Raw genomic sequence first — 57671 nt, 5'->3', positions numbered from 1 at the left:
AATGGGTTTTAGATCCTTGTTGAAAAGACCTACAGCTTGTACAAAAGGAACCATGACAACCGCATCAGGACGATCCCCGTAAACCAGACTTGGTTTTACAATGCCGATATTTTTGCCGCTTGTAAGGGCGATATTCTCTCCTCTATGCTTGGATTCAAGAAACGGTTTATTTTTAAAGGGCATTCCCATCCGTCCTGAAATATAACATCCCTTGGGTATGTTCAATCTACTCATAAGCTCAACCATAATTTTTACCGGCTCAGCATTTAGCTTTTCAAAATCCTCCTTGCTGTTTGCTGTAGCAGTGCCGACCATATCAACGATGGCATCCGCTTGTTGAGGTAACTTACTAATGTAAGAATCGATATCAAAAATATCGACAGACATCCATTTTATCCGATTGTGATTAACGAGGCTCGATAATAACTTTCCAGGCTTTCCGTTTCGGGATACGCTGATGATCTGCACCTTAGGATCTTTTCTTAGCCATTCTTCCGACAAATGTGTTCCGATATAACCACTTCCACCTAACAAAATCACATTTTTCATCTCATGTCACCCTTCATCATCATTTATAGTTTTAGGATCTGATTCTGCTGAATCCTTGATGAACTCATCGATATGGTCAAACAGCCTTTTGAGTCTGAAAATATCACTTTTAAGTACATCCAAATAATAATAATTTTTGGTGCCTTCCTGATCAAAACCAATCAAATTAGCCTCTTTTAATACCTTTAAATGATGAGATACGGCTGGTCGGGATAAATTGGTTCTTTGTGTCAGCTCACCAACTCTAATTCCTTTTTCGCAATCACTTTCACCTTCAATCAAAGCAATAATGATGGATTGACGTGTCTCATCTCCAATGGCTGCAAGAGCTTTACTGCATTCCCCAAATTCCTCAGCCAGATTTTTTAAGCGTTCTTGTCTGTCCATAGGCTGCCTCCTTAGGTTTAATAGTTTAATCATATGAACTATTGTATATTAATTTTCGAGCCATAATTCATCGGTAAAGAAAATCAAGACCATTAATATTCATCTCTACCGATCCTCAAATAAATAAAAAAGACCGGCCTATTAGAGCGTCGAAAATTATAGAGCAAATTTGTAATAGATAAATTTGCTCAAAAGAATTGCCCCCTATTAATTCATGGTGTAAAATATACTTTCGTTTAATTTGATAAAGGGGGCTTTTAATTTTAATGACTTTATTTCTTACATACGTTTTGCTCGGCTTTTCCATCGCTCTGCCCGTAGGTACCATTACCATTGAAATGACCAAACAAGGCTTAAAAAATGGCTTTATGCATGGTTGGATTGTTGGCCTCGGGGGAATGACTATTGACCTCTTCCTAATTCTAGGCTTATACCTGGGTCTAGCCTCTATTCTTTCCATGCCTATCATACAAGTAATTATGTGGTTAGTTGGAGCTCTGTTCCTATGCTACGTTGGTTATGACAGCATCAAGAATGCAGATCATGATATTTCCGTTGGAGGAGAGAAGACGTCCAAATCACTGTTCTCTTCTTACAAAAATGGGTTGCTAGTGGCGATCTCACCAGGAAACCTGGTATTTTGGGTTAGTGTCTTTGGTACCGTATTGTCCGACTCCTTTGACCGTACTAATACGGGCAGCTTTTTGCTCGTAGGATTAGGTATCCTGATTGGTATCCTGCTCCATGATATTGGCCTGATGACGATTGTATCCACCACACGAAAAGCAATGAACCGGACGGCTATTAAATGGGTGACTATCAGCGCAGGTGTTGTATTAATCGGTTTTGGAGGGTATTTCTTCTATCAATTCCTGCGGAGCCTCCATATTTTCTAACATAAAAAGCCGTTCTCTTATAAAAGAGAACGGCTTTTTATGTCTTTTCAAAACTGTATCAAAATTCCGAATCCTAATCTCTCCTCCTAACATCGTTCGCACCCTTTTGGAAGAGCATATTAATAAATCTCCATATCATTCAAAAGTGTTGGTTGCCTGCGCATCCGTCAGGATGATCAACCCGATCTTTCCGTCCTCATTATAGGTTGTTGAAAGCAGATATTTGGCTCTGAGTTCTTTTTTGGAGAGCGATTTAAAATCTGACGTATTTTCTTTTACTAGTTTCTTTGTTTCTGTATCGTAATAATACTCCAAATATTTCAAAGATTTCATACTTTCCGAAGCATTCTCTATCGCATATTTCTCTCCATATAACTCTTTAATTCTCTCTTTGTTCGTACCAACTTCAGCTCCTCGGGCAGTTTTATATGCCCCCTGAGATTCTCTTTCCAATGTTATGGCTACAGCCTTATCATGTCTGTAGATTACACTCACTCCTGAATCATATGTATACCAATTGGAAATTCCTTCATTTCCAGTCCCCAGAACCTTCTCCGCATTCTTACGACTCATGCCATAGCTGACTCTTTCCCTGCTGTTATCTACCTTGTAAATGGCCATATCCTGGTTGGAGAAAGTATCCGGCTCCATCTTAGAGACCTTAGCATTACCACTGCTGCAAACTGCCAGTACAAGAAGTACAGGTATTAATACTAATAAGGTATAAATTCTTTTACTTTTCAATAATTTTCCTCCTCTAGTTATATTCGCTAATATTAACACAGTAAATTTTAACCAACCAAGTAACTATCTAATAGAAAAATAAAAAAGCCGCCAAAATGGCGACTTCTTCTTTGAGTCAGAACACCCGCTTCTGATTCCGGTCATCAATAATAATCTGCACGGCTTCTTTAAACCGAATCGCATGGATAATCTCCCGCTCCCGCAGGAACTTAAGGCTATCCTGCAGGTCCACGTCATCCGTCATGTCAATCAGCCACTGATATGTAGCCCGAGCCTTTTCTTCAGCCGCAATGTCCTCATAAAGATCAGCCAGCGGGTCACCCTTAGCTTGAATATAAGCCGTTGTAAACGGTACGCCTGAGGCATTATTATAGAACAAGGCATGATCATGCGCTGCAAAATGTGGACCTAATCCAGCTTCCTCTAATTCGCATACCGAAGCATCCTTCGTCAGCTTGTAGATCATCGTGGCAATCATCTCAAGGTGAGCGAATTCCTCGGTTGAAATATCGTTCAACACGCCAATAACTTTATCTGGAATCGTGTACCTTTGATTCATATAGCGTAGTGCAGCGGCGAGCTCTCCATCTGCGCCTCCGTATTGCTCACTCAAATAACGCGCCATCCGGACATCACATTTACCCACCCGTACCGGATATTGCAGTTTTTTTTCGTATATCCACATTCGGGAACTTCCCTCCTCTAGAAAAATAGTTCCTTACGGTTATACTCCTCTTACACCTGCCAAGGCCAAGGGGGTTGATTCCATTCCCATGGACATTTAGAATAAGCGCGGCCAAAATTCTGCAGCGGACCATACAGCTCCTGAAAATGATTCGCTAGCTTAGTTCGTTCCAGCGTAAGCTGATTAAATTGTTCAATACTTCTCAGATCGTCAGGATGCGTATTTAGATATAAGTTCAACTCCACTAAGGCAAAATCAAGGGTCTGCAACTGTTCAAGCAATTCATAATAACGTTGGTCGCAAGGATTTGCCTCCATAATCTATTTTCCTCCTCCTTTGCACTTGGATTCATACGGACTAAATAGTGCTGGCCAGAGCGTTCCATACTTCAGAGCCTCCTGCAAACTAAACTGTGGCAAATCGGGTGGCTGAAAGGTGATAAATTGATTGGGTGGAACTACATACGTCTTAAACGGCACCGGTGGGCAAGGATCAAACGGGCCCCTAAAAGGGGTATACCTCCGCAGCTGTGATTCCATCTTTTTTGTACCTCCTTTGTTCCTGTTCCTTCTTTAAAGACTCTGAACATTACTCCCTTAGCTAACTTATGACAGCAGGACACAATATAAAACGTTATTTACAAAAAAAGCCCATTAGCAATTTTTTTTGTGCAATGTGCATGACAAATAAGCTGTCTCCGGAAAAGTACCGGAAACAGCTTATAACTTAGGTCTTTTAGTATTCAGCCTAGGGGTTCGCTCTTTTGAACGAATCTTCGTGGGTAATCTCAAGAATATCCAACATAAATACAAAGATAGGAATACCAAGAATAAGTCCCCAGACACCCATATAATGCTCAGAAAACAACAACACGCTAAAGGTGAAAAACATTGGCAAATTCATTTTTGTGGACATCAGCTTAGGATTCAAGAAATAGCCTTCGATAAAATGCAACACCGCAATAATCGCCAGCACATAAGTAACTGTTATCAGACCGCCGATGTTGTAACCAATTATTAAAAGCGGAATGAGCGAAATCAAAAAACCAACCACCGGAATGAGACTGAGCAGAAAAATCAAAATTGCTAGGGCAAATAAATACGGGAAGTTAAGCAGCCACAAGCCAATAACAGTAAGACAGGTATTGAACATGGCAATGAGAATTTGCGCTTCAATTACTTTCCCAAAGGAAACGATGAATTTTCGGCTGAAATATTCCAGATCTATATAAAACCAGGCAATCCTGCTCTCTCTCATCCTAGAAGTGAAACTGACGACCCGGTTCTTCTCCAGAATAAACACAAAGCTTAAAATGGTTGATAGAACGAAAGTTGCACCCCAGTTGCTAACCTGCAGCACATAATCGATGCCTCTTTTGATATAGGACTGATAGTTAAGGTCCCTGAGCATATCATACAAATATAATGTAATCTTGTTCTGCGGAAGATCCTCAGACTTGAGATTGGTGAGGAAGATGGCTAATTGCTTAATCTGCTCCAATACTTTAGGAAGATATTTTGCAAGGGCCAGTACAATCAATGCGATTAAAGCAAGGTATAAAATGACAATAATCACCTTACTGTTAACCTTCATGAATTTACCAATTCGTTTGCTGAGCACAATCTGAAAGCTGTTCATGACAAAAGCAATCAGAAACGTCAGCAGTACCAGATTAAGCATTCCTCGAACCATGTACAGCAGCAACCCAATAAGTGCGAGAATAAAAAAGCGTCTGGTAGTACTATTCGCGTAGAATCGCTTGAATACATTCATTGATCTTGCTCCATTCAATTGCGATTAATAATGTTAAACTTCAATGGCTATAAAAAGGAAAACTTAGCCCCCACAAAAAAGCCGATGGAAACAAAAAGAAGTGACCAGGTTAGCGCTCCTGCAGTCGTTATGAGTATATATTTTTTGAAAGACATAGCACTGATTCCAGAGATATAGCTCGATACATGCCTCAGACCGGGAATAAAATAAGCAATAAAAATCGCCCAGTTTCCGAACCGCAAAAACCATTTTTTCATACTCGTAAAACGCTTGGGTGTAAGGCCAACCCACTTGCCGAATTTTGCTACCACAGGTTGCCCTAGCCTTAGACCAATGGTATAGCTGATAAGCATTCCTGTGATGGATCCCATGAAACAAACCAATACAGAAAGTGAAAAATCCAAAACCATAACGGAGGATAAATAGCCTACAAACAGCATTAACACCTCATCAGGCACAGGAAGTCCGATAATCCCAAGTGCCATAAGGCCAAAGATGGCTAAATATCCGTACTGTGAAATGAACTCTATAATCCAAGGCATGGTTGTATCACTTCCTGTTGAAGGATTTTTTAAGGGACGGAAATGGGATACGGCTGATCATCATTACGGACAGCAATGCCATTAATCCGATGACCAGTCCTGGTTTCATACGTTCATCTAATAAAGAAATCATCGACAGAATGACTCCAGCAGCAGTAATGGGCATCCCCACGAACCCTTTGGAAGGCGCCGACAGATTAAATCTGGCCAAACGAAGTGCGCCACAGATCAAAAAGAAAACTGCAGCTGCCGGTCCAATCCAGTGGGCATCTTCTAACCTATACAACAAGATAAGGAAGGTAGGCGCTAAACCAAATGATATAATATCCGCCAATGAGTCCAATTGTTTACCGAATTCACTAGTACATTGCAATATTCTTGCCAGTAATCCATCCAGTACATCGCATATTGCCGCAAGCAATATCATTAATAAAGCTAGGCTATATCGTTCTTGAATCGTAAAATACAAGGATAGTGATCCTAGTCCCAAGTTTCCTAGTGTGCACGTTGAAGGCAACCAGTTCAATTTCATACAATTTCACCCCTTTCATAGCAGTATTTCTGTTGATTCGGTTTAACCTTCAAAGGTCACAGTAAAGCTGACACCGTTCTCCGTATTTTTCACTGTATAAAGACAAGCGTGCATATCTAGTATTCGCTTCGCGATGGAAAGCCCCAGACCCGTACCGCCTGTCATTCGACTGCGGGATGGCTCCGACCGATAGAACCGTTCCCAGATCTGCTCCAGCTGATCTTCAGGGATTGATTCTCCTATATTTTGAATAGTGAATACTATAGTCTGGGCATGACTCTCAATATTGACGGTGATAGAACTTCTTTCTTCCGCATGCCTGATAGCATTGGTCATGAAATTTAGCATAACTTGTTCGATCCAGTTCACATCCGCATAGACCGGTAATTCATTTGCAGGAATAATGATGACCTCCAAATGTTTTTCACTCAGCAAGTGGACCAGCTTGTCCGTCACCTTTTCCGTCAATTCACTTAACATAAAGGAAGTTTTCCGAAGTTTAATCGTGCCCGACTCCAACCGCGCTAGATCTAGCATATTTTTAACAAGAAACTCCATTTTATCGGCTTCCTCAATAATCACCTTAATGTAGTGATCCTGCTTGCCGGCGCTAACGCCGTCTTCCAAGCCTTCAGCAAAACCTTTGATAATACTGAGTGGTGTCTTCAATTCATGGGAGGCGTTGGCAAAAAAGTCCTGCTGCATGATCTCCATCCTTTGTTTCTGCTCCATATCCTCAACTAGCTGCTGATTGGCCTCTCTTAACTCTCGTAATGCAGAATCCAGACTTAGTGATAAGGTGAACATGCTGTTAGAAAGGCTGCCTAACTCATCCTTCTGCCGAATCGATGTGTCCCCTGTAAAGTCCAGAGAAACCATACGTTTGGCTATGTTATTCAACTTAATTAGCGGACGCGTTACCATTTTCGAGAAAAAGAGAGAAAGCACCAGAATCAGAACAAAACCACCCATTCCCAGATATAAAAAGAACCAACGTAACGCATCGTTCGAATCCTTAACTTCCTGTAATGAAGTGACTGTGAATAATAATTCAATTTCTCCGTTACTTTGCTTCAGGGGCAGAATCACCACAGAATTGCGACTCCCACTCCAGGGAGCAACCCAGTCTTGCTTCTGTATTTTCAAATTTTTAAAGTCTTCTATCTGCGCTGGTGTCAAAGGAAACCATTCCTCAAGAGCCTCAAACAGTATTCCCTGACGGGGATTCCATATTTTTAAATCAGGCAGTACAACTTCTGCAACAGTACCAGATGCATGAATCGTCCCAGTCTCTCCTGTCTCTCCTATTGTTCCGCCCCCTTTTTTTGTAATGCTTATGGGGTAGAGTATAACGGGTGAAGCACTGTCTTCATCCAGAAGTTCGCCTTCCACGCTCAATTGATCATCTACTTTAATGTTTGCTGCTCTCAGTGAATCTCCGTACTGATTCATAAATAGGGATAAAGAAACAACCATACTCTTCCCGTCATCATCGATTAGCTTTATATGAAATGGATCTTCTGAATTCATCTTTCCATCCAGCTTCAAAATAACCATTTGTGTTTTATTCCGCAGCATAAACCGGACAAGCTCCTGAGAGGTTCGGGTGCTTCCCCATGGCTCGCTTATATATCTTGCCGCAAAGCTCTTAAGGTGTTTCTCCACGCGGTGCTCTTTTTGCTTCTGATAGAAATTGTCAAACAACAGCAATTGGCTTAGGATCACCATGCCATAGAAGCAAAGGAAAAAGATAACGGTCATCACAAACAGTTTAAAAGTAATTCCCCGTCTTCTCATGCCTCTTCCTCGAACATGTATCCTGTGCCAATTACCGTACGAATAAAACGTGATTCATAACCCAATTTACTTCGCAGCTTTTTGATATGACTGTCCACAACTCTGGAATCTCCTTCAAACTCAATTCCCCAGATCCGACTGAGGATCGTATCCCTTGAAATGACAATCCCTTTATTTCGTATTAAAAGCCATAAAAGATCATATTCCTTAGGGGTAAGCTCCACTTCCGCATCTTCTACCTCCAGCCGATGAGCTAAGGTATTAAATATCGCGGAACCAAATCTTATTATGCTAGATTCAGGCTGGTGGGTGCCTTCAACCCGTTTCATAAGTGCATTTGCCCGGGCTACTAGCACCTTTGGACTAAATGGTTTTGTAACATAATCATCGGCTCCTAATTCAAAACCGTAGATTTTGTCGTCATCTGTAGACTTGGCGGTTAACAAAATGATGGGTACCGCTGATTTCTCACGAACTTCACGGCACACTTCAAAGCCATTCATAGCAGGCATCATGATATCCAGAATCAGCAGATCCGGCAGCAGTGAATCAAACCAAACCAATGCATCTCTTCCATTATCCGCTTCAAGTACCTCCCAATCATTCTGTAAGAAATAATCAGATACCAGTTCACGAATACGAATTTCATCCTCAACGAGAAGAAGTTTCTTTTTCAATCTAGACCCCGCTTTCAAACAGTTAATAAACATTAGCATAGACGAGCGTTATGTCCTTTATGTGTCCACAAAAAACTCCCCCTGTCATGAGCCATACAGCTCTTGCAGGAGGAGTTCATTATATCCCTGATCAACTGGAACAATACGTTACAATTTTTAATAGGTTATTCTTTATCCTCATTCAGTTCTGATGAGGTTTCTTCGTCCTCGACACGTGGTTCCCGGTGGATATTAATTCTAGTGATACGCAATCTTGTCGATTCCTCGACTTCAAAAATAACATCTTCTACTTTGACACGTTTTCCTTTGGTTGGATTACCCTCCAGCTCCTTAAACAACCAGCCGCCGATGGAATCCACCTCATCGTCTTCAATCACAACACCCGTAAGATCGTTGACATCCTCAATCAGCATCCGGCCCTCAACAGAGATGTACTCCCCGTTATGTTCCACACTTGGACGCTCATCTTCGAACTCGTCATGCAGATCGCCTACGATTTCTTCCAGAATCTCTTCTGCTGTCAGCAAACCTGCTGTGCCGCCATATTCATCGACAACTAACGTCAGCTGAGCCTTATTCTTCTGCATAAAACGAAGAGTATGGCTGATCTCCATCGATTCCGGAACGTTAAGGATAGGCCGAACCAGAGTTGTAAGGTCATTCTGCTGCTCCGGGGGAGCAAATAACAGGTCGGTAATATGGATAAAACCGATAATACGGTCTTTATCTTCCAAGGCAACCGGATAACGCGAATGTCTCGTTTCGGTAATAATCTTCATATTTTCTTCTAACGAAAGATTGCTGTAAAGCACATCCATATCTGTACGAGGCAGCATGACTTCACGTGCAAGCAGATCTGAGAATTCAAAGATATTATCCATTAGTTTCATTTCATCTTTGTCAATGACACCACTCTTGGCGCTCTGATTCATCAGAATACGTATTTCCTCTTCCGAGTGTGCTGCTTCACTTTCATTTGCAGGCTCCACACCGACTAACCGAAGTAACGCATTGGCTGAAGCGTTCAGCACCCAGATAAAAGGCATGAACACATTATAGAAGAACATCAGGGGTGCAGATAACAACAGTGCCGAGCCTTCTGTTCTTTGAATCGCGAGCGATTTAGGAGCAAGCTCCCCAAGTACAATATGTAAAAATGTAATGATCGAAAATCCAATAATCACAGATACGGTAGAAATCAGGGTATGATCGGTGATCCCCATCTGGTACATTAAAGGTTCGACCAACAGCTCAGAAATCGCGGGCTCTCCAACCCAACCTAAGCCCAGCGACGCAAGTGTTATCCCAAACTGAGTGGCGGATAAATAGGAATCCAGTCTCTTATTAACTTTCAGAGCATATCCAGCCATTTTATTACCTTCACTGACAAGTTGGGTCAGGCGGGACTGCCTGACCTTAACTAATGAAAATTCCGCTGCTACAAAAATACCGTTCAATAATACGAGCACCAGAACCAGCAAAAGATTAAGCAATAATCTCCCTACTTCAAATTCCGTATGCACCACTTAACAACGCCTCATTTCTACAGATTGATCGCTTTTCTAGTTTTGAAGTCAACTTCCGGATAATACATATCAGCCACTAACAGATTAGGTCCGCAGCAGCCTGCTGCATCGCAGTGGCAGTTCACCTTTTGGTTCAGCGGGTGTTTAGTCTGCCAATCGATAAATATATCATCCAGCTTTTGGTTCTCGATGTTGCCAAAGGCTGCGATATCAGCGAAATCTGTAACAAAAACATCACCAGTAAACATGTTTACGTTCACTCGATTCCGGCCATCCGGATCATTGCGAAGGGTAACATTCTTCTCGGCGCGCATTCTGCTTATCAGCTTCTGGTCTTCTTCCAGAAAACTGCAAGCAAAAAACGGAAGGGTCCCAAACAGCATCCAAATCTCCGGATCACGGGTATCCAGTAGTTTATGGATTGCCGTCCGCATTTCATTCAAGGACAACACTGGCAGAGCCGAAGCAAAGCTTGAGTTGTACATAGGATGTACCTCATGCCGTTTGGCGCCCATATCGAGAATCAACTTATGAATTTCAGGCAGCTTAGTATGTGTACGGTAATTAATCATAGTTTCCGCAGAAATTAGCATACCATCCTCACTTAGCCGTCGAGAATTCTCAATCATTGCATTATATAACCGATATGCACTTTCCTTTGAAACCGCATGCCCGCTGTTAGCAAAACCAACTTCATGAAAATCGTCTCCGTTCACATAATTAAAAGAAATATGCATAACGTCCAAATACGGAAGCAGCTTTTCATATCGAGCATACGGCATCGTCAGATTAGAATTAATTTGCGATCTAATCCCCCGCTCTTTGGCATACTTTAAGAGCGGCACTATGATATTATCCACCGTTCCAGCCAAGAACATAGGCTCTCCGCCGGTAATACTAATAGTCTCCAGATGCTCTACCTCATCTAAACGGTCCAACATATTTTTAAGCGGCAGCATATCCCCTTCTCTAGAGGTTAAACTATCACCTACCGCACAGTGTTCACACCGCATATTACATAAATTGGTTACTGTGAATTCCACACTCGTTAGCACATGGCGTCCATGCTTACGTAAAGAAGTAATGGGATCCCATGGATCGTAGCTTGGCGACAGCTCCTTCGGTGAAGATGTTAATGGTCTTAAAACATTCATTTGTACTAGCTCCTTTAAATCTTATTCCTATTATTAACCCATAATCATGAAGATTGAACGGTGTCTTATCCTATATCATACCACGTTAGTCAGAAAAACTGCACTTCGGATGTCTTTCGGACTGTCCTTACAAGCTTCTTCACTGTAAAAAATAATAGCAGCGAGACGAAAAATAGGCTTCCGCGAGTTATGCGGACAAGCCTAATCTTCTCTCTTCGCTGCTATGATAAATATTTTGGCGTTCCCACAGTATCGCCTTGATCTGCGACGTCAACAATAACAACGGAGAGGGCTTTTCCTAGATCCCTTTCGAACGGTACGACTTTCTCTCCTTCAGGCCCTGTAAGCACACGTACAATCGGTCTGTGAGGCGTACTTGGATCTATTTTGACAACAACTCCACTTTCACCCGAACTGAGCTTCACCGTAAGACCCAGAGGATAGATAGCCACACGGTCTCTAAATAACTCTAACTGCTTCTGCTCATACAATGTACCAGAACCTACATAAAGTGCCTCAACGGCTTGATGTGGCAGCATAGCCTTTTTGTAGACCCGGTTGGAGGTCATGGCATCGTAGGAATCAGCCACGCCCAACCATTTGGCATATTCATGAATTTGAGGTCCTTTTAATCCCCGCGGATATCCAGATCCGTCAATGCGTTCATGATGCTGAAGCGCACAATGAGCCGCGAGCAGCGGGATATTCGGTTCTTCCTTGAGAATCTGATACCCGATCTCAGTGTGTGCCTGCATATGGCGAAACTCATCTTCACTGAGCTTGCCGGGTTTTTGAATGATTTTTATCGGGACTTGGGTCTTGCCAATATCGTGCAGCAGCGCACCCAGACCAATCACTCGAAGCTCCTCTTTGCTGTACCCATGCGCAATGCCAAGCACCAAAGTGTACAAGCAGACATTCAGAGAATGGACGTACAAGTAGTTATCAGCGGTGTGCATATCAAGCAGCATGATCATCGGATCTTCTTGTAAAGACAAATCATCCAGGATGCTATCCATGATCTTTGAGAATTTTTTATCCAGATGGTAGAATCCCTTGCTTATTCCTGAAGCGCCTGTCATTTGCTGAAACTGATTACGAATCACCTTCAGTGCCTGATTACGTGTCTCATCTTGAAGCATACCTATAATCTCAACATCGTCCGTGACAGAGTCCTCTATGTAAATATAACCGATGTCAATTCTTGAAAGCCTCTTGATCAATGCATCAGTAAGCTCCACCCCATCCGCGAGGAGAGTCAGACCTTCATCATTATATATTTTTTTACCTAATTTCATGCCTGCTTGAAGCTGATTCACGGATACTAAACGCACTTAGCTCACTCCTGCCTTTAACGGTAAAATGCTATTCTGTTTTGAAATCCTTGGGTCACACGCTTTGTCTATACCGTTTATGTAAAGATCAGACAGGTGCACCATGAAGAACAACGGGTGTATCTAGGTCTTTGCCTTCGGGCATTAACGCATAATAAACAACCAGAATATAGCAGCAAGAATAAATCTGTAGATCGCGAAATGCGTCAATCTAATCTTTTGAATCAATTTCATAAACAAAATAACCACTACATAAGCCACTACAAAAGAAATCAGAAATCCAATTACAAAATAACCAATTGTCTCACTAGTGAAGTTCTTATAAGAATCCAACATTTCATATCCGGAAGCCGCACACATGATAGGAATGGCTATAAGGAAGGAGAAATCCGCAGACGCTTTATAACTAACCCCACTTAACATCCCTCCGGAGATCGTAGATCCCGAACGGGAAAATCCTGGCCAAAGCACTGAAATAATCTGATACATCCCGATAGCCAGCGCCTGTCCGTAAGAAAGATCGTCCAGCTCATGCGCTGTAATTCTAATTTTGCGTCTGTTTACCCATTCTGCGATAATCATTAGAATCCCTCCGGCGACAAGCGCCCAAAGAACGGTTGTGGCTCCAAAGAGACTTTTTATAAAATCGCGGGCAAAAAATGCCACAGCTAGTGCTGGGGCAATCCCAAGTATTACATGGATTAAGTTCAAACGAGACGCCGGCATCACACCGCCTCTTCCTGAGTTCTTACGCCCAATGCCCAGCAAATTAAGCACACGCTCGCGGTAAACAAGCGCAATCGCCAATATTGCCCCTAGCTGAATAACGATTTCATATGTCTTCATAATCGAATCCTGCTCATCAAAGCCCAGAAGCTTCGAGGTCAAGATCATGTGTCCTGTAGAAGAAACAGGAATAAATTCAGTGATCCCTTCGACAATTGCTAAAATAATAGCTGTAATCGTGTCCATAATCTCCTCCTATTTTTCGGGAATCTAGCACTGTCTAAATGGAATCAAAAAGTATATCTTGTGAGCTGCAGGTTTACTCAGACTTGATCTGCCAGCGAGTGAGCATACATTCATCAAGACTGTCCGGACGCTGCAATTCCATCCCAAGCAGGTCGCGTAAAAAATGAGGCAGCAAAAATACAGGATCCTTCCCATTGGCGATCGTCTCATAGCCTGCACGGAAAGTAAACATGTCCAGCGTACCAACATTATACTCCTTATCATCCTCCAGCGGGTTTCCTTCGACAAAAACTGCAATATTGTTATCATACGGTATCTTCTGCGGATCGTACAAGATTTTTATCCCATCTACTGCTAAGCTGCCCAGATAATTCCCACGAAAGCCATACCCAAAAATCACCTTATTATAAAATTCTTCAGTAAGACTCTGCTCCAAAGCTATGCGAATATCTAGGCCTTTCAGCTTGATTACGCAGGTGTTAATGGGAGAAGGACATAGGGCGTGCAGCATTCCCGCTGTAACCTCCCCTTCAGGCAAAAGTCCTAGAAGCTGACCTGTGTTAACTATCGACAAACTGGCGCCTGTAAATCTACGTACAGCTTGGGCTAAAAGATTGCCAAAAGGGGACTCTCCCTGCAAATTCAAAGGAAGCTCACGATCTGTGATCGCAACGGTCTGCTGAAGAGCCTCACGACCACGCTCCAAATGAATAGTAGCGGCAGGACCTACAATCTCTTCCTTCAGTCCTGAGTCAATCGGAATACATTCACCTGTCACCAGGCTGAATCCAGGTTGTCCCTCTCTCCGCTCAAATTGAAGCCGCCCGAGGTAACGCCCGAATTTCCCGGCTCCACATACAGCTGTTCCGTTAATCATGAGCGGTTCTTCCAGCATATGATGGGTATGTCCACCTAGAATAGCATGTACACCTTCCAGCCGCTCTGCCAGAATCCGATCTGCGGGAAGCCCCAAATGAGAAAGGATGATTAGAATGTCCACCTGAGGAGCTAGAAGAAGGCATTGTTCCCGAAGGGTTGTCTCGGGATCCAGAGCATCCCAGCCCAGCAAGGAATAAAATGAAGTAAATGCCGCTGTCGCTCCAGTCACTCCTATTCTGATTCCGTCCTTCTCCAAGATGGCATGACGCTTCATCCAGTGGGGAGGTTCCCCTGTTGCAGTCTCCACAAAATTACAGCATACCACTGGACACTGTAAACCGGAGAAAATAGAGGATAACATCTCCTGTGAGAATGTTAACCCCTCATTATTACCGATGGTTACAGCATCATATCCTGTTAAGTTAAGTACATCAATGTTAGCCTGACCCATAGTTCCTTCTGTCTCGACGGCTGCACGATCCATATGATCGCCAATATCCAGCAGCAGCACAGGCTCTTCTCCCGCTGCAGCTCTTTGTCTCCCGATTTCTGCTGCCAATGGACTCACCATTTCGAAATGGCTATGTATATCATTGGTATGAAGTATGGTCAGTCTTTGCGGCACATGCCCCATTAGCAACATTCCTCCTACCTGTTGAGCCGCTCTTTAATGAAGCAGCCGATGCATGATCTTACAGTGCCTAGCATAACATTTTCAGGCTCATTATGGTATATTGTAGACATTACAACATATTTCAGAGGTGAATAAGTATGCATATCACAATCCGTTTGTTCGCGGGTTTGGCTGAGATTATCGGTTCATCTTCTCTGACCTTTCATGCGACGGAGAATCCCTTAACCGCTGGGAAGTTAAAAGAACTCCTTTCAACCTCTTATCCGGATGCAGCATCCCTAATTGGAACTTCTTTGGTCGCTATTGACCGGGAATATGCACCTGATGAAGCCCTCATCACCGAGTCTGCCGAAGTTGCATTAATCCCTCCCGTTTCCGGGGGAGAGAATGGTTCTTTGTATGAGAGCACTCCAGACGGCCTCTATAGCATAACGGATCTGCCTTTAAATGCTGAGAAGCTTCTGAATGCCGTCCTCGATGCCAATCATGGAGCATCCCTGTTATTTGTAGGAACTACACGCGAAATGACCGGAGAACAGCGCACAACAGCATTAGACTATGAAGCCTATATTCCTATGGCCTTAAATAAGCTGAAAGAAATTGGTGACGAGGTACAGAATCGCTGGAATGCACGCTGCGCGATTTCCCACCGCATTGGGCTTGTTGGTCTTAAGGAAGCAAGCGTTATCATTGCTGTCTCTACCCCTCATCGCGATACTTGTTACGAGGCTAGTCGTCTGGCCATTGAACTGCTGAAACAGACCGTCCCTATCTGGAAAAAAGACATCAATGAATCGGGCCAACGCTGGGTAGGCTCTGAACAAAAGGCTGCCGATTCCCTCCACAATTAATCTTCACTCCTTTTTCATTGAAAAATCTGCACTTTGTTGATATTCTGGATAAAATCGGATAAAAGGTGGCATAGGCATTGAGAGTACACGTCTCGGATCTAAAACCTGGTAATCACCTCAACTCGGACGCTTATAGTTCAAGAGGTCTGCATGTATTACCAAAGGGATCGCTGCTCCAGATAGATGATATCGCCAAGCTGATGCAGCATGGAGTTGATTATGTTGATATCCAGACGTTAGTGGAAGAACCTGCCCCATTAAGCAGACCTTCAATTATTCAGACGGTGACCGCTAGTTTTGATACCATGATTGACGGCTTTGAGAATCTTTATATGGAAGCACTATTAAAAGGAAGCTTTAACCAATCCGTGGTTAACGACATTCTTCAGCCTTCGCTTCAATCGTTGGACAAGCAAAAGGATGTAGTCTCCCTGCTGCTTCTGCTCGATCGCGAAGATAATTATACCTACAATCACTCTTTGCAGGTAGGTATGCTCTCTTATTATATTGCAATCTGGCTTGGGTATTCCAAACAAGAATGCTATGAGATTGGACGAGCTGGATATTTAATTGATATTGGAAAATGTAGAATCTCACCTGCACTATTAAATAAGCCTGGGAAATTAACCGCGGAAGAATTCGAAGAAGTTAAACTACATACTAAGTACGGCTACGAAATTATCCGCAATTCTATGGATGACTCACATACAGCCTTGGCAGCCTTGCAGCATCATGAACGTGAGGACGGCTCTGGCTATCCTAATAAGCTAACCAAATCCGATATTCATCCTTATGCGCAAATTGCTGCTGTAGCTGACATCTATAGTGCGATGACTTCTAAACGCGTCTATCAGTCCAAGCAAGAGCTTATTTCTGTCCTACGTGAACTAAATGACCTCAGCTTTGGTAAGCTGAACGGCAGAACGGTTCAAGCCTTTATACAGCATTTAATGCCTAACTTTATCGGCAAGCGAGTATTACTGAACACGGGGGATACAGGTGTGATTATCATGAACAACCCGGTTGATATTTTCCGTCCGCTGGTAAAGATCGATGGATTATTTGTCGATCTAGCCCGCGAACGTAGCGTTACGATTGTGGAAATCTACATGGACTAGGGCGTTTCTTGAGGTCCTGCGTGCTTAGCAACAGCTTCGGAGCTGCTGTTCGTACACTAAATCCCCCGGTTTGACTACGGGGGATTTTTTAGTTGTACTTTGTGCAACAGTATCCACGTCTAGCGGCTGAATTGTGGATTTTGTTGTACTTTGTGCAACAGTATCCACGTCTACCGAGCCGATTTCTGATTTTGTTGTACTTTGTGCAACAGTATCCACGTATACCGAGCTTATGTCTGATTTAGTTGTACTTTGTGCAACAGTATCCACGTCTACCGAGCCGATTTTTGATTTTGTTGTACTTTGTGCAACAGTATCCACGTCTACCGAGCTGAATTGTGAATTTTGTTGTACTTTGTGCAACAGTATCCACGTCTACCGAGCTGAATTGTGGATTTTGTTGTACTTTGTGCAACTAAATCCACGTCTAGCGAGCTTATGTCTGATTTAGTTGTACTTTGTGCAACTAGAATTAAGGAAAATACCCTAAATAAGCACATTTCTCGAAAATAGCTGCACAAAGTGCAATTAACAGTATTTTTATAACGAGAATGGTGGTTTCTATTGTACAAACTGCAACTAAAGATTGGTTTCAGATTACTCCTGAACATCCCCCGATTTTCACCTCAATTTGATTCCTTCTGGCTTTGTAGATAGTTCCTCCTACCCTCAACATAATAAGACCCTTCAATTTAATTATCTGACGTAACGTTTGAATTTCTCTTCTCATGGTGAGACTAATATGTGGTTTTAAAATGCTGTAGGAGGAAAAAAGCATGCTTCCAGTCCATGAACGCCTTGCCGAGTTGTTCACCCTGAGCCGTAGACGACAGCTTACTGCTGCTGAGGAAACGGAGCAACAACAGTGCCTGCAAATTAATGCTACCTACTGCTATGAGATGGCCCGATTACAAAATGAAATCCTATTAGCGGAACAGACAACTGATCTACAATGGCATCAAGACATTTGTGCACAAATGTTTGAGCTGCGTGTGACGGGCAGGGTATCCAAACGCCCCAAATAACTGAATCATAGAAATCTTACCCTGCTGCATTATGTTGAGCTGTTCTTCCGTTCTCCCATTCTTCCGTTCTTCCGTTCTTCCGTTGCCTTGTCCCGTAATACCTCTGCCATATTCCACTCAACTATGATCTACCAAGCCCCGGCACCAATATTCTCTACATCCTATATCCCTATAAAAAACAGCCCACCCCGCAGTTGCCTAAGCAACGGGAATGAGCTGTTGTTCTGTTCTGTTCCGTACTGTACGTCGGTCTATAAGAAGCGGAATTGCGCTTCGATCAGACCGTTGTATACCCCATCACGGGAAGTCAACTCATGATGGTTTCCTTCTTCTTTAATCTCTCCGTGATCGAGGACGACTATTTTATCCGCATGACGGATGGTAGAGAGTCTGTGGGCTACGATAAAGGAGGTTCGGCCTTGAAGCAGGATTTTGAGTGCCTCCTGGATCTTCAGCTCCGTCTCCGTATCAATGCTGGCAGTTGCCTCATCCAGGATTAGAATCCGCGGATTTGCCAAAAGCGCCCGGGCGAAGGAGAGAAGCTGACGTTGTCCCATCGACAACGCGCTGCCGCGCTCTTCCACCTCAGTCTCATACCCTCCGGGCAGCTTCATAATAAAGTCATGGGCATCCACGGCTTTTGCGGCATTTTCCACTTCTTCATCTGTAGCCTCCAGACGGCCAAAACGGATATTATCCCGAATCGTTCCCGAGAAAATAAAGGTATCTTGCAGCACGATTCCGATCTGCCTTCGCAGGCTGTCTAACGTAACCCCGCGGATATCTTCACCGTCTATCGTGATTCGGCCGCTCTTAATATCATAGAACCGGCCAATCAGGTTAATGATCGTACTTTTACCAGAACCTGTATGACCTACGAGCGCGATCGACTGTCCTGCTTGAACATCCAGATCAATACCTTTTAATGCAGCCCGGCCTTTTTCATATTCAAAAATGACCTTTTCAAAGTTAATATCCCCACGAATCGTTCCCATTGGCTTAGCACCAGGATTATCTTGCACCGCCGGTTGCTCATCCAAATATTCAAAGATCCGTTCCGAGGAAGCCATTGCCACAAGCAGCTGATTGTACATCTGCCCAAGGCGATTAATCGGGTCCCAGAAGTTGCTGACATAAGAGCTGAATGCTACCAGCATACCTACAGTGAGTTCTCCAGATTGGATCAGATAAGCCCCCAGCCAAAAGAGGATCATTGTTCCAAAACCACCTGTGACCTCAATAATCGGACCGAACGCCTGGTTCATCGCAGAGGCTTTGTTCCAGGATTTTTTGCTGTCGGTATTCATAACATCGAAATAATTCATGTTTTCTTGTTCTTGGGTGTAGGCTTGTGTGACTCTGATTCCCTGAATCGATTCATTTAAATGAGAATTAATTCTGGAGTTCTTCATCCTCACATCCTGCCAAGCGATCCGAATCTTTTGGCGCAGCTTAGTTGAAACAAAGAACATAATCGGAACCGTAACCATTACTGCAAGACCTAGCTTCCAGTTGATCACTAGCAGAATAATGGTAATCCCCATAAGCTGCACACAGTCAATCATCAGATTGACAACCCCGTTTGTGAACAGATCCTGCAGAGAGTTGATATCATTGGTTACCCGTACTAATACCGAACCTGCCGGACGTTTATCAAAGAAGTTAAAGGAGAGCTTCTGAATATGCTTGAACAAATCTGAGCGCAAATCATAAATCACTCTTTGGCCTATGATGTTCGTGTATTTAATCCGGTACACTCCCGCAATCCATTGAATCAGATATAAGACGATTACCCCTGCTGTAAGCGAATAAAGCAGTGATAAGCTGGGATTCCCCACCTTTGGCGCAATCGCACGGTCAATGGCTAAACTTGTTAGGAACGGGACGGTCAACTTCGTGATGGTTCCAAGAATCATCATGATGGACACCAATGGAAGCATTTGCTTTGCATAAGGCTTCATGTACCCGAACAGTCTGGTGAATTGCTTCCAGTCAAAAGCCTTATCGATGACATCATCATCTTTGTATACAAAACGTTCATCCAGCTCTTGCTGCTCGGCTGCTTTATTTTTTGCTCCCGTAGCGGTCATTGGTTTGGCTTCAAGTTTCATATGCCTCACTCCTCCCCTCTTCCGGTCGCTCTGGCCAGATAATCAGCATACTGTATCCGGTATACATCCTGATAAGGACCCGGCACTTCAATTAGCTCTTTATGGGTACCACGCTGCTGTACATGACCTTCGTTCATGACGATAATCTGATCCGCATGGCGCAAGGAGGAGATCCGATGGGCAATAATAAGTGTAGTACGCCCCTTCATGACCTCTTGGAATCCGGCTTGAATCTCGTGCTCCGTCTCCATATCCACAGCGCTGGTCGCATCATCGAGGATAAGAATCCGCGGGTTCTTAAGCAGGGCTCTAGCGATGGCAATCCGTTGCTTTTGTCCACCGGAAAGTCCCATTCCGCGCTCACCCACCACAGTGTCATAACCGTCTTCCATCTCCATGATGAAATCATGGGCTTTGGCAAGTTGTGCAGCTCGGATAATTTCTTCCATACTTACATTTTTCAACCCATAAGAGATGTTGTTGCGAATTGAGGAGGAGAACAGGAAGGTCTCCTGAAAGACCGTTGCAATCTGAGAACGCAAGCTGCGAACATTGTATTCTCTGATGTCCATCCCATCCAGTGTGATGCTGCCTTCATTAACGTCATAAGCACGCATCATCAGCTGTGTAATGGTCGATTTACCAGAGCCCGTACCTCCAAGGAACCCTATAACCGCACCAGATTTGGCCTCAAAATCAATGTCTGTAACCGCAGGCATTTTGTTCCCATAAGCAAATGTGACGTGATTAAACGCTACATCTCCCTTAACCTCAGAAGGTACCAGTTCACGGGCGTTCTCTTTATCCTTCACATCAATATTCTGATTAAGTACTTCCAATACACGTTCTCCCGATGCTTTGGACTGTGTATAGTTATTAATATGGAATCCAAGACCCCAAATCGGTCCAATGATGTACCAAATTAAGCTGAAAAAAGCAACCAGTTCGCCTAATGACATTTTCCCCTTAATAACTAACGTTCCGCCTACTCCAAGCAGAATAGCTGCACTGATCGATGCTAAAAACTCCATCGCCGGAAAAAACTTACTCCAGAGCTCAGCGGCAAAAATCTGGTTATTCTTATAGCGTTCGTTGCGGTGTGAGAATTTCTCTACTTCATGAGCCTCTCTCGCAAATGATTTGACGGTGCGCACACCCGTGATATTCTCCTGTACAGCCGTTGTCAGAGAACTGAGTGCAAGACGCATCTCTTGAAAGGCCGGGTGAATCTTAGACTCGAATTTTAGCGCAATAAACGCCAGAATTGGCATCGTAATCAAAGTTACTAAAGTAAGCTGCCAATTGAGTGAGAACATCATAATCGAACCAAAAATGACCATAAAAAAGACATTCAGCAACTGAGCAAAACCGAAACCGATAAAGTTACGAATCGCTTCCAAATCTCCGGTTAGCCGGGACATCAAATCTCCCGTTTTCGCGGTATCATAATAACGGAAAGATAGGAATTGCAGCTTCTCATAACAAGCATTACGCAGCCGGTATGCAAGAAAGTTACCTAGCCGTCCTCCAAAAAATCCATGTGCAAACTGCAGGCATGCTTTTACTATTACTACAGCTAACACGCTCAATGCGAGCACTGGCACCTCTGTAAACTTAAGTGGCACAATAACATCATCGATCAGCTTTCTTAACAAATTGGGGGTTATCAGCCCCACTGCAGTTGCAGCGGCCAAACATATAATCGAAAGAATCAGAAAATGCAGCTTCTCCCGATAATAACCGCGCAGTTGCCTGAGAACATCCATATCTCTCCTCCTTAAGGCTTACTTAGTAAGCATTTTTTTGTATAAAGCCAATGTTACATCGTAAGCCAGCTTTTTTTAGCGCTTACAATTTAGTGACTTTAAGCAGTGTATCATCCCTAATTTAATGCGGCAAAGGGGAGAATTGCGCGTTTTTGCGGTTATTTCGGAAAAAAGCAGCATCTACATGATATAAAGGACCCTCGTTATCTTAAAATGCTCGTGTTTCCTCCTTAATCCTGATGAATTAAGAATCTACAAGATTATTGTAATCATCGTGTAATATTAGGAGGACCTTTATTCGGTTTTTTGCATAATTATTGGGATTTATTCCGGGATACGAAGAGTTCACTTTTTCGCCGTCTTAAATTTGTCTCAGATGTAAAACTTTTACCACAATTTACCGTAATATAGTAATACAACACTTTTTACTTATATTATGGAGGGGAACTATATTGAAAAAGCAGCTTATTTTATCTTGTATTATCGCCATTATCCTTCTTTCAGGGTGTAGCAATACAAATAACAATAACCCTACGGACGCAAACACACCGATCAACGAATCTAAAAACTTGTTTAATTTCGGGGAAATCTCCTCAAAAACTGATACAGCACCCTCACCTGAAAAAATGCTAAGAGAAATAAGCAATTTTGTTATTGCTGACATTTGGAATGTTGGGTTTGTAGATGTTATCTCATACACTAGAAGTGGTACAAGCAGTACAGGAGCGAGCATGGACATTGACTTTACGATCGAACAGCTTGGCAAAGCCATGGAAGAGAAAAAAGAATACGATACATATATGAACGAGTTAGATACTAAGTATGATTCTATAAAAAAAATATGGGCCAAGCTTTCCCCAGAAATTGATCTTTTATATAAACAGATCCAGGAGACACCTCCAAAAGCAAACGATAACAGCTTAAAACTTGATGCAGGTAAATTCAATCAATATTCAGAGGCTTTTAGTAAAGAAGTGAATGATCTGGTAAAACAGTAAATACCGCAATTAAAAAACCCACCAATGATTTGGTGCCATTCTATTCTTTCTCTCATAAAATATAAGATCTACAATGAGAGGTTAGGTGAATAGGATGAGTATACAGTTTCTTGATATGCGGATTTCACAGGGCAGCACTATGGATGCACAAAGTCTTAATTTGGTTCGTTCAGGTGCAATTTTCGGTGACATTGGACTTCAGACAGTAAATGTTACCCCTGCCAATGCAGGCTTAGTGAGAGTCACATTGAATGCTTTTGCCAGACTTAGTGTTGATGTCAGCATTATAGTTCAGAATGATGTTACTTTTAGTATTTACCGCAATAATGTATTAATTTTCAGTACAACCTACCCCGGAAACATTAATAATACAACGACCCAATATGAAATGGTTGGAATAACCGCTGTCGACTATCCGCCTTCGACCGATGTGCTTACTGGCCAGATCCAATACACCATTGTAGCATCAGCGATTAGAACGGCAGCTCTGGGAGCCAGATCCTTCAGTGGAATTGCCGTTGCCGGAAATGGATAATTAAAAATATTAAAGGTGTGTCCCCGGAGCATTCGGGGATTTTTTCAATTGTGCCCATAAAAAAGCATCCGCAGAAAAATATCTACGGATGCTTTGAAGAAATATATAAGCGTTAGGAGGACAAGCCTCCATTCCTAAGCGCTCTTATTAACCGATTGAACCTTCCATCTCAAACTTGATCAGACGGTTCATTTCGACCGCATATTCCATCGGCAATTCTTTTGTGAACGGCTCGATGAAGCCCATGATGATCATTTGAGTCGCTTCAGCTTCTGTGAGGCCACGGCTCATCAGGTAGAACAGTTGCTCCTCAGAAACTTTAGACACGGTTGCTTCATGCTCAAGAACGATGTTATCGTTCATGATTTCATTGTAAGGAATAGTATCCGAAGTGGACTCATTATCCAAAATCAGCGTATCACATTTAATGTTCGATTTCGCACCTTCTGCTTGACGGCCGAAGGAAGCTAGACCACGGTAAGTTACTTTACCGCCATGTTTACTGATGGATTTCGATACAATGGTGGATGTTGTATCTGGAGCCAAATGGATCATCTTGGCACCCGCATCCTGATGCTGGTCTTTACCTGCTACCGCGATGGATAGTACTGAACCTTTAGCACCACGGCCTTTAAGAACAACCGCAGGGTATTTCATGGTCAGCTTGGAACCGATGTTACCATCGACCCATTCCATAGTAGCATTCTCTTCTGCAACCGCACGTTTCGTAACGAGGTTGTAGATGTTTGGAGCCCAGTTCTGGATTGTGGTATAACGAACGCGAGCGTTCTTCATACACAAGATTTCAACAACCGCACTGTGCAGAGAGTTCGTGCTATAGATTGGAGCAGTACATCCTTCTACATAGTGCACGAAGCTGTCTTCATCAGCAAGGATCAAAGTACGTTCGAATTGTCCCATGTTCTCGGAGTTAATACGGAAGTAAGCCTGCAAAGGAACTTCACATTTCACACCTTTAGGAACATAGATAAAGCTGCCGCCTGACCAAACTGCACTGTTAAGTGCAGCAAATTTATTATCGGTTGGAGGGATGATCGTCCCGAAATATTTTTTCAGAAGCTCTGGGTGCTCACGCAATGCAGTGTCGGTATCTGTAAAAATAACTCCTTGATCTTCAAGGCTCTTCTGCATGCTGTGATAGACTACCTCAGATTCATATTGTGCCGATACGCCGGCGAGGAACTTCTGTTCCGCTTCAGGAATACCCAGCTTATCAAAGGTTTCTTTGATTTCGGAAGGAACTTCTTCCCAAGTCTTCCCTTGCTTCTCTGAAGGTCTTACATAATATTGAATATCCTCGAAGTCCAAATCATCCATATTGCCGCCCCATGTAGGCATTGGCATTTTACGGAACTGCTCCAAAGATTTCAAGCGGAAGTCAAGCATCCACTGTGGTTCATTTTTGATCGCTGAAATTTCTTTAACAATTTCGGCCGTCAAACCTTTACCAGACTGGAATATCGACTTATGCTCATCACGGAACCCGTACTGGTATTCTTCCATATCAGGCGCTTTCTTAGCCATGGTGTCAGCCTCCTTGTTCTACTGTTATTTATGTTGCTCTTCTTCGTCAATTCCTTTACGAAGTGCGTTCCAAGCCAGTGTTGCGCATTTGATCCGCGCAGGGAATTTATTCACACCCGAAAGGGCTTCAATGTCTTCGTAATCTCCAAAATCCACATCTTCACCCTTCATCAGTAAGGAGAAGTTATCAGCCAGTTCAAGCGCACGTTCAACCGTTTGTCCTTTGATCGCCTCAGTCATCATCGAAGCCGATGACATACTGATCGAACAGCCTTCACCATTATAACGGGCATCCTTTACGATTCCATCCTCTACCTTAAGCTGAAGAGTAATACGGTCACCACAGGTTGGGTTATTCAGTTCAATTTTTAGAGCATCATCTTCAAATGAACCGCGATTTCGAGGACTTTTATAATGATCCATAATTACGCGTCTGTATAAGTCATCCAAGTTCATAGCCGAAGTACTCCTTTGTCTTGATTAAAGCGTCCACCAGTCGATCTACATCCTGCTCGTTATTATACAGATAAAAGCTTGCACGTGCTGTAGAGCTGGCTTCCAGCCAGCGCATCAGCGGCTGACAGCAGTGATGCCCGGCGCGGATGGCAATGCCTTCCGCATCTAGCACTGTAGCGACATCATGCGGGTGAACGTCACCCAGATTAAAGGTGACAACGCCGACTTCACGATTTCGAGGACCATAAATGTTCAGACCCTCGATCTCTGACAGACGTTGCTCTGCATACGCTGCAAGAGCTTTCTCATGGCGGTGTATCTCATCCAAACCGATTTCTTGTAAGAAATCAATGGCTGCACCTAAACCAACAGCACCAGCTATGATCGGCGTACCGCCTTCAAACTTCCAAGGCAGTTCTTTCCATGTGGATTCATAAAGACCCACATCATCGATCATCTCACCTCCGAATTCGACAGGCTCCATGGCTTCGAGAAGTGCTCTCTTACCATACAAAGCGCCAATCCCAGTTGGTGCGAGCATTTTATGACCTGATAATGCATAGAAATCACAATCCAGATCCTGCACATCGACCTTCATATGTGGTGTGCTTTGTGCACCATCTACGACAATTACTGCACCATGACGATGAGCAATAGCCGCAAGCTCTTTAATAGGATGAGTTACTCCCATAACGTTGGATACATAAGCAATAGCAACGATTTTGGTTTTATCTGTAATCGTCTGCTCGGCAGCTTCCAACGTAACCGTTCCATCAGGTTGCAACGGTATATATTTTAATGTAGCACCTGTCTTCTTAGCGAGCTGCTGCCATGGAATCAGATTACTATGATGCTCCATTAAGGTGATGACGATTTCGTCGCCTTCACCCACAACAGAGGGTCCGTAAGAAGAGGCCACAAGATTTAAGGCTGTAGTTGTTCCGCGTGTAAAGATAATTTCTTTAGTGCTGCGGGCGTTAATAAACTTAGCTAGCTTCTCCCGGGCTCCCTCGTAGGCATCGGTTGCTCGGCTGCCTAAAGTATGGACGCCACGGTGTACGTTGGCGTTATCCCACTCATAATACGATTTGACCGCCTCAATTACTTTCCGAGGCTTCTGTGAAGTAGCAGCACTGTCCAGATAGACCAGTGGATGTCCGTTCACATTTTGGTTCAGTATGGGAAATTGCTCCCGGATGGCGTTGCTAATCATTGCACTAACTTCCTTTCCACAAGAGATTGGAGCTGATTGCGCAGTCCCTCCAGTGGAATTTGTGACACAACAGGAGCCAAGAAGCCATAGATGATCAGAGTCTCTGCATCATGCCGTGTAATTCCGCGGGACATTAGGTAAAAGACTTGCTCGTGATTGACCTGTCCTACGGAAGCGGCATGGCCGGCTGTAACATCATCTTCATCAATAAGCAGAATCGGATTGGCATCACCACGGGCTTTTGGACTCAGCATCAATACTTTTTCCGTTTGCTGGCCATCCGCTCTAGTAGCACCTTTCTCAATCTTGGTGATTCCGTTGATGATAGAAGTAGCAGAATCACGCATAACTGCACGAGTGATCATGTCACTTGGTGTGCTTTTGCCAAAATGCTGAGCTTGAGTGGTGTAATTCAGTTTCTGTGAACCCGTACCTACTGCAATTACTTTAGCATCAGAGCTAGAACCGTTGCCTTTAAGCACAGACTTGGTATCACTCGCAGTATCTCCGTAGTTCATCTCACCAACAATCCATTCGATGACTCCGTCATTCTCAACAACCGCCCGGCGATAAGTTACATCTGTAGTATCTACACCAAGCTGATGCACTGTAGCATAACGAACTTTAGCGCCAGCGCCCACGAATACCTCTACCGCACCATTGTGTAGTCCAGCTTCTTCTTTATCCGATACGTAGTTATCTACATAGGTTACGGAACTGTTAGTATCAGCTACGACCAGAATGTGTGGAACAAAAGTCGCTTCCGCATCATCCGTTAACAGCACTGCTTGAAGCGGAGTTTCAATAACAACATTCTTAGGAACATAGAGGAACACTCCGCCATTCCACAATGCAGCATGAAGCGCCGCGATAGAATGCTCGTCTGGCTGAATGGCTTTATGCAAGTAACGTTGAACCAAATCTCCGTGTTCTTTAACAGCTGTCTGTAGATCTGTAAAAATAACACCCTGTTCTGCAAGCTCAGGAGCGATACGTGTATATACTGCACCAGAGTTGCGTTGAATAATCAGGCTGCCTTCCTCCTGATCCTTGATCAAGGAAGAAATAGATGCAGGTGCATCACTTAGTGAAGCAAAAGGTTCACTTGCTTTATAGCTACCATAATTATTGACATTCCAACGATCAATCCGTGTCTTCTCTAATTTAGGCAGTGTCAGAGTAGCTGCCAATTCTAGTGCTTTCAAGCGGCTTTCTTTCAGCCAACCCGGTTCGCCGCTGCTGTGCGATAATTCGCTCAAGCGTTCGGCATCCACCGGAAGAATGGTCTGTGTCGTCATAGTGGTCTCCTCCTTCCTGGCGTTTCTTACGCTTCTTGCCCTACAGTTTCATCTTCAATTCCAAGTTCTTCTTTAATCCATTCATAACCCTCTGCTTCCAGACGCTGTGCAAGCTCTGGACCACCGGATTTCACGATTCTACCTTGCATCATAACGTGAACATAATCAGGTTTGATGTAGTTCAAAAGACGTTGATAGTGGGTAATAACTAAGAAGCCGCGTTCTTCGCTCCGCATGGAGTTTACGCCTTCAGCTACAATTTTCAAAGCATCAATATCAAGACCGGAGTCAATTTCGTCCAAGATCACGATTTTTGGATCCAGCATCATCATTTGTAGAATTTCATTACGTTTCTTCTCACCACCGGAGAAGCCTTCGTTCAAGTAACGGTGTAAAAACTCAGGGTTCATATCTAGTTCTTTCATCTTTGCTTCCATTTGGCGAATAAAACGAATCAACGAGATTTCGCTTCCCTCTTCACGACGGGAATTAATGGCAGAACGCAAGAAGTCGGAGTTAGTTACTCCAGAGATTTCGCTTGGATATTGCATTGCAAGGAAAAGACCTGCACGTGCGCGTTCATCAACAGCCATCTCCAGAAGATCTTCACCCTCAAGAGTTGCAGTTCCATCAGTTACTTCGTATTTAGGATGACCCATTAGCGCCGAAGCCAAAGTACTTTTACCTGTACCGTTTGGTCCCATGATGGCGTGAATTTCGCCACCTTTCATTTGAAGGTTAATCCCCTTCAAAATTTCTTTTCCCTCAATCGTCGCTTTAAGACCCTCAATGACAAATTCTGCTGCCATAATATTATTCCCTCCATTGATCGATTTGCGAAATCAAAAGTTGTATTGAAACAGGATAATCCTGATTCCCAGCACAATTAGATTTTATATCACATTATAATTATTATAAATTGAATCACAATGATTATCAATGATTCTCACTAATTTTATATCAAACCTTGTTTTTTTACAAATTTCTCTTTAGCTAATCACTTGTGACTCAGAGAAGATTTTTATTAAGTATAAGACTAACGCAAAAATAAGACTTCCCGCAGGAAGTCTTATTCAAACTGCTTAATGCTTAGCTAAGAAATGAACGTAGCATCCATTGGTGTTTCTCTAGATCACTACGGATTTTAATGAACATATCTGAGGTTGGCTGATCCTTAGTTTCTTCGGCAAGCTCGATACCTTCTGTCAGCTCTTCAGAAATGGTGGCGAAGTCTTCAATCAGAGACTGAACCATTCCCCGTGTATCTTCCTTACCTGTAGCTTCTTGAATTGTAGCTAATTCCAGATATTCTTTCAATGTTGCTGCCGGACTGCCTTTGATGGTTAGCAAGCGTTCTGCTACTTCATCCATTTGAAGGGTTACTTCATTATATAATTCCTCAAATTTCACATGAAGGGAGAAAAATTGTTCTCCTTTGACATACCAATGAAAGTTATGAATTTTTACGTACAGGACATTTAAGTTAGCAACCTGACGATTCATGATCTGTTCCAGTGAAGTTGTATTTACTTTATTCGATGCTTTAGCCATGAGATGATCCCTACCTTATCCATTATATTTACCGGTTACTATTTCCTTCGTCCGGTAGTAACTTGTCTATTCTTAATTTACCCTTTTACCTGTAATACGAAACAAGGAGAAGCCTTCCATAACACCTTTATTTGTACTAGCATGAGCAAACACACACCTGATTATGCTTAAATGTGAATACTTGCACACAAACAAAAAGGGCCTAAGCCCCGTTTGTTTGGAATGTTTAATTTTCCGGTCAGACCATAAGAAGTAACGCTTCCGCACCCGTCATACCTGGTACGATGCCAAGACTCTCTGCTTCTATCGTTACAGACTCCAACGGGGCAGCTAAAAGCTGGGCAAGTGTCCGTACACCCACCGCACGAGCCGCGATGATATGCCGATCACTAAGTGTTTCATTGAGGAGACCGACATCCAGTGCACCGCACATAATATAACCTCGGTTCGTGCTGATGGAGAGCAGTGTAGTTTTGGGAAGCTTAACCTCTACCCCGATCAGCGTATGTTCACCTACTGTAATAGGCTCCATAGTAACCAATAGCAGCACCTCCTTTTTTTCACTATCCACGTTGTATATGTATGCTAATTTTGCTGTGGGTGTGCTGACGGTAGTCCTATGCCTAGTATAAAATGCAGTATAATAGTCCCTATTCCAGTAGTCCTGGGTATATGAATATTGCATGTTTAATGTTATAGTTAATTACATTCCTGTAACCATTCAGAGATGTTCTAAACGAAAAGCTGGGGGATTTATGGACGAGAAACTACAACGCACAGACGGCAATTATTTATTTAACGTCGACATCCTGATTAATGCCCGTACCAACCCGCTTGCACTGCAATTTCTGCTCGAAATGTTGAACAATAATGACCATATCACAGATTTCAACATTAACTCCGGTCTTGAATTAGGGAGAACCATTGACAGCTTGCTACGCTCCGCTAAACTTGCTTTGAATCAAAACTCTGCTCCTCCCATTTCATTAAAGCTGCCTCCAAAATCCATGAAGAAGCAGCTGGATACACCGATAAAAAAACAGGCAGAAACGCCTGCACAGCAAACGGCCATTGAAACGCCAGCTGATGCATACGGGAAGATTCGTCAGTATATTCAGAATAATCAATTGGTACGTTTACGAGCGAACCGGTACGGGAAACAAGTGTCCATGCCCTGTCGTATTTTAAACTTTGATGAAGCAGCCAACTCTATAAGTGTCTACCATGTGGATGAGAAGCAGGTGTACAGCTTTAATCTAAATGAAATCGACGAGTTTCTGTAAGCGCATGCGTTACAAGCCAATAAGCACCCTCCCTCTATGGGAACGGGTGCTTATTGGTCTTTCTTTTCTTAACAACTAAGACGACGTTTTACGTGAAAACCCCTCTATCGCAAGGCATAACCAGCCAATTATAAAGCATACCCCACCGATAGGTGTAATCGCTCCTAGCACCTTAATTCCGGAGATACTCAGAACATACAAACTGCCAGAGAACAAAATGGTACCTGCAATTAACAATCGACCCGCCCAACGTAATCGGGCACTTTCGCCCCATTGGCCCACAGCCAGTGCGATGAGAATTACCCCCAGCGCATGTACCAAGTGATACTGCACGCCAGTCTCATATACCTTCATATAGTCTTCACTAATAACGGGTTTTAGTAGATGGGCACCGAAAGCACCAATTCCCACTGCCAGCATTGCTAGCACAGCCCCCCAGGCCATAAATTTCCGTTGCAAATGATTACACCCCCTTAATTTTAGACTCATTCTATCATAACGTAATGCCAGTTCCTATTTCCAGCAGTCATTTTTAAATTCGCCTCATTCAGGGGTTGCTTTTTTAGCATCAATATGAAAAAGTGGATATTAACAACAATTTCATTCTAATCTCTCAAGGAGTGCAAACCATGGACTTAAATTCTCTGTCAAAATCAGACGTACCTGCGGCAGAGGTGGGAAATCCCAACCCTCATCCGGATTACCCAAGCGCTGATTTATCATCTACGCATCAAAAAGTAGAACATGATCTTCAACATTCTGGACCTGGTATTGCTTCATTCATTATCTGTCTCGTGTCGATCATCGGCTATGCAGCCATCTTTATCTCTATTATAATGAAGTCTTCTTCATTGGTTAATGAGAATTCCGAACTATTAAGCCAGTCCTCGCAATTCATAATGCTTCTAGGATTAACGGTTATTATTCTGGCTGCTCTAAATGTAATCGGTGTAGTCATCGGCATCATTGGGCTTTCCATTCGGAAACGTCGCAAGGTGTTTGGCATTATTGGCACGATAGTCAATGGTGTTATTATCTTACTCTTTATGCTGCTTATTACAACCTTCCTAGTCAATGCTGGAACGCTTTAAGCTTCTTTTAAACATGCCAACTTCATTAAAAAGGGTATCCCAACAACTTTAAGCGGGTTGTGAGGATATCTTTATTTATGTATGAATCTAAAATCTGCATTAGGGAGTCCTCATCTTCATCCGCGGCTCACGGACACAGAAGGCGTTATTTACGTTTTTTTCGCCTTTGGAGCACAGTTTCGGACCCCAGTGTCGCTATTGCATCGAAAAAGGATCCTATTGAGCGGTTTTTATGGCAATAGCTGCGATAGGGTCCGATAGCGAATCAAATGTGGGGAAAAGCTGCGTTTAAGGGCTGCTGGGTCCGATAATACTGATTCCGATGATGCTAATTCCGATGATGCTGGATCCTATCCCTCATCCGCGTCTTACGGACACAGATGACGTTATTTACGTTTTTTTCGCCTTTGGAGCACAGTTTCGGACCCCAGTGTCGCTATTACATCGAAAAAGGATCCTATTGAGCGGTTTTTATGGCAATAGCTGCGATAGGGTCCAATAGCGAATCAAATGTGGGGAAAATCTGCGTTTAAGAGCTGCTGGGTCCGATGATGCTGAGTCCAATATAGGGGCTACTAGTTCCGTTAGTGTGCCACTAGTTCCGTTAGTGGGCTAACTAAATCCGTAGTGGGCTGCTAGTTCCGTTAGTGGGCCACTAGTTCCGTTAGTGGGCTGCTAAATCCGTAGTGGGCTACTAGTACTAGTTTCGTTAGTGGTCTGCTAGATCATAATGGTGCAGCTAGGTATGCGGACTGTGATCGACCAAACTAAGTTTATTGTTTGAGCAAGAACTATGTTTAAAAAATACGAGGGTGTCCCAGCAACCACTATATGATTGCTGAGACACCCTCTACTTGCAAATCAATACATTCAATTATTTTGCTAGAGCCAGCTTTGTCAGCACACGCTGCTTGACGGACGGATCGCCTTCTACTGCTTTTTCCACGTATTCAATAACTACGGAATCATCTGAATTCAAAGTATCAAGTATACTCTCCATTCCAGCTGAAATCTCAAAAGCGGTTGGACCTTCTTTTGTCGCAATCTCAACGGAATGACTATCTATTTGTCCGATATAAACGGCCGTCATTTTTATTGTTTTACCTTCTGCTTTTGGAGTAGAACTAGGTTTAGCTGTGCTCGGATTTTCGGTTGGTGTGGCTGTACTTGGGTTCTCAGTGGGTGCGGGAGTGCTTGGAGCTTCTGTAGGCTCAGCTGTGCTTGCGCTCTCGGTTGGTGTTGGAGAAGGTGTTGCAGTCGGTTCTCCTGAAGTCTGTGCCGAATTATTCCCACCGCAAGCGGTTAAGGCAAATGTTAAGGCAGCAATCGCTGCTATGGCAGGTATTGAACGTTGTTTTTTCATGTTGAGTGCCTCCTCTATGTGGCGATTATTTTCAAAGTCATCTTCATAAGTATACTCTTATAACGTTAACCACTCTATGAAAGTTTCATATGAAGTAATTTTAGATAACTTCCAGCCTCTAGTAGGCATCCGTCGGATGCAGGCTACAGCGGTATTAATACAATAGTGTGAGCCTGATTTATCCCAAAGGAGTGAGCCCCTTGAGAATCGATATCGGCTGTGGATCTAATAAGGAAGCAGGTTATCTCGGGATCGATCGGATCGCGGGTCCTGTTGTAGATATTGTCTGTGATATTTGCCAAGAGATTCCTCTCCCTGACAATAGCGCCGAATTTGTTATGGCTAGCCGTGTACTGCCTTATGTGGACAATTTATTCGCAGCCATGGCGGAAATTCACAGAATTAGCATCCATAAAGCGGTTGTTTGCATTCTAGCACCGTATGCCCACAGTTTTGCCCATATGTCCAACCCTGCCTTCAAGCAGAAGTTTGACGAATATACCCCCCGGCATTTTACAGGATCCTTCTTCCAACCCCCATCCGGTCCAGTATGCCCAACTATTCCAGACTACCCTGTACCCGTACCACCCTTCGATTATCGCTTGCTGCGGATGGAGTTATTCTATCAACACCCTTATGAAGATCCTCTTTACGAAACTGAAGAACTAGAAATACTAAAGACCCTCCAAGCAAATGTAGTGCATGAAATCATGTACCATTTTGTCGTAGTCAAGCACAATATCACTGATCAGGAGCTGGAGCTGATGAGCAGAAGTCATTATCCTGAACCTCATGTTCTTGTCGAACGAAGACTCAAATCACAAAACAGACATTTTTTTCTATAATTTTAAGATGGGACATACACTAATACCCATTTTGTGTCATAGGCTAACATACAGGTATTAACTGTGCCGTCCTTACTATGGGACGGTTCACTTTTGACCATAACCAACCTCGAAGGAGGTGAGAATCATTCCACTAGTCGTACGGGCAACGATCAATGCGACCGGTGCTATCACATTTACCGGCAACACGCTTGGACTTAGCCGCTCTGATACGATCGGAGTGCCAGGGACACTAGACAGCATCGGTGGCTTTACTACTGTTAATACTTCATCAACATTTGGTACCTATCCTAGCGGAACTACTAGTCTTTATACAAGCAACAGTTCAGCAGCCATACTAGTCCTACCCTCAGGCAGCACCGTACTGTATGCGGAGCTAATCTGGGGCGGTACCTATATTAACGGAAATGTAAACCTTAGTTCGGCCATTAACAACCCTGTCTCCTTCATAACCCCTGCCGGCACTACATTCAGTGTAACTCCCGATTCAGCAACGAGCAACGTAGTCGATTTGGGAGGTGGTGCATCAGCATATGTTCGTTCCGCCAACGTGACCAGCATTATCCAACAAGGTGGCGCCGGCACCTACACCACTGGCGGTGTAGTGGGTACGATTGTTATACCTAGTGATTCCACAGCCAACCATGCAGGCTGGACATTAGGCGTAATCTACCAAAATACAGCCTTACCTTTTCGCAATATGTCCCTACGGGCAGGTGCAATACTGGTACAGGCAACCTCAGCCCCAGTTTCAACTACGATCACAGGCTTCGCAACACCAATTACAGGTGCGCTTGGCGGCAGAGCGTTATTCAGCGCGCAGGAGGGGGATGCCAACCGTTCGGGGGATCAAGCGTTATTTGGTCCAACCTCTGCTACACTTGTTGCTTTATCGGGACCTAATAACTTTGCCAACAATTTTTTTGCGTCGCAAATTAACAATGATGCAGGTAACCTAAACACAACGGGTACCTTTGGAAACCGCAACCAAATAAATGGAAATCCAGGAACCAATATTATCGGTGGTCGTCAAGGCTGGGATATTACCAATGTTGACGTCTCCGCACGGCTGATAAACAATCAGTCTTCAGCTGTATTACAATTAACCACCTCAGGCGATGCTTATGTACTCAACGGTAATGCCATACAGGTTGATATCAATGCTCCAAAAATAAACCTCACTAAAAGCGCTAATGTAGCCGGCCCCATAGTCGGTGATACGGTAACTTATACGGTGACTGTCAGTAATACAGGAACAGCGGGAGCAGCAAGTGTCGTTTTATCAGATGCGCTGCCGGCAGGATCCACTTTTGTAACTGGAAGCGTAGTCGTTGCTGGCGTCTCTAAACCTACTTTTGATATTACGGCAGGAATCTCACTAGGCTCATTAGCATTAAGCAGTTCAATAACAGTTACATATCAAGCCAAAGTTACTTCACTACCACCAAGTCCGCAAAATATCGCTAATACCGCTAATGCTGCCTTTACATTTCAAAGTGTAGCCGGAGGCCCTATCATGACCGGGGTCATTCCATCTAATACAGTAACCTTACCTGTATATTCACCCGTCCTTAACATTGTGAAATCAGCCAATACCACCAATGCTACGGTTGGAGATCAGATCACCTATACTCTTCAAATCACGAATACAGGAAATATCGGCGCGGTAACAACACTTACGGATAACATTCCTTCAGGCAGCTCTTATGTCGCAGGCAGCTTCACCGTCAATGGAAATCCTGTCGCTGGCAACCCTGCCACGGGGATTGCTATCGGTACAGTTGCAGCCGGTGGCAGTTCTACTGTTCAATTTCGGGTCATCGTGAATAGTCTTCCCTCACCACCGCAGCTGGTTGACCAAGCAAGCGCCGCTTATACGTTTCAAGTTCCAGATGGACGAACGGTAGCTGGTTCAGCCTCGTCCAACACTTTGTCTATTCCCGTTACAACCCCCAATGTTACTGTAGTCAAAAGTGCTGGATTCGCCGACGTAACTGTCGGAGATATACTGCTCTACACCTCAGTAATCAGCAACAACGGAATTGCAGCAGTTACCAACGTTTCACTCTCAGATACCATCCCTGCGGGTACATCGCTGGTCCCTGGAAGTGTTACTGTCACCGGTGTATCACAACCCTCAGCTAATCCTGGAACAGGGATTTCAGTCGGTACCATCGCTCCCGGAAGCTCCGTCGCAGTCACTTTTCAAGTCAACGTTATCTCATTACCAAGTCCCGCTCAGCTATTGAATAAATCTAGTGCCTCTTTTAGCTCGGGTGCTTTTACTGGCATTTCAGTCTCAAACACGACTACAACTCCCGTGTATCAGCCTGTAATCCAAATTGCAAAAAGCTCGAATGTTTCCAGTGCAACTGTAGGCGGCAATATTCTTTATACGTTAAATGTTCAGAATTCTGGAAATATCGGGGCGGCTGTAACCCTGAGCGACAATATTCCTTCAGGAAGCACCTTCGTCTCGGGAAGTGTAACTGTTAACGGTGTTGCTAGGCCTGCTGACTCTCCACTTACAGGAATTAACTTAGGTACTTTAGCTTCAGGGGCAGCTGTTGCTGTGACTTTCCTTGTCTCTGTGCAATCTCTGCCTGCTCCACCTGTTCTGAATAATCAAGGCAGCAGCAGTTACACCTACCAATTGCCAAGTGGAAGATCATTCTCCGGGACCAGTCTATCCAATACCCTAACCATTCCGGTCTCCGCTCCAAACATTACACTAACCAAAACTGCAAATCTAACTAATGTAGCGGTTGGAGAAAATCTGACTTATTCAGTCGTAGTGTCCAACCCAAGCAGCGTCACTGTTACTAACGTTGTTGTCTCTGACCCTATTCCTACGGGGGGAGCATTTGTAGCAGGCAGTGTGACTGTCAACGGTTCGACGGTAGCAGCGGCTAACCCAAGTACAGGTATAGCCATCGGAAGTATCGCCGCGGGCAGCTCTGTCACGGTGTCTTTTAGAGTGAATGTCGCTTCCTTGCCAAGTCCAGCACAGTTTACAAACAGAGCCAGCGCCTCCTTCACCTCTGGAGCGTTCACCGGTTCTTCGCTCTCAAACACAATAGTAACACCTGTATTTCAACCCATCCTTAGTATGGTCAAAAGCGCTAATGCAGCTCAGGCATCTGTAGGGGGATCTCTCTCATATTCCATCCTGATCAGCAACACCGGGAATATTGCAGCTACTCTATTAGTAACTGATATCCTGCCACCCCAAGCTGTGTTTGACACGAATAGTGTAATTATTGGCGGAACACCTTTGCCCGGATATAATCCGGCAACTGGCATTCCAGTTGGACCGCTCGCTCCTGGTGACAGTGTCACCGTAAGTTTTTTGGTCACGATAACAGCCCTACCTCCATCACAAGTATTGCTGAACTCTGCTTCAGCGACATATAACTTTACCCTTCCAGACGGGCGTCAGCTCGGAGGAAATGTAGTGTCCAATACGCTCTCTGTCCCAGTGTCCGCCCCTAACGTCAGTGTTGTAAAAAGCGTAAACGCTGCTACTGCTGTTACTGGTGATATCCTTACCTTTACCTCTGTATTGACCAACAACAGTATTGCAACAGTAAGCAATATCATTCTCAGCGATCCTCTGCCTGAGAATGTAGCTTTTATTCCCGGAACCGTAATTGTAAGTGGCACTACCCTGCCGCTAGCAGTTCCGTCCGCCGGCATTCCAATCGGTAGTTTGAGCCCTGGCGCCACAGCTACCGTAACATTCGAGGTGAGGATAACGATGCCGATACCATCACAGATTAACAATCAGTCGTCTGTCAGTTTTACATCCGGTGTATTCTCCGGTTCTTCTTCATCTAATATCACAACTACACCAGTTATTCAGCCCCAAATCTCCTTAGTAAAAAGTGCCGCTGATGGAGACGGCGATTTCGATGCTCTGGTCGTCGGTGATTCTGTCATCTACACAGTGCTTGTTAGCAACACAGGTAATCTGGCAGCAAATCTTACGCTAACTGATAACATTCCAGCAGGTACAGTTTTTGTTCCTAATAGTGTCATTGTAGGTGGTATGCCTCAACCCGGATCAGCCCCAGATACAGGGATAGCTGTAGGAAATGTCGCTCCTGGTGCCAGTATTGCAGTCAGCTTCACCGTTGATATCATCTCCCTACCCACACCGCAGCAGATTAGTAATCAGGCTTCAGCAAGCTTTACCTTTACTCCACCTGACGGTAGACCGTTATCTGGGACTGCTGTGTCTAACACTGTAACATTACAAGTCTCTGCACCTAACATTGTCGTTACCAAGAGCACCACATCAACCTCAGTTGCTGTTGGTGAAACGGTCACTTACAACGTCAATTTAACTAATAATGGTATAGAATCTGTTACTAGCGTCTTGCTCAATGATCCTACACCGGTAGGAAGTACTTTTGTAACAGGCAGCGTGTCTGTCAACGGAGTTCCATTCCCGAACTTGAGTCCTGCTTCGGGGATATCTATCGGCACTCTAGCAGCCGGTGCATCAGCGCTGGTTACTTACAGTGTTACCGTCACCTCTGTCCCTCCTACAGCTTCACTCATCAATCAGGCATCCGTTACCTTCACTTCTGGCGTTATTTCAAGCTCCACTTTTTCCAATACCGTTACTGTCCCTGTGTTCCAGCCGAACATTGCCGTAGTCAAGAGTGCTAGCACAGCCAATGCTACGGTTGGCGATGCCGTTAGCTACAAACTAACAGTGAGTAACACTGGAAACTATGCTGCTAATTTAACGCTGACTGATAATATTCCCGCAGGTACCACCTTCGTTCCGAATAGCGTGCTCATCAATGGACTCCCTTTAGCGCAAGCGGATCCTTCCACCGGAATTGCAGCTGGAATAATACAGCCTGGAGGAACGACCGTAGTTATTTTCACGGTTGACATCACTTCATTGCCTAGTCCTCAGCAACTGGTCAATCAAGGAACCGCAGCATACAGCTTCACCTTACCCGACGGGCGTACACTTAATGGGTCTGCACTTTCTAACACCGTCACTATTCCGGTCTCCTCACCTAATATTGCTGTAGTTAAAACTACAACCACAACATCAACTACAGTCGGTGACACTATCACTTATTCCATAGCTTTAACTAATAACGGTATTGCCACTGTAAATAATGTGGTCTTCACAGACGCACTTCCTGCCGGTACCACCTTTGTGACAGGCAGCGTGCTAGTGGACGGTGTGCCTCGTACAGGAGTCAGCCCAGCTACTGGAGTAACCCTAGGCAGCATAGCTCCTGGTGTAACCGTAACTGTTGCTTTTACCGTAAATGTAGTTTCACTGCCGCCTACCGGATTGTTAAATAATCAGTCAACAGTCAGCTTCACCTCAGGTGTTGTCTCAAATGTAGCCTTCTCAAATATCGTCACGACGCCTGTCTATCTACCTATCCTTGCAGCAGCAAAAAGCTCTAATTCAGTCAATGCTACCGTTGGGGATACGATTACTTACACTATAAATGTGACCAACACAGGTAACTATGGAGCTTTAGCAACCCTGAGTGATACCATTCCTGCGGGCACAACCTTTATTCCAAACAGTGTACTCATTCAAGGCGCTCCTGCACCAGGAGCAGATCCGGCTGCTGGCATCCCACTGGGGGTAATCTCCGCGAATGGAAGCCTGTCTGTAATGTTCTCAGTGCTTATCACAACATTGCCGGCAAGCCAACAGCTGCTCAATCAAGCTTCCGTAGCGTTTGCATACACACTTCCAGACGGGCGGACATTTAACAATTCGATCAATTCCAATACAACAACAATTTCAGTATCCTCACCGAACGTTATCGTCACTAAATCTTCGACAGCTACCGATGCCGTTGTTGGCGATACCATCACTTATAACCTCACTGTTACCAACAGCGGAATAGCAAATATCAGTAACGTTAACCTCAGTGATCCAATACCTGCGGGCTCTAGCTTTGTCACTGGCAGTGTGACCGTTGATGGCACTCCACGCCCTAGCGCCAACCCAGCGAACGGGATCTCGCTCGGTACTCTTGCACCGGGAGCATCTTTCCAAGTTTCGTTCAACACGATTGTCAATGTGCTGCCTAATCCTGCAACGCTTAGTAATCAAGCTTCCGTCAGTTTCACCTCTGGTGCATTCTCAGGATCTTCATTCTCAAATACACTTGTTGTTCCGGTATATCAACCTATCATTGTAGTTGTCAAAGGGGCGGACAGAACCGCCGCAACTGTCGGAGATACGATTACTTATTCCTTAAATGTAACGAATACTGGTAACCTCATAGCAAATGTAGTTATCACCGATACCATCCCTAACGGAGCTGTCTTTGTTCCAAACAGCGTGCTCGTGAACGGGGTACCACAACCAGGATCAGATCCGTCTACTGGTTTAAGCATTGGGGCGTTAGCTCCAGGAAGCACAGTAACAGTGACGATTACCTTACAGGTTACTATTGCGTCCCTGCCTTCACCGCAGCAATTGGTCAATCAAGCTACAGCAAATTTCACATTCACACCGCCAGATGGACGTTCACTCACGGGCTCCTCTGTCTCAAACGTCCTTATTATCCCTGTATCTTCACCGGACGTAAGTGTGGTTAAGAGCACTACTTCTATTGATGCGGTTGTTGGCGATATCATCACCTATACGATTGTTGTCACCAACTTAGGGATTTCACCAGTCAATAACGTCATCATGGTTGACCCTATCCCAGCTGGCAGCCAGTTCGTAACGGGAAGCATTACCGTAGATGGAGCTCCACGTCCTAGTGGCAGCCCGGCTTCGGGAATCGCAATTGGTACAATTGCTGCAGGTGCCTCTTCAACCATTACCTTCCAGGTTCAGGTAGTAGCATTATGATTCCCGGCTCACGTACCCAACCTGTCGTAACCAATCAATCCATGGTACTCTTCAACTCGGCAGCGGGTGTTGACGGAATTGTCTACTCCAACACCGTTAACACCCCGGTCGTGGGCCCCGTGCTTTCATTGCTGAAGAGTACAGATAAACTCCACGCCTCTTTAGGCGACACTTTGGTGTATACCATTACAGCCAGTAATAATGGAAATACAGATGCTTTATTGACGGTGTTTGACATTCTTCCAGAAGGTGTATCCTTTATTTCCAACAGTGTGCTCAGAGACGGTGTGCCTCTTCCGGGGGCAACACCGTCTTTAGGCATCCCCCTTGGTTCTATTGCACCGCAGAATCAAGTGAGCATCGCCTTTCAAGTCGTCATCATTTCCCTGCCGTCTTCCCTAGTGCTGCAAAATAAAGCGCTAGGCCGGTTTTCTTTTTCCACACCGGAGGGAAGAATCGTTAAAGGAGATCTATTTTCAAATTCCGTACAGGTTTCTTTACGCTCCTACCAGCTCTCGACCTCTTTGTCTGCAAGTACTCCGACTTCTTTTATAGGGGATGTAGTAACTTATACCTTGCGGCTTACGAATGAAGGCAACAGCCTTTTAACTCAAATCAACGCAATAATTTCTATTCCGGACGGGGCGGTGTTTATACCGGGGAGTGTCATCGCAGGCGGGATTTATAACCCTGATTCAGATCCGCTGCAGGGTATATTACTCGGCTCGCTGGAGACAAACTTGAGTGTAGATATTACTTTTCGTGTCCGAGTAACAGAGATTCCTCCTTCCTCAAGCTTAACCAATAGCGCGGTTGTCACCTATTCAGTCGATGAGGATCCTATTACAATTGAAAGTAACAATGCGGTTATCTCACTTGTCCAAGCGGGAGTCACCATTAGTAAAAAAGTGGATCATGTTACAGCAGCACCGGGCGACAATTTGAGATACGAGCTTACAGTAACGAACAACGGGAATCTGGCCGTAAATGCAGTCCTAACAGATGCTATACCTTCAGGTACTCTTTTCGTATGGGATAGTGTTCTCTTAAATGGAGTGTTGCAAAAAGGTGCACGACCAGCAGAAGGCATCCAGCTAGGTACTTTAAGAGGCGGAACTACAGCCGTAGTAGTTTTTCAAGTGAGTATACCTGCAGCCATTAACATTCATGAAATCGCAGCCGTACAAAACCATGCTAGCGTTCAGTATACTTTTGTGCTTCCAGACGGACGGACCGTACGACAAACCTCTCGTTCCAATACAGTTACCACCCTAGTAGTCACACCTGTCATTTCACTGGTAGTCCATGCAAAACCAACTATTGTAGAAGCAGGTGAGCGAGTCCAATGCTGGATCTCACTAACCAATAACGGAAATTGGCCTGCGGAAATATCTCTGAATCGTCTAACCCCGGAAAAATGTTTTCTTGATCCCAACAGCATTGTAATTGATGGAGTTCCGAATCCACAATCTTCATTTACCGGCACCTTGCCGCTGGGAATAGTTAATGCTGCATCTATGGTTAACATTCATTATTTTATCCAGGTGAGTGAACAGGTAATGGGTCGTTTCCTTAGGGGCTCCGTAAATGCTCAATACTCTTTCAATATGGATGGACGTAACTACTCTGGCGAAAGCCAATCTAACAGTTTTGTGTTGACCGTAGATGAGATCAGTGAATAAGAAATCACATATCCCTCATCCCCATGAATATACTTTAGTTACAACCCCAAAACATCCCCACAAAGTGAGGCTTTGCTTTCTATGCGTACTCAGGTGCTTTGCGGGGGATCCAAATATATACTTTTCAAAAAATTCCCTCAATCAACATTCATATTCCATGGGAGGTGGTCATCCTGTCGCAATCATCCGGTCCCTTTTCCTTCGTAGTCTCAAAAGAAGACTGGTCCCTTCATCGTAAAGGTCATCAGGATCAGGAACGCCATCAGCAAAAGGTCAGAGAAGCCATCAAGGATAATTTACCTGACCTCGTTACCGAAGAAAATATTATTTTGTCAGGCGGTAAGCAGATTGTGAAGGTTCCGATTCGCAGTCTGGATGAATACCGGATTATTTATAACTTTCGTAAACAGAAGCATGTAGGTCAGGGGGACGGGGAAAGTCAGGTCGGCGATGTGCTTGGGCGCGATTCACAATCGGCACAGCCCGGTAAAGGAGAAAAAGCAGGCGATCAGCCCGGTCAAGACACCGTGGAAGCAGAGGTCAACCTGGAAGACCTGGAGGACATTCTCTTTCAGGATATGGAATTGCCTCATCTGAAGCCTAAGAATAAGGAAGAGATCGAGGTCAAATCCATTATTTTTAACGATATTCGTAAAAAAGGGATGATGTCCAACATCGATAAAAAACGTACGCTGCTGGAAAATCTTCGACGCAATGCAAGCAGCGGAAATCCCGGCATACACAGTATCAGCCCAGATGATCTGCGCTACAAAACATGGGATGATATAAGAACACCTCATTCCAATGCGGTCATTATTGCGATGATGGATACTTCAGGTTCGATGGGTTCATTTGAAAAATACTGCGCCCGCAGCTTCTTCTTCTGGATGACCCGTTTTCTGCGCCGTCAGTATGAGAAGGTAGAGATTGTCTTTCTCGCCCACCATACGGAGGCTAAGGAAGTCAGTGAGCATGATTTCTTCACCCGTGGCGAAAGCGGGGGAACGATTTGTTCCTCGGCATATCAGCGAGCGATTGAAATTATCGATAGCCGCTACCCGCCTGCGCAGTACAACATTTATCCATTTCACTTCTCTGATGGTGATAATCTCACCTCCGACAACGAACGTTGCGTGAAGCTGATCGGAGAACTGCTGAAACGAAGCAATATGTTCGGCTACGGTGAGGTGAACCAATACAATCGAAGCAGTACCTTGATGTCAGCTTATCGCCATCTGAAACATGAACAATTCATGCATTACGTCATTAAAGACAAAAAAGAAGTGTATCAGGCGCTAAAGACTTTCTTTAGTCCAAAGGGTACGGTTAATTCTTAATCCCCCACTCCAAAACGCGGGTGTCCCCAAAGCCAAAAATGGCTGATGGAACATCCGCGTTTTTGGCGTCTCACCTTCTTGAGCAAAACAACAAACTTCGTAAATAGCGTCATCTAAGTTCGCAAGTATCGGGGGAGGGACGAATAGTGTCATCTGGGTCCGCAAGCATCGGGGAGGGACGAATAGTGTCATCTGGGTCCGTAAGATCAGGAGATGCGTCAGAATAGTATTTAGGGCAACTTTGGGATTACTAGGGGTTCAGCGCTTTCGGACACAGATGACCTTATACGTAGCTTTATCGCATATTTGGCTTGCTATCGGACCCCATAGCCGCTATAGGCATGAAAAACACCAAAAACGAGCCTCATTCTGAGCAATAGCTGCACTGGGGTCCGAAACAATGCTCCAATGGCGATAAATTGCTAAATAGCGTCATCTGGGTCCGTAAGTATCGGGGAATGGGCAAATTGCCCATCTAAGTCCGCAAGTATCGAGGAATGGACGAATAGCGTCACCTGGGTCCGTAAGTATCGGGGGAGAGACGAATAGTGTCATCTGGGTCCGAAAGATCAGGGGATGCGCTGGAAATCCAATTCGGGCAACTGTGGGATTACTGGGGGCTCGGCGCTTCCGGACACAGATGACCTTATACGTAGCTTTATCGCATATTTGGCTTGCTATCGGACCCCATAGCTACTATTAGCACGAAAAACACCAAAAACGAGCCTCATTCTGAGCAATAGCTGCACTGGGGTCCGAAACAATGCTCCAAAGGCGATAAATTGCTAAATAGTGTCATCTGGGTCCGCAAGTATCGGGGATGGACGAATAGCGTCATCTGGGTCCGCAAGTATCGGCGGATGGGCAAATTGCCCATCTGAGTCCGTAAGTATCGAGGAATGCGTCAGAATAGTATGTAGGGCAACTGTGTGGGATTACTGTAGCGCTCTGCGCTACGGTATAGATTAAAAAATAAGCCAGTGAAATTAAACTACCTTTCTTATTTCAGTTACATAATAACTCCTACTATAAACCTAATTTCACAATTTGGATCCGCCCGATAAACTTGTACTTCCCAACCATGTCAGCTTGTTTTCGTAAGCTATGACTGCTGTTTTGTTTTTCCCCGCTTAGATTCCCATCATAAAAATAACCTCCAACCCCAAACTCTGGAATGTGGAGGTTATTTATATTTAAAAAACGTTCACCGCTACACCCTAATGAACCTTCTCTCTATCCTTGCCTTTATCAGACTCACCAGCATTTTTGTTCGCTGCTTCCCGGTCCTGCATCATCTCATCCACCGTCTTCACCTTCAGGCGAGCAGCGCCCTCGTTGTTAGCGTTCGTTGGGATAAGCTCTCCTGAAGCCAACCGCTCCTTGGCTTTAGCAATAGCTTCGCTGTATTGAGGCAGCCACTGTTCCCCTGCGACGAGCATCTCATCGACCATCTGCCAGATTTCTTTAGGATTACATACGGCACCAACGAGTGGGTCCATCATAAATGCCTGACGTAACAGCTTATCATCGCCGTGTACAGCTGCCTCAACCGCCAGACGTTGCACTGAAATACTGACGTTGCAAACGGCGGCAGGCCCAAGCGGCAATTCGCCTACCAGCGGCATGGAGATCCCGTTCCGGTCCACATATCCCGGTGCTTCGATAATGGCGTCCTCTGGTAAATTAGAGATTACGCCATTGTTCACTGTATTAAAGTGCCCCCGGTACACTCGTCCCGTTTCCAACCCTTCTATAATATAAGAGCCGTGCTCTTCCCCGCGATTTTCCTTCGTATACTCCAATGCCGGGTCTTTCATCCAGTTGGGGAAATCGGTCTCGAACCAATTCCGTCCTTCCGTGCAGACACGCAGATAACCGCCAGTCTCGCCGTTAATCCAGCTCCCCAGATCGATCCAATCCATAATTTCATCACTGCGTTTACGGTACCAAGGCACGTACTCACTTAAGTGTCCATTGGATTCTGTACTATAGTAGCCAAAGCGACGTAGCATATCGATCCGCACTTTTTCCGTACGGCTGAATTCCGGATGTTTCTCAAAAGCCTCTAAAAGACCTCCGGTCAGATCCTTCCCCTCATGACTTGCGGAAATATACCAGGTCTGGTGATTGATGCCCGCACAGATAATATCAACTTCGGATTTCTTAAGACCATACACGTCTGCAATTTGCTGATGCCCATGCTGTACACCATGACATAGACCAATGGTCCGAACCCCACCATATTTATTGCAGGCCCACGTCAGCATAGCCATCGGGTTCGAATAGTTAAGCAAAAGCACATCCGGTGCTGCCATCTCCCTAATATCACGGCAAATATTCAGCATCTCCGCAATTCCGCGTTGCCCGTACATGATGCCACCCGCACATAGAGTATCTCCCACACACTGATCGACTCCGTATTTTAAGGGAATGTCCACATCCGTAGCAAAGGCTTCAAGCCCACCCATCCGAATAGTACAAAATACGTACTTGGCATCCTTCAGCGCTTCTCTGCGATCCGTTGTCGCCTGAATTTGTATATTTAAACCATTCTCCTTAATATCACGCTGGCATAGCTCCGTGACCATCTCCAGATTGTGGCTGTTAATATCCATAAATGAGACTTCGATATTTTTAAATTCCGGTACAGTTAGTAAGTCCCGCAACAATCCACGGGTAAATCCAATGCTGCCTGCCCCTATAAAAGACACTTTAAATGACATGGTTATCATCCTCCGGTAATGAATTGGTTGTTCCTGTCCATTGTAGCAAGGGACCTGAGGAAAGCGTAACCAATATCATGACCTCTTTTGAAATAAGGTGTCAAAAATCCTAACCTATCTATTGAAAATCATGCTCTTCATAACTCCAGGCGTGACGCTCAATGGAATTGCGGAATTCTACAGGCGTGCAATCCGCGTATTTTTTAAAAAGGAGGTGAAAATATTGCCTGCTGCTAATTCCTACGTAATCTGCAATTTCAGCAATCGGGATGTCGCTCTGCCCAAGCAGCATCTTCGCTTTCTCCATTCGCAGCATATTTAAGTAATCGCTGAGTGTCCGACCCGTATGGCTCTTAAAAATTCGATGCAAATATCCGGGATGCAGATTAACTGCGGCAGCGATGTCCTTAACCTGAATGTTCTGGTCATAGTTCTGATGCAGGAATTCGATGCTCCGGCGCACATAAAGCTGCGAGGGCTGTTGGCTGGTATGAAGCTGCTCTTGCCGAAGTCTGGATAATCGCAACAGAAGCTCACAAAATAATAAATCAACCATACTTCCCCCCTTCCCGCCGCTCTGATCAAGCTCTAACACAAGTCCTTTTAGAACATGATAGATTTCCTCCGGATCAGGCATTACTAAACTGGAAAAAGGAAGCTGCAGCATTTCTGCGAGCGCCGCTTCTTCACGGGCTAGCTTGCCGACAGAGGGTGCAACCCCTCTATATTCCATGAATCCAAATTCCACATTTAGCATCCGACAAGGTGCCCCCTCTTCAACAATCAGCCTATGCGGAACATTCGCGTCTAGGATGATCAATTCTCCCCGCTTCAGCCGAACTCTCTCTTCTCCTCCTGAGCTTGGACGGACATCTACGATACAATTCCCCGAGATCAAATACATGATTTCCGTTGAATTATGCTGATGGTAAGACATATTGTAGTTATTCCACTGTTTATAATAGTAAGCAAAAAAATGAGGACTATAATCTCCCTCGATTAAAACCTGCTGAAAAAGACTCCCGCTAGGACTCAGACTTAAGTTCGTCAATGGATCACTACTTTCTTCATTTATTACTTAATACAAGTGTATCCCTTTAGCCACTTCGAAGATAAGATAACATCCGATAGCGATCAAATCAACAAAAACGAGCAGCTCTCCATTATATTGGAAAATTGCTCGTCTCTATTAGAGTATTATTGTCATACTTGAAAAGAAACCAAAGAGTGCTTGAGATCTGCGGCCAAACCCTCCAGCTTTTCCGATAAGGCAACCAATTCCTCACTAACCGTGAATTGTTGAGATGACATAGAAGCTACCTCCTCCGTTGAAGCAGTGGTTTGCTGGACGATGGAGCTTACGCTGGCCATGGATTCACCGAGTTGACGCTGGAACTCAATCAGTTCGAGGACAGAAGCAGAAGATTCACTAATATGTCTCATGAAATGTTCCATTTCCTCTTTGACACTCGCGAATATCGTTGACGACTCTCTTACAGAAGAGATTTGTTCACGGAACTTAGGAGCGGCTTCATTGATATCCTTAACAGTGTTCTCGATATGTAGACCAATCTCTTCCGTGATCTTGGAGACCGATTGAATCGATTCATTCGACTGGTTAGCGAGCTGCCTGATTTCATCAGCAATCACTATGAACCCTCTACCTGCCGCACCTGCTCTAACTGCTTCTATGGTAGCATTTAGCGCCAAAATATTAGTTTGCTTATTCACAGCAATCATAGGGCTGAGTATACTGCGAATTAAATGGGTGCTTTCTCTGAGCTTAGTAGAATTATCTTGAATTCGATTGATCATCTCTACCGTAGACTCACTCTGCTCTACCAGCAGCTTCATCAGCTCTGTACCTTGATTACTAACCTCAATGACCCGTTCTGCTGAATGGTCCATGACTGTATTTATTTCCGTCACTTCACTCATTTTGCTGCCGATAATCTCAACATTGTGATAACTGCGTTCGGCTTCAACAGCGAGGCTGGCTGACCCCACTGCAATCTCACCTGTAGCGGTCGCAACCTCTCTGGCATGGAGGGAGATTGTACCTGATGCTTGCACTAATTGTTCCGAGGTAAGGAGAACCTCATCTGCCGATTTCCCGCTCTGCCTTGCAAGCAAGGAGATCTGTTCCATCATTTTATTAAAGCTGTGACCTAAGCGGCCAATCTCGTCCTTGCCCTTAAAATGGGTTCGCACCTGTAGGTTCCCACGCTCTCCTTCTTCCATCAAGACTGCCAGCTTACCCAGCGGACGCCCTACCAAACGAACAAGAATATAACCAATTAGCAGTGCTATTAAGGCTGCCGCCAGCACCACAGAAAATGTGATATATAAAAGCTTGTCCGCAGACTTGGTAAAATCACTAACAGGAGCATACCCCATAAGCATCCACTTGGCAGTCGCCAAGGGCTGGTATACAACAAGCTGAGGACTTCCGTTCTCATCCTCCGCTGTAAATGAATGATTTTGCTCTTTCCCTTGTTCTTCTGAAACTTTTATGTAAGAGGGTTGACCCAGCTTGGCATGATCCGCACCATACACAATGCTGCCATCTGCACTCAAGATACGAATTTCACCGGTCATCCCAATCTGAAGGTTAGACAGCATTTCAGTCATAGCCTTCCCTTTCACTTCGATTAGCATGTAATACTCCGCTTCGGGATGTAAAAGATTACGCAGCAATCTCCCCATAGTTAAGGATGGCTCAGTATAAGCATCAAAAAAGCCTTTCTCACGAACGGGAAACCAGACTGGCTCTCCTTTAGCTGCGGCAATTTGCTCTAATCTTGCGGAAATGCCTTCATCACTACGAATCCCACTTATACCGGTAGATTTATAAGATTCTGATTCTACCAAGCTCTTGGATACCAGCCTGACGCCATACATCCGCTCATCCGACCCTTTTACCAAATCCAGCTTTCTGCGAATCCGATCTTCAGCACCGGCTTTGGCCACAGTTGTAAGCTCGCCACTATTTATTTTTTCTAAATCACCCTTTAATACAGAGTCGAGTGCAAACTGTCTAGATAGCGCCTCATACTCTGCCAGCACAAAATCCAGCTTGTCCGCTGCCTGAACTACAGATTGTGTGGAGGCTGCAGCAACCTCATTCGTAATGATATTTTTAGCGGCAAAATAGGAAGTCAATCCTAGCACGGAGGATAAGAGAACTATAGAACTAAATAAAATAACAAACAGTTTAACCCCAACAGATTTAAAATATAGAGTCCAGGATTTTTTCATTAAGTTCACTCCCCATGACGAAATAAGGGTACAGCCCTCCATTTCTGTATAAAGGCTGTACCCTGATTATTTATTAGCATGAAGCGAGCGAATGGGTTTACCCCTTACTAGCTCCTGCTGTCAAGCCATCTACTAGCAGACGTTGCAAGAATACAAACAAAATCATAATTGGAATGGAGATCAAAACCGCACCCGCAGAGAACAAGGTAAAGTTAGTGTTTTGATTGGTGTTAACCATATCCCACATCCCCACTGCGACTGTCCAGTTCTCCTTAGTCCGCAGAATGAGTCTCGCAAAAATGAAGTCTACCCACGGTCCAACAAACTGAGTCAGCGCCATATATGTGATCATAGGACGTGACAAAGGTAAGATGATTCGCATAAATATTCCGAAATTGCTCGCCCCGTCAATACGAGCGGCCTCATCCAAGGAACGAGGTATCGTATCGAGGAACCCTTTGGCGATAAAGGTCCCCCCCAGCGGCGCCCCAGCCGCATAAACGATAATTAACGCAATATGTGTATCCAGCAAATTAAACTCTTTAAGCAGCATATAAATAGCGATCATACTCATAAAACCAGGGAACATACCAAGAATCAATACGGTAGATAACGCTGTTTTACGCGCTTTAAACCGGAATCTGGATACGGCATAACTGGTTAACAAAGTAAGAACTACCCCGATAAGCATCGAGAACACAGCTATTTTCAAGGTATTGGCATACCAAGTCCCAAACATATAGCTGGGTGATGTGAACAATTCTCTGTAATGTGATAAAGTGAATTGCTCGGGAATAAACGTTTTGCTGTACAATGATTTACCAGGTCGGAAAGAAGCTAAAAGAATCCAAAGGGCAGGATAGAGTGCAGCTATCGACAAAGCAATCAAGATAATATAACTACCTGCTAAGCGAATAATGTTCGCGACTTTTCTGCTCATTGGATCATATCCTCCTCTTTAAATGACTTTGTCCGGCGGTAATTGTACAGGGAGAATGAAGCGACAATGATAAAGATAATAATCCCTATTGCCGAAGCCATGTTGTTTTTATTCTGATCTAGCGTTAATTTGTATAACCAGGTTACTAGCAAGTCCGTAGAACCGGCATATTGATAGTCACCATTTACCGGACTACCCCCAGTTAATAGGAAGATCGCGTTAAAGTTGTTGATGTTACCTGCAAACTGCGTAATCAGGGTTGGTGCTGTAGAGAACAATACCATCGGCAACGTTACGATACGGAACTTCTGATAACCCGAGGCTCCATCCACCTCAGCAGCTTCATACATGTCCCGTGGGATAGTAGTCAGAACACCCATGATAAGCAGCATAGAAACAGGAATACCTACCCACATATTAACGATAATTACGGTAACCTTAGCCCAGAATGGGTCAGTCAGCCACGGTAATCCATCCAATCCAAAATACCCCATGTATTGATTGATAGGCCCGAATTGACCGTTAAATAAGTTGCGCATGAGCAGAAGCGAGATTAACTGTGGCACCGCGTAAGGCACAATCAGAATTACTCTCCACATTCCTTTGAAGCGAATGCCCTTCTGACTCACCAGCAAAGCGACCAACAGTCCTCCGAAGTATGTAGTAATGGTTGAAAGAACTGCCCATATAATTGTCCATGTTAATACACCATAAAAAGTGTGGCTCCATGTCTTAAGGACCAATAAATTACGAAAGGTCTGAAATCCAACCCAGTCCACCAATTTGGCGGGTGGAAGATGATCAGGTGCGGAATAGTTCGTAAAGGCCAACAGGATCATGAAGATAATTGGCATAATCGTAAAGAATAGAACACCAATGCCCGGCAAGACTAGAAACGCTTGAGCAAACTTGTAATCCAGGATATAACGAACACTTTGTTTAAAAGTGTTTGCCTGAAGACCGTTATCACGTTTTTCTCCAATCTTGTAAGCATCTCTGATATTCAAATACCACGCGATAATCAATAGAATAAGAATAAGGATGGTGATCAAGCTTTGGATCATAATATAAATCGAGTGATCACCGGTAACCATCTTGGCGATCCCCTTCACTTTAACCAGACGACTCGGATTCTCTCCTAGTGTTACGATGCCCCATAAAGAGTTGGCAAGATTCTCAATAAAATAAAAAACGGCTACAGCTTCTACGGCTAAATATAATATTCCTTTGACGAATTGGCGGTTATATATTTGTCCCAATCCCATAAAAATCGTCGACAGTATTGCGGCCCTCGTGCGATGTCGTTGCATTTCGCTTCCGTTCTCCTCTCCGAGTGAAAATAAGAAGCTGCCAGCCGCTAAACATGCGGCGGGCAGCTTGATTCACTGTATGCTGTTAAGACAGTGAATTATGATCCTTATTGGGATGAACTGTTATTCAAATCTTTGATTTGTTGTACAGCTTTGTCCATTGCTGCTTTTGGATCCCCATTTTTATCCCAAATTTCTGGAAGGGCAGCATTTACTGGGCTCCATACGTTACCCATTTCAGGAATAGAAGGCATCGGTTGGGAGTTCTTAGCTTGTTCTGCAAAAACAGAGACATATGGATCGCTAGAGATCTGTGGATCAAGAAGCGCCTCGTTGTTTGTAGGAACCGAACCAATCGTTTTGTTCAGTAACAGCTGAGCGTCTTTGCTTGAAGCAAAATTCGCATACAATTTAGCAGCATTCGGATATTGAGTAAACGAGTTAACTGCGAAAATTTTAATACCAGAGAATGTAATTGCTGTTTTGCCATTCACTGTAGGGATTGGAGCAATACCAAGGTTGTCACCAAGAGCTTCTTTGTATCCTCCAAGCTCCCATGGACCTGTGATATCCATAGCTACATCACCAGAGTTGAACAAGCTGCGTTTGATATCACTGTTGATATCACCACTCTTAATTGGCAATGCTTCCTTCAGTTTCACAAATTCTTTAAGTCCTGCAATTGCGCCATCGTTAGCAAGACCGATATCATCTTTATCCGTACCATCCTTACCGAAGAGGTATCCGCCATCGGAAGCGATAAACATGTAGTTGAAGTACAAGTTTCCTACTTCCCACATAATCCCATATCTATTTTTCGATTTATCCGTGAATGTTTTGCTGAATGCAAGAACATCATCAAATGATTTAGGTGCTTCTTTAACAAGCGATTTATTGTAGAACAATGCATAAGTTTCTGCTGCTCTTGGGTAACCATACAATTCGCCTTCGTACGAAGATCCGATAATCGAAGCTTCGGTATTGTTAGCTTTTGTTTCTTCACCGAAGACATCGTTAGGAAGAACCAAGCTCGCGCTTGCCGCTTTACCTAAGTTATCGTGAGGGATAAGAATAACGTCTGCCGCTAATCCTGAAGGACCATCTTGAGTAAGTTTAGTTACTTGATCTGGTGGTGCCAATTCTTCAACCTTGACTGGTACGTTATATTTTGCTGTGAACTGTTTAGCAATCTCATCTGCAAAAGGTCTTTCTTCTTTACTTTCCCATACCACTAGAGTTGCGCCATCTTCAGGTACAAGTTCATCTGTTGCTGCTGCATCTGTGCTCTCTGGCGCTGCAGTCTCTGTAGTAGCATTATTAGTAGCTTTTGCTGCGTTGTTGCCCCCGTTATTCGTACTGTTGTTGTTGGAACCGCATGCTGTAACGGACAGAGCCATTGAGAAAGCTGCGGTGATAACCATCATTTTTTTCAATTTCATTACTTTAACCCCTCCCAATTTTTAAAAACGTAAGATGGAAAATAGTAGTGCTGCAATCTGCGCAAACGATTTCAGAAAGGCTAAAAAAAAAGTTCTTCTTTTAGCTTGCTCCTTCTGTATCTGCATTTCACAGGTAAGAAAGCGCTTCATTCATGAGTACATCATACAACAGTAACGATTGTTTTTAAAAACGTTTGCATATACTGTATTAGGTCATTTCCCATTATTTGATATACATTATAGGCATATATCTCCATTTTTCACATGATATCTTTTAATTAGTCGATAATTCATGTGTTTAATATTGGAATATCTATTTTATTTGCCCCTAATATGCCACATTTTCTCTATTTCAAGAGATTTCTCATAAATTGCCCATCACAATCCTCGTTTGCTTTAGTGAAATTTAGTGCAATGGTTTGAACAAGAGTATTGAAAGCCCTTTTATTCCATGCTATAATCCAAAACGTTAAGAGGCTGTCCAGCATGAAGCACAACATCCCTTGTCTGCCTCCTGTTCTATATAATTAAAAGGCAATGTTACTTATCAAAGGTACAACCTCGGGCAAGCTACTTCGCGGTGGTTGTGCCTCTTTGTTATGTGCTACTCTGCTACTGATTTAGTGCATGTTGCATAAAAAACTGTGCAACCAATAACAATAGCGACATTCTACATTCCACGCGCTCTGTGGAGTACCGTCCGGGAATAGTTTATGCTTTCGAGGAAGTAGCGCTAACAAAACTTAGCGTATGCTTTCGAGGTGGTTTTGCCGAAGTGTTCGAGGAAGTAACGCTAACAAAACTTTAGGAGGATTTATCATGTTACTGGAAGCAGTGTATCATCGTCCGCGGTTAAATTGGTCTTATGCCTATAATGAAAGTACGATCCACCTGCGTCTACGCGCTAAAAAAGGGGATTTAACAGAAGTGTTCGCCTTTGCTGGAGATAAATACGCTTGGGATACCACAAAAGAGCTAATTCCCATGACCCTCTTCACCTCCGATGCTATGTTTGACTATTGGGAATGTGCTTCAGTACCTCTCTACCGCCGCTTGAAATACGGCTTCTTACTTCAAAAAGATAACGAACGAATTTGGATGACCGAAAGTGACTTTCAAACGGTGCGGCCGGAAAACCCAAACAAGCTGTTCGAATTCCCCTTCATTAACCGCGTTGATGTATTTGCTCCGCCTGCCTGGGTAAAGGACGCTGTTTTTTATCAGATCTTCCCAGAACGCTTTGCAAATGGCGACCCAAGCCTTGATCCGGAAAATGTTCAGCCATGGGGCTCCGAACCAACACCAACCAATTTTTTTGGCGGCGACCTGCAAGGGGTTATTGATCATTTAGATCATCTTAACGAGCTTGGGATCACTGCTATTTATTTCACACCTATCTTTGATGCAACTACTAATCACAAATACGATACAGAAGACTATATGAAAGTCGATCCGCATTTTGGAGATATTGAGACTTTAAAAAAGCTCGTCGATAGCTGCCATAAACGTGGGATTCGTGTCCTGCTAGATGCCGTATTCAATCATTCAGGCAAAACCTTTGCACCTTTTGTGGATGTTCAAGAAAAAGGAGAAGCTTCCGCCTTTAAAGATTGGTTCCATATTCGCAAGTTTCCGCTTCAGATTGAAAACGGTGTCCCTACTTATGACACCTTTGCTTTTGAACCGCTAATGCCAAAGCTAAACACAGAACATCCTGAAGTTAAACAATACTTACTGAAAGTCGCAGAATACTGGATCAAAGAAGTCGGGATCGATGGCTGGCGTCTGGACGTTGCCAATGAAGTGGATCATGATTTCTGGCGGGAATTCCGCAAGGTGGTTAAACGTGCTAATCCTGAGGCCTACATATTGGGGGAAATTTGGCATGAATCTGCACCTTGGCTAGAAGGCGATAAATTTGATGCCGTTATGAACTATCCTTTCACTGACGCCGTCCTTGACTTCTTTGTGCATGGCACTCTTGATGCTGAAGGATTCGCCAATTCCATTGGTAAACAGTTATCACGCTACCCGCTGCAGGCCAGTGAAGTTGCTTTTAATCTGCTGGACAGCCACGATACTCCACGACTGCTTACGCTGGCTGCTGGAGACAAAAACAAGATGCGATTGGCAGCACTGTTCCAATTCACCTTTATGGGCACTCCCTGTATTTATTACGGTGACGAGATCGGCATGGACGGTGAAGGTGACCCTGGTTGCCGCAAATGCATGGAGTGGAATCCAGAAAAGCAGGATCGAGAGCTCTTCGAGTTCTATCGTCAGCTTATTCAAATACGCAACGACCACCCTGCTCTCCGCACAGGTACATTTACATTCCTGGAGGCAGGACAACAAGGCAGCAAACTAGCCTATGAGCGCCGGCTGGATCTGCAGACGATTGTGGTACTAATCAACAGTGAAGAGACCGCTCAGACCTTCCGTATTGACGTAGACGAGCGGGATTGGGAGAACTTGTTTACAGGCGAAACACTGCGCACAGAACGCAGCAAGCTGATCGTGAAGATGCCTGCCTATGGATTCGCTATCCTAAAGGCAATCATCTAAAAGATTTCTTTTCTTCCCACTGCCCAGCCATACAGCATAACAAAACAGGGTATCTCGCAAGCGATAATCGCTTCGGGATACCCTGTTTTCTTTTGGAGAATACTAAAGTGCTAACCGCTGCTCAAACTAGGGTGTGCCAGAATTCAGCACACCTTAGTTCGGCCTACTTGCTCAGCAGCGTACAAATAACCTGTGCGCTTTCTGCGCGGGTCATCCATGCTTTTGGAGCGAATCGATTGTTCTCTCGGCCTTGCAGGAGTCCTAAGTCTGCCGCAGTCTTCACATAGGGTTCCGCCCACTTGCTAATACTTGAAACGTCAGTAAATGCCGTAGAACCTACTAGAGGTTCAAGCTTTTTACCAGACTTCACTTCAAGTGCGCGGATCGCCATGACAGCCATTTCCTCACGGGTAATTGATGCATTCGGCGCAAAAACATTATTACTCCGTCCACTAACAATACCCAGCTTAGTAGCTGTGGCTACATATGAGACATACCATGCATCTGACCTGATGTCAGTAAACAGGACCTGCCCTTCCGCTTTTAAGTCAAGTGCACGCACTAGTAGTGTTGTGAATTCTGCACGGCTAATATTACTTTTCGGATCAAACTCAGAGGTAGTGACCCCTGACACGATTTGTTTGGCGGCAAGTGATTGAATCGCCTTAAATGCCCAATAGGTTGCAGGAACATCTTTGAACGACTTATCGATTTCAAGCACAGCATACTTACTGAAGTGTGTGACTTGTGCCGTGATCACCTCTCCATTCAGCTGTCCTCCCACGTACTCTAACCCGCCATTATCACTTAAATAATAGATTCCGATTAAGTCTTTGTTGAATTGCCCTTTAATCTTGAATGAAATCGTAATCGGCTCATCGAACTGCTTAATTACAATCCGAGTACCGTCTTTCATCAGCACGCTAAGTCTGAATTCAAATACATCGGAAAGAGAGCTAACATGAGCACTATCTTTGTTTAAACCGTCTACTATGACTTTCGCAGCAGTCTGCGCCAGTGGGTTCAGTTCCAGCAAAATTTGGGCACCTACCCCATCCATACCTGAAGCTAAACTTGGCATTGTACTTAAAAGCTGGCTAGGGATAGTAACTAACAGATCTCCCATTTTAAACACAAGATCATTAGTTCCTAGTATTTGTGCAGCTTGTAAAGGTAAGCGTACCGCTGTCTTACCTGTAGCAACATCAATTTGCACCTTGCCTTCTTTACCATTCTTCAAGCTATCCTCATTCACAACCTGAGTATCCGCTGGCGGTGTAGGGCTAGGGTTAACAACAACTCCAGAGGTTGGTGCCGCTGTAGCTTCTGGCGTTGGTGTCACCTCAGGCGACGGTGTTACTTCTGGTGCTGATGTTGGCGTCGACGTTGGTGTCGGCGTTGGTGTCGGTGTCGGTGTCGACGTTGGTGTCG

The 57671-nt window shown here is 44.3% G+C and carries 48 protein-coding genes (1 of these 48 running past the window's edge); 13 read left to right on the top strand and 35 right to left on the bottom strand.

Going from position 1 to position 57671, the window contains the following annotated elements:
• Together MHH60_RS25480 and MHH60_RS25475 are read right to left on the bottom strand one after the other, a co-directional pair.
• Positions 1-549, bottom strand: the 5' portion of a protein-coding gene (locus tag MHH60_RS25480) for an NAD-dependent epimerase/dehydratase family protein (protein WP_076135811.1). 45 nt of this gene lie to the left of the window's left edge; the window shows 549 of its 594 coding nt (coding positions 1-549); its start codon is at positions 547-549; its stop codon lies off the left edge, out of view.
• 6 nt (positions 550-555) lie between these two features.
• Positions 556-936: an ArsR/SmtB family transcription factor gene (locus tag MHH60_RS25475; RefSeq protein ID WP_076135812.1), complete on the bottom strand. Its 381-nt coding sequence runs from the start codon at positions 934-936 to the stop codon at positions 556-558.
• A gap of 266 nt (positions 937-1202) precedes the next feature.
• Here MHH60_RS25475 and MHH60_RS25470 point away from each other — a divergent pair, with 266 nt between their 5' ends.
• Complete coding sequence (locus MHH60_RS25470) at positions 1203-1832, top strand: LysE family translocator (protein WP_076135814.1); 630 nt, start codon at positions 1203-1205, stop codon at positions 1830-1832.
• A 135-nt stretch (positions 1833-1967) separates the two neighbouring features.
• Here the strand turns inward: MHH60_RS25470 and MHH60_RS25465 are convergent, their stop codons facing one another.
• The 14 genes from MHH60_RS25465 to MHH60_RS25400 all read right to left on the bottom strand — a co-directional run bounded on the left by MHH60_RS25465 (position 1968) and on the right by MHH60_RS25400 (position 15081).
• Positions 1968-2576 carry a hypothetical protein gene (locus tag MHH60_RS25465; protein ID WP_076135816.1) on the bottom strand — a complete coding sequence of 203 codons (609 nt, stop codon included), beginning with the start codon at positions 2574-2576 and terminating at the stop codon, positions 1968-1970.
• Between the two features lie 115 nt (positions 2577-2691).
• A complete protein-coding gene (locus tag MHH60_RS25460; protein ID WP_076135817.1) occupies positions 2692-3261 on the bottom strand; it encodes a manganese catalase family protein in 570 nt (189 codons plus the stop codon).
• Between the two features lie 50 nt (positions 3262-3311).
• Entirely contained in the window at positions 3312-3578 is a 267-nt protein-coding gene (locus MHH60_RS25455) for a spore coat protein CotJB (protein WP_036684069.1), read from the bottom strand.
• A 3-nt stretch (positions 3579-3581) separates the two neighbouring features.
• Positions 3582-3800, bottom strand: a complete 219-nt coding sequence (locus tag MHH60_RS25450) for a spore coat associated protein CotJA (RefSeq protein ID WP_036684070.1) — start codon at positions 3798-3800, stop codon at positions 3582-3584.
• A gap of 208 nt (positions 3801-4008) precedes the next feature.
• The gene (locus MHH60_RS25445) at positions 4009-5034 is read right to left on the bottom strand and encodes an AI-2E family transporter (RefSeq protein WP_076135819.1); all 1026 of its coding nucleotides are present in this window, start codon (positions 5032-5034) and stop codon (positions 4009-4011) included.
• A gap of 47 nt (positions 5035-5081) precedes the next feature.
• A complete protein-coding gene (locus MHH60_RS25440; protein ID WP_076135821.1) occupies positions 5082-5576 on the bottom strand; it encodes a DedA family protein in 495 nt (164 codons plus the stop codon).
• 7 nt (positions 5577-5583) lie between these two features.
• Positions 5584-6108 (bottom strand): CDP-diacylglycerol--serine O-phosphatidyltransferase, encoded by a 525-nt coding sequence (pssA, locus tag MHH60_RS25435; protein WP_036684073.1) that lies wholly within the window; start codon positions 6106-6108, stop codon positions 5584-5586.
• Between the two features lie 42 nt (positions 6109-6150).
• A complete protein-coding gene (locus MHH60_RS25430) occupies positions 6151-7905 on the bottom strand; it encodes a sensor histidine kinase (RefSeq protein WP_076135823.1) in 1755 nt (584 codons plus the stop codon).
• A complete protein-coding gene (locus MHH60_RS25425; RefSeq protein ID WP_076135825.1) occupies positions 7902-8582 on the bottom strand; it encodes a response regulator transcription factor in 681 nt (226 codons plus the stop codon). Before MHH60_RS25425 ends, MHH60_RS25430 begins: the two co-directional genes overlap by 4 nt.
• Before the next feature lie 164 nt (positions 8583-8746).
• Entirely contained in the window at positions 8747-10105 is a 1359-nt protein-coding gene (locus MHH60_RS25420; RefSeq protein ID WP_076135925.1) for a hemolysin family protein, read from the bottom strand.
• A 20-nt stretch (positions 10106-10125) separates the two neighbouring features.
• A complete protein-coding gene (yfkAB, locus tag MHH60_RS25415) occupies positions 10126-11262 on the bottom strand; it encodes a radical SAM/CxCxxxxC motif protein YfkAB (protein ID WP_036684078.1) in 1137 nt (378 codons plus the stop codon).
• 221 nt (positions 11263-11483) lie between these two features.
• The gene (locus MHH60_RS25410) at positions 11484-12596 is read right to left on the bottom strand and encodes an HD-GYP domain-containing protein (RefSeq protein ID WP_076135827.1); all 1113 of its coding nucleotides are present in this window, start codon (positions 12594-12596) and stop codon (positions 11484-11486) included.
• A 144-nt stretch (positions 12597-12740) separates the two neighbouring features.
• Positions 12741-13568 carry an undecaprenyl-diphosphate phosphatase gene (locus tag MHH60_RS25405; protein WP_076124791.1) on the bottom strand — a complete coding sequence of 276 codons (828 nt, stop codon included), beginning with the start codon at positions 13566-13568 and terminating at the stop codon, positions 12741-12743.
• Between the two features lie 73 nt (positions 13569-13641).
• Complete coding sequence (locus MHH60_RS25400; protein WP_076135829.1) at positions 13642-15081, bottom strand: bifunctional metallophosphatase/5'-nucleotidase; 1440 nt, start codon at positions 15079-15081, stop codon at positions 13642-13644.
• Positions 15082-15218: 137 nt separating this feature from the next.
• Between MHH60_RS25400 and MHH60_RS25395 the strand changes: the two genes are divergently transcribed.
• Together MHH60_RS25395 and MHH60_RS25390 are read left to right on the top strand one after the other, a co-directional pair.
• Positions 15219-15932: a molybdenum cofactor biosynthesis protein gene (locus MHH60_RS25395; protein ID WP_076135832.1), complete on the top strand. Its 714-nt coding sequence runs from the start codon at positions 15219-15221 to the stop codon at positions 15930-15932.
• Between the two features lie 77 nt (positions 15933-16009).
• Positions 16010-17050, top strand: coding sequence for an HD-GYP domain-containing protein (locus MHH60_RS25390; RefSeq protein WP_076135834.1), 1041 nt, complete (start codon positions 16010-16012; stop codon positions 17048-17050).
• Between the two features lie 24 nt (positions 17051-17074).
• On the opposite strand, the gene MHH60_RS25385 is transcribed toward MHH60_RS25390, so the two are convergent.
• A complete protein-coding gene (locus MHH60_RS25385; protein WP_076135836.1) occupies positions 17075-17413 on the bottom strand; it encodes a hypothetical protein in 339 nt (112 codons plus the stop codon).
• A gap of 413 nt (positions 17414-17826) precedes the next feature.
• On the opposite strand from MHH60_RS25385, the gene MHH60_RS25380 reads away from it, so the two are divergent.
• A complete protein-coding gene (locus tag MHH60_RS25380; protein ID WP_076135838.1) occupies positions 17827-18075 on the top strand; it encodes a DUF7667 family protein in 249 nt (82 codons plus the stop codon).
• Between the two features lie 251 nt (positions 18076-18326).
• Here MHH60_RS25380 and MHH60_RS25375 read toward each other — a convergent pair whose 3' ends face one another.
• Positions 18327-20165 (bottom strand): ABC transporter ATP-binding protein, encoded by a 1839-nt coding sequence (locus MHH60_RS25375; protein ID WP_172628886.1) that lies wholly within the window; start codon positions 20163-20165, stop codon positions 18327-18329.
• Positions 20166-20191: 26 nt separating this feature from the next.
• The gene (locus tag MHH60_RS25370) at positions 20192-21952 is read right to left on the bottom strand and encodes an ABC transporter ATP-binding protein (RefSeq protein ID WP_036684103.1); all 1761 of its coding nucleotides are present in this window, start codon (positions 21950-21952) and stop codon (positions 20192-20194) included.
• 452 nt (positions 21953-22404) lie between these two features.
• On the opposite strand from MHH60_RS25370, the gene MHH60_RS25365 reads away from it, so the two are divergent.
• Complete coding sequence (locus tag MHH60_RS25365) at positions 22405-22950, top strand: hypothetical protein (RefSeq protein ID WP_256715138.1); 546 nt, start codon at positions 22405-22407, stop codon at positions 22948-22950.
• A gap of 94 nt (positions 22951-23044) precedes the next feature.
• Entirely contained in the window at positions 23045-23485 is a 441-nt protein-coding gene (locus tag MHH60_RS25360) for a hypothetical protein (RefSeq protein WP_076135840.1), read from the top strand.
• Positions 23486-23632: 147 nt separating this feature from the next.
• On the opposite strand, the gene sufB is transcribed toward MHH60_RS25360, so the two are convergent.
• From sufB to MHH60_RS25325, 7 genes are all read right to left on the bottom strand, one after another.
• Entirely contained in the window at positions 23633-25030 is a 1398-nt protein-coding gene (gene sufB / locus MHH60_RS25355; RefSeq protein ID WP_036684335.1) for a Fe-S cluster assembly protein SufB, read from the bottom strand.
• Between the two features lie 24 nt (positions 25031-25054).
• Positions 25055-25486, bottom strand: coding sequence for a Fe-S cluster assembly sulfur transfer protein SufU (gene sufU, locus MHH60_RS25350; protein WP_036684339.1), 432 nt, complete (start codon positions 25484-25486; stop codon positions 25055-25057).
• Positions 25473-26699, bottom strand: a complete 1227-nt coding sequence (locus tag MHH60_RS25345) for a cysteine desulfurase (RefSeq protein ID WP_076135842.1) — start codon at positions 26697-26699, stop codon at positions 25473-25475. Before MHH60_RS25345 ends, sufU begins: the two co-directional genes overlap by 14 nt.
• Complete coding sequence (gene sufD, locus MHH60_RS25340; RefSeq protein WP_036684344.1) at positions 26696-27997, bottom strand: Fe-S cluster assembly protein SufD; 1302 nt, start codon at positions 27995-27997, stop codon at positions 26696-26698. The genes MHH60_RS25345 and sufD overlap by 4 nt, the downstream gene beginning before the upstream one ends.
• Positions 27998-28023: 26 nt before the next feature.
• Positions 28024-28806: a Fe-S cluster assembly ATPase SufC gene (gene sufC / locus MHH60_RS25335; RefSeq protein WP_076135844.1), complete on the bottom strand. Its 783-nt coding sequence runs from the start codon at positions 28804-28806 to the stop codon at positions 28024-28026.
• A 280-nt stretch (positions 28807-29086) separates the two neighbouring features.
• On the bottom strand, positions 29087-29548 hold the full coding sequence (locus MHH60_RS25330) for a Dps family protein (RefSeq protein ID WP_076135846.1): 462 nt from the start codon (positions 29546-29548) through the stop codon (positions 29087-29089).
• A gap of 238 nt (positions 29549-29786) precedes the next feature.
• Entirely contained in the window at positions 29787-30089 is a 303-nt protein-coding gene (locus MHH60_RS25325) for a YunC family protein (RefSeq protein WP_036684352.1), read from the bottom strand.
• A 214-nt stretch (positions 30090-30303) separates the two neighbouring features.
• On the opposite strand from MHH60_RS25325, the gene MHH60_RS25320 reads away from it, so the two are divergent.
• Positions 30304-30831 carry a hypothetical protein gene (locus tag MHH60_RS25320; protein ID WP_076135847.1) on the top strand — a complete coding sequence of 176 codons (528 nt, stop codon included), beginning with the start codon at positions 30304-30306 and terminating at the stop codon, positions 30829-30831.
• Between the two features lie 75 nt (positions 30832-30906).
• Here MHH60_RS25320 and MHH60_RS25315 read toward each other — a convergent pair whose 3' ends face one another.
• Entirely contained in the window at positions 30907-31290 is a 384-nt protein-coding gene (locus tag MHH60_RS25315; RefSeq protein WP_036684358.1) for a DUF423 domain-containing protein, read from the bottom strand.
• A gap of 170 nt (positions 31291-31460) precedes the next feature.
• On the opposite strand from MHH60_RS25315, the gene MHH60_RS25310 reads away from it, so the two are divergent.
• Complete coding sequence (locus MHH60_RS25310) at positions 31461-31922, top strand: hypothetical protein (RefSeq protein WP_076124771.1); 462 nt, start codon at positions 31461-31463, stop codon at positions 31920-31922.
• Between the two features lie 874 nt (positions 31923-32796).
• On the opposite strand, the gene MHH60_RS25305 is transcribed toward MHH60_RS25310, so the two are convergent.
• Complete coding sequence (locus MHH60_RS25305; RefSeq protein ID WP_076135849.1) at positions 32797-33285, bottom strand: hypothetical protein; 489 nt, start codon at positions 33283-33285, stop codon at positions 32797-32799.
• A 200-nt stretch (positions 33286-33485) separates the two neighbouring features.
• Between MHH60_RS25305 and MHH60_RS25300 the strand changes: the two genes are divergently transcribed.
• The 4 genes from MHH60_RS25300 to yhbH all read left to right on the top strand — a co-directional run bounded on the left by MHH60_RS25300 (position 33486) and on the right by yhbH (position 44005).
• Positions 33486-34130: a methyltransferase domain-containing protein gene (locus MHH60_RS25300; protein ID WP_076135851.1), complete on the top strand. Its 645-nt coding sequence runs from the start codon at positions 33486-33488 to the stop codon at positions 34128-34130.
• A 118-nt stretch (positions 34131-34248) separates the two neighbouring features.
• A complete protein-coding gene (locus tag MHH60_RS25295) occupies positions 34249-40986 on the top strand; it encodes a DUF7507 domain-containing protein (protein ID WP_143766716.1) in 6738 nt (2245 codons plus the stop codon).
• On the top strand, positions 40983-42668 hold the full coding sequence (locus tag MHH60_RS25290) for a DUF11 domain-containing protein (protein WP_076135852.1): 1686 nt from the start codon (positions 40983-40985) through the stop codon (positions 42666-42668). Before MHH60_RS25295 ends, MHH60_RS25290 begins: the two co-directional genes overlap by 4 nt.
• 173 nt (positions 42669-42841) lie before the next feature.
• Positions 42842-44005, top strand: a complete 1164-nt coding sequence (gene yhbH / locus MHH60_RS25285; RefSeq protein ID WP_036684553.1) for a sporulation protein YhbH — start codon at positions 42842-42844, stop codon at positions 44003-44005.
• A gap of 1217 nt (positions 44006-45222) precedes the next feature.
• Here the strand turns inward: yhbH and MHH60_RS25280 are convergent.
• The 6 genes from MHH60_RS25280 to MHH60_RS25255 form a co-directional block, all read right to left on the bottom strand.
• Complete coding sequence (locus tag MHH60_RS25280) at positions 45223-46728, bottom strand: alpha-glucosidase/alpha-galactosidase (protein ID WP_076135854.1); 1506 nt, start codon at positions 46726-46728, stop codon at positions 45223-45225.
• Positions 46729-46846: 118 nt separating this feature from the next.
• The gene (locus MHH60_RS25275) at positions 46847-47779 is read right to left on the bottom strand and encodes an AraC family transcriptional regulator (RefSeq protein WP_081389019.1); all 933 of its coding nucleotides are present in this window, start codon (positions 47777-47779) and stop codon (positions 46847-46849) included.
• A 152-nt stretch (positions 47780-47931) separates the two neighbouring features.
• On the bottom strand, positions 47932-49986 hold the full coding sequence (locus tag MHH60_RS25270; protein ID WP_081389020.1) for a methyl-accepting chemotaxis protein: 2055 nt from the start codon (positions 49984-49986) through the stop codon (positions 47932-47934).
• 97 nt (positions 49987-50083) lie between these two features.
• Entirely contained in the window at positions 50084-50926 is an 843-nt protein-coding gene (locus MHH60_RS25265) for a sugar ABC transporter permease (protein ID WP_036684372.1), read from the bottom strand.
• Positions 50923-52236: a sugar ABC transporter permease gene (locus tag MHH60_RS25260; RefSeq protein WP_036684375.1), complete on the bottom strand. Its 1314-nt coding sequence runs from the start codon at positions 52234-52236 to the stop codon at positions 50923-50925. The genes MHH60_RS25265 and MHH60_RS25260 overlap by 4 nt, the downstream gene beginning before the upstream one ends.
• Before the next feature lie 107 nt (positions 52237-52343).
• Positions 52344-53675 (bottom strand): sugar ABC transporter substrate-binding protein, encoded by a 1332-nt coding sequence (locus MHH60_RS25255; protein WP_076135857.1) that lies wholly within the window; start codon positions 53673-53675, stop codon positions 52344-52346.
• An 819-nt stretch (positions 53676-54494) separates the two neighbouring features.
• On the opposite strand from MHH60_RS25255, the gene MHH60_RS25250 reads away from it, so the two are divergent.
• On the top strand, positions 54495-56240 hold the full coding sequence (locus MHH60_RS25250; RefSeq protein WP_076135858.1) for an alpha-glycosidase: 1746 nt from the start codon (positions 54495-54497) through the stop codon (positions 56238-56240).
• A gap of 163 nt (positions 56241-56403) precedes the next feature.
• On the opposite strand, the gene MHH60_RS25245 is transcribed toward MHH60_RS25250, so the two are convergent.
• The coding region (locus MHH60_RS25245) for an S-layer homology domain-containing protein (RefSeq protein ID WP_341161173.1) at positions 56404-57671 on the bottom strand (1268 nt) is incomplete at its 5' end.

Source organism: Paenibacillus sp. FSL H7-0716 (assembly GCF_038002705.1).
Lineage (GTDB): Bacteria > Bacillota > Bacilli > Paenibacillales > Paenibacillaceae > Paenibacillus_AQ > Paenibacillus_AQ odorifer.
The sequence above is the reverse complement of the archived record's forward strand: the minus strand, read 5'-3'. Positions and strand labels throughout refer to the sequence as shown.

Coding starts and splice junctions, on each gene's coding strand:
- MHH60_RS25475 (WP_076135812.1), bottom strand. CDS start 936: ATGGACAGACAAGAACGCTTAAAAAATCTGGCTGAGGAATTTGGGGAA.
- MHH60_RS25470 (WP_076135814.1), top strand. CDS start 1,203: ATGACTTTATTTCTTACATACGTTTTGCTCGGCTTTTCCATCGCTCTG.
- MHH60_RS25460 (WP_076135817.1), bottom strand. CDS start 3,261: ATGTGGATATACGAAAAAAAACTGCAATATCCGGTACGGGTGGGTAAA.
- MHH60_RS25455 (WP_036684069.1), bottom strand. CDS start 3,578: ATGGAGGCAAATCCTTGCGACCAACGTTATTATGAATTGCTTGAACAG.
- MHH60_RS25450 (WP_036684070.1), bottom strand. CDS start 3,800: ATGGAATCACAGCTGCGGAGGTATACCCCTTTTAGGGGCCCGTTTGAT.
- MHH60_RS25445 (WP_076135819.1), bottom strand. CDS start 5,034: ATGAATGTATTCAAGCGATTCTACGCGAATAGTACTACCAGACGCTTT.
- MHH60_RS25440 (WP_076135821.1), bottom strand. CDS start 5,576: ATGCCTTGGATTATAGAGTTCATTTCACAGTACGGATATTTAGCCATC.
- pssA (WP_036684073.1), bottom strand. CDS start 6,108: ATGAAATTGAACTGGTTGCCTTCAACGTGCACACTAGGAAACTTGGGA.
- MHH60_RS25430 (WP_076135823.1), bottom strand. CDS start 7,905: ATGAGAAGACGGGGAATTACTTTTAAACTGTTTGTGATGACCGTTATC.
- yfkAB (WP_036684078.1), bottom strand. CDS start 11,262: ATGAATGTTTTAAGACCATTAACATCTTCACCGAAGGAGCTGTCGCCA.
- MHH60_RS25405 (WP_076124791.1), bottom strand. CDS start 13,568: ATGGACACGATTACAGCTATTATTTTAGCAATTGTCGAAGGGATCACT.
- MHH60_RS25400 (WP_076135829.1), bottom strand. CDS start 15,081: ATGGGGCATGTGCCGCAAAGACTGACCATACTTCATACCAATGATATA.
- MHH60_RS25395 (WP_076135832.1), top strand. CDS start 15,219: ATGCATATCACAATCCGTTTGTTCGCGGGTTTGGCTGAGATTATCGGT.
- MHH60_RS25380 (WP_076135838.1), top strand. CDS start 17,827: ATGCTTCCAGTCCATGAACGCCTTGCCGAGTTGTTCACCCTGAGCCGT.
- MHH60_RS25375 (WP_172628886.1), bottom strand. CDS start 20,165: ATGACCGCTACGGGAGCAAAAAATAAAGCAGCCGAGCAGCAAGAGCTG.
- MHH60_RS25370 (WP_036684103.1), bottom strand. CDS start 21,952: ATGGATGTTCTCAGGCAACTGCGCGGTTATTATCGGGAGAAGCTGCAT.
- MHH60_RS25360 (WP_076135840.1), top strand. CDS start 23,045: ATGAGTATACAGTTTCTTGATATGCGGATTTCACAGGGCAGCACTATG.
- sufB (WP_036684335.1), bottom strand. CDS start 25,030: ATGGCTAAGAAAGCGCCTGATATGGAAGAATACCAGTACGGGTTCCGT.
- sufU (WP_036684339.1), bottom strand. CDS start 25,486: ATGAACTTGGATGACTTATACAGACGCGTAATTATGGATCATTATAAA.
- MHH60_RS25345 (WP_076135842.1), bottom strand. CDS start 26,699: ATGATTAGCAACGCCATCCGGGAGCAATTTCCCATACTGAACCAAAAT.
- sufD (WP_036684344.1), bottom strand. CDS start 27,997: ATGACGACACAGACCATTCTTCCGGTGGATGCCGAACGCTTGAGCGAA.
- sufC (WP_076135844.1), bottom strand. CDS start 28,806: ATGGCAGCAGAATTTGTCATTGAGGGTCTTAAAGCGACGATTGAGGGA.
- MHH60_RS25330 (WP_076135846.1), bottom strand. CDS start 29,548: ATGGCTAAAGCATCGAATAAAGTAAATACAACTTCACTGGAACAGATC.
- MHH60_RS25320 (WP_076135847.1), top strand. CDS start 30,304: ATGGACGAGAAACTACAACGCACAGACGGCAATTATTTATTTAACGTC.
- MHH60_RS25310 (WP_076124771.1), top strand. CDS start 31,461: ATGGACTTAAATTCTCTGTCAAAATCAGACGTACCTGCGGCAGAGGTG.
- MHH60_RS25305 (WP_076135849.1), bottom strand. CDS start 33,285: ATGAAAAAACAACGTTCAATACCTGCCATAGCAGCGATTGCTGCCTTA.
- MHH60_RS25290 (WP_076135852.1), top strand. CDS start 40,983: ATGATTCCCGGCTCACGTACCCAACCTGTCGTAACCAATCAATCCATG.
- MHH60_RS25280 (WP_076135854.1), bottom strand. CDS start 46,728: ATGTCATTTAAAGTGTCTTTTATAGGGGCAGGCAGCATTGGATTTACC.
- MHH60_RS25270 (WP_081389020.1), bottom strand. CDS start 49,986: ATGAAAAAATCCTGGACTCTATATTTTAAATCTGTTGGGGTTAAACTG.
- MHH60_RS25265 (WP_036684372.1), bottom strand. CDS start 50,926: ATGAGCAGAAAAGTCGCGAACATTATTCGCTTAGCAGGTAGTTATATT.
- MHH60_RS25260 (WP_036684375.1), bottom strand. CDS start 52,236: ATGCAACGACATCGCACGAGGGCCGCAATACTGTCGACGATTTTTATG.
- MHH60_RS25255 (WP_076135857.1), bottom strand. CDS start 53,675: ATGAAATTGAAAAAAATGATGGTTATCACCGCAGCTTTCTCAATGGCT.
- MHH60_RS25250 (WP_076135858.1), top strand. CDS start 54,495: ATGTTACTGGAAGCAGTGTATCATCGTCCGCGGTTAAATTGGTCTTAT.